This window comes from Streptomyces sp. PsTaAH-124 (assembly GCF_000373685.1).
In the GTDB taxonomy this organism is placed as follows: Bacteria; Actinomycetota; Actinomycetes; order Streptomycetales; family Streptomycetaceae; genus Streptomyces; species Streptomyces andamanensis.
The window spans coordinates 57,672-104,102 of record NZ_KB892177.1; the positions used below are offsets into that span (position 1 = coordinate 57,672).

Annotated in this window: 42 protein-coding genes (1 of these 42 cut by a window edge); 33 read left to right on the forward strand and 9 right to left on the reverse strand. The window is 73.2% G+C overall.

Going from position 1 to position 46,431, the window contains the following annotated elements; all coding sequences use genetic code 11:
- From B086_RS0122080 to B086_RS0122105, 6 genes are all read left to right on the forward strand, one after another.
- Positions 1–744 carry the 3' end of an ABC transporter substrate-binding protein gene (locus B086_RS0122080; RefSeq protein WP_026252656.1) on the forward strand. The gene continues 1,044 nt to the left of window position 1, outside the view, so 744 of the gene's 1,788 nt are visible here — the last part of the coding sequence; its start codon lies beyond the left edge, outside the window; the stop codon is at positions 742–744.
- Positions 745–851: 107 nt separating this feature from the next.
- Positions 852–1,850, forward strand: a complete 999-nt coding sequence (locus B086_RS0122085) for an ABC transporter permease (RefSeq protein WP_018568606.1) — start codon at positions 852–854, stop codon at positions 1,848–1,850.
- Entirely contained in the window at positions 1,847–2,944 is a 1,098-nt protein-coding gene (locus B086_RS0122090; RefSeq protein ID WP_018568607.1) for an ABC transporter ATP-binding protein, read from the forward strand. Before B086_RS0122085 ends, B086_RS0122090 begins: the two co-directional genes overlap by 4 nt.
- On the forward strand, positions 2,941–4,341 hold the full coding sequence (locus B086_RS40525; RefSeq protein WP_018568608.1) for an ABC transporter ATP-binding protein: 1,401 nt from the start codon (positions 2,941–2,943) through the stop codon (positions 4,339–4,341). The genes B086_RS0122090 and B086_RS40525 overlap by 4 nt, the downstream gene beginning before the upstream one ends.
- 93 nt (positions 4,342–4,434) lie before the next feature.
- Positions 4,435–5,826: a M1 family metallopeptidase gene (locus tag B086_RS0122100; RefSeq protein WP_018568609.1), complete on the forward strand. Its 1,392-nt coding sequence runs from the start codon at positions 4,435–4,437 to the stop codon at positions 5,824–5,826.
- Positions 5,827–5,876: 50 nt separating this feature from the next.
- Positions 5,877–6,533, forward strand: a complete 657-nt coding sequence (locus B086_RS0122105) for a trimeric intracellular cation channel family protein (protein ID WP_018568610.1) — start codon at positions 5,877–5,879, stop codon at positions 6,531–6,533.
- Here B086_RS0122105 and B086_RS0122110 read toward each other — a convergent pair.
- On the reverse strand, positions 6,442–7,686 hold the full coding sequence (locus B086_RS0122110; protein ID WP_018568611.1) for an alpha/beta hydrolase: 1,245 nt from the start codon (positions 7,684–7,686) through the stop codon (positions 6,442–6,444). The genes B086_RS0122105 and B086_RS0122110 overlap by 92 nt on opposite strands.
- A gap of 164 nt (positions 7,687–7,850) precedes the next feature.
- Here B086_RS0122110 and B086_RS0122115 point away from each other — a divergent pair, with 164 nt between their 5' ends.
- Positions 7,851–8,711, forward strand: a complete 861-nt coding sequence (locus tag B086_RS0122115; protein WP_026252657.1) for a thioesterase family protein — start codon at positions 7,851–7,853, stop codon at positions 8,709–8,711.
- Here the strand turns inward: B086_RS0122115 and B086_RS0122120 are convergent.
- Both B086_RS0122120 and B086_RS0122125 read right to left on the reverse strand, forming a co-directional pair.
- Positions 8,698–9,285: a TIGR03086 family metal-binding protein gene (locus B086_RS0122120; protein ID WP_018568613.1), complete on the reverse strand. Its 588-nt coding sequence runs from the start codon at positions 9,283–9,285 to the stop codon at positions 8,698–8,700. The genes B086_RS0122115 and B086_RS0122120 overlap by 14 nt on opposite strands.
- Positions 9,286–9,412: 127 nt before the next feature.
- Positions 9,413–10,036 carry a TetR family transcriptional regulator gene (locus tag B086_RS0122125; protein WP_018568614.1) on the reverse strand — a complete coding sequence of 208 codons (624 nt, stop codon included), beginning with the start codon at positions 10,034–10,036 and terminating at the stop codon, positions 9,413–9,415.
- A 132-nt stretch (positions 10,037–10,168) separates the two neighbouring features.
- Between B086_RS0122125 and B086_RS45060 the strand changes: the two genes are divergently transcribed.
- The 3 genes from B086_RS45060 to B086_RS0122140 all read left to right on the forward strand — a co-directional run bounded on the left by B086_RS45060 (position 10,169) and on the right by B086_RS0122140 (position 11,906).
- The gene (locus B086_RS45060) at positions 10,169–10,333 is read left to right on the forward strand and encodes a hypothetical protein (protein WP_018568615.1); all 165 of its coding nucleotides are present in this window, start codon (positions 10,169–10,171) and stop codon (positions 10,331–10,333) included.
- A gap of 44 nt (positions 10,334–10,377) precedes the next feature.
- Entirely contained in the window at positions 10,378–10,644 is a 267-nt protein-coding gene (locus B086_RS0122135; protein ID WP_018568616.1) for a hypothetical protein, read from the forward strand.
- A gap of 92 nt (positions 10,645–10,736) precedes the next feature.
- Entirely contained in the window at positions 10,737–11,906 is a 1,170-nt protein-coding gene (locus B086_RS0122140) for a cysteine desulfurase family protein (protein ID WP_018568617.1), read from the forward strand.
- 18 nt (positions 11,907–11,924) lie between these two features.
- On the opposite strand, the gene B086_RS0122145 is transcribed toward B086_RS0122140, so the two are convergent.
- Entirely contained in the window at positions 11,925–12,605 is a 681-nt protein-coding gene (locus B086_RS0122145; protein ID WP_018568618.1) for an N-acetylmuramoyl-L-alanine amidase, read from the reverse strand.
- A gap of 59 nt (positions 12,606–12,664) precedes the next feature.
- On the opposite strand from B086_RS0122145, the gene mnmA reads away from it, so the two are divergent.
- Positions 12,665–13,795 (forward strand): tRNA 2-thiouridine(34) synthase MnmA, encoded by a 1,131-nt coding sequence (gene mnmA, locus B086_RS0122150; protein ID WP_018568619.1) that lies wholly within the window; start codon positions 12,665–12,667, stop codon positions 13,793–13,795.
- A gap of 55 nt (positions 13,796–13,850) precedes the next feature.
- On the opposite strand, the gene B086_RS0122155 is transcribed toward mnmA, so the two are convergent.
- Positions 13,851–14,630 (reverse strand): alpha/beta fold hydrolase, encoded by a 780-nt coding sequence (locus B086_RS0122155; RefSeq protein ID WP_018568620.1) that lies wholly within the window; start codon positions 14,628–14,630, stop codon positions 13,851–13,853.
- A 38-nt stretch (positions 14,631–14,668) separates the two neighbouring features.
- Entirely contained in the window at positions 14,669–14,992 is a 324-nt protein-coding gene (locus tag B086_RS0122160; RefSeq protein WP_026252658.1) for a DUF427 domain-containing protein, read from the reverse strand.
- Positions 14,993–15,068: 76 nt separating this feature from the next.
- Here B086_RS0122160 and B086_RS0122165 point away from each other — a divergent pair, with 76 nt between their 5' ends.
- From B086_RS0122165 to B086_RS0122185, 5 genes are all read left to right on the forward strand, one after another.
- Complete coding sequence (locus B086_RS0122165; protein WP_018568622.1) at positions 15,069–15,608, forward strand: TIGR00730 family Rossman fold protein; 540 nt, start codon at positions 15,069–15,071, stop codon at positions 15,606–15,608.
- Between the two features lie 15 nt (positions 15,609–15,623).
- A complete protein-coding gene (locus tag B086_RS0122170) occupies positions 15,624–16,322 on the forward strand; it encodes an SDR family oxidoreductase (RefSeq protein WP_078531159.1) in 699 nt (232 codons plus the stop codon).
- Between the two features lie 30 nt (positions 16,323–16,352).
- Positions 16,353–17,360 (forward strand): methionine synthase, encoded by a 1,008-nt coding sequence (locus tag B086_RS0122175; protein WP_018568624.1) that lies wholly within the window; start codon positions 16,353–16,355, stop codon positions 17,358–17,360.
- 15 nt (positions 17,361–17,375) lie between these two features.
- Positions 17,376–19,571: an NAD-dependent DNA ligase LigA gene (gene ligA, locus B086_RS0122180; protein WP_018568625.1), complete on the forward strand. Its 2,196-nt coding sequence runs from the start codon at positions 17,376–17,378 to the stop codon at positions 19,569–19,571.
- A gap of 260 nt (positions 19,572–19,831) precedes the next feature.
- A complete protein-coding gene (locus tag B086_RS0122185) occupies positions 19,832–22,090 on the forward strand; it encodes a putative bifunctional diguanylate cyclase/phosphodiesterase (RefSeq protein ID WP_018568626.1) in 2,259 nt (752 codons plus the stop codon).
- A 1,051-nt stretch (positions 22,091–23,141) separates the two neighbouring features.
- Here B086_RS0122185 and B086_RS0122190 read toward each other — a convergent pair.
- The gene (locus B086_RS0122190) at positions 23,142–23,729 is read right to left on the reverse strand and encodes a TetR/AcrR family transcriptional regulator (RefSeq protein WP_018568627.1); all 588 of its coding nucleotides are present in this window, start codon (positions 23,727–23,729) and stop codon (positions 23,142–23,144) included.
- 104 nt (positions 23,730–23,833) lie between these two features.
- Here B086_RS0122190 and B086_RS0122195 point away from each other — a divergent pair, with 104 nt between their 5' ends.
- The 12 genes from B086_RS0122195 to B086_RS0122250 all read left to right on the forward strand — a co-directional run bounded on the left by B086_RS0122195 (position 23,834) and on the right by B086_RS0122250 (position 36,094).
- A complete protein-coding gene (locus B086_RS0122195; protein ID WP_018568628.1) occupies positions 23,834–24,205 on the forward strand; it encodes a DUF4267 domain-containing protein in 372 nt (123 codons plus the stop codon).
- Positions 24,206–24,344: 139 nt separating this feature from the next.
- Positions 24,345–24,641 (forward strand): Asp-tRNA(Asn)/Glu-tRNA(Gln) amidotransferase subunit GatC, encoded by a 297-nt coding sequence (gatC, locus tag B086_RS0122200; RefSeq protein WP_006130840.1) that lies wholly within the window; start codon positions 24,345–24,347, stop codon positions 24,639–24,641.
- 6 nt (positions 24,642–24,647) lie between these two features.
- Complete coding sequence (gatA, locus tag B086_RS0122205; protein WP_018568629.1) at positions 24,648–26,141, forward strand: Asp-tRNA(Asn)/Glu-tRNA(Gln) amidotransferase subunit GatA; 1,494 nt, start codon at positions 24,648–24,650, stop codon at positions 26,139–26,141.
- Complete coding sequence (locus B086_RS0122210; RefSeq protein ID WP_018568630.1) at positions 26,138–26,380, forward strand: hypothetical protein; 243 nt, start codon at positions 26,138–26,140, stop codon at positions 26,378–26,380. Before gatA ends, B086_RS0122210 begins: the two co-directional genes overlap by 4 nt.
- 16 nt (positions 26,381–26,396) lie before the next feature.
- Entirely contained in the window at positions 26,397–27,911 is a 1,515-nt protein-coding gene (gene gatB, locus B086_RS0122215) for an Asp-tRNA(Asn)/Glu-tRNA(Gln) amidotransferase subunit GatB (protein ID WP_018568631.1), read from the forward strand.
- 159 nt (positions 27,912–28,070) lie between these two features.
- A complete protein-coding gene (locus tag B086_RS0122220) occupies positions 28,071–28,436 on the forward strand; it encodes a hypothetical protein (protein WP_018568632.1) in 366 nt (121 codons plus the stop codon).
- 288 nt (positions 28,437–28,724) lie between these two features.
- Positions 28,725–31,007 (forward strand): MMPL family transporter, encoded by a 2,283-nt coding sequence (locus tag B086_RS0122225; RefSeq protein ID WP_018568633.1) that lies wholly within the window; start codon positions 28,725–28,727, stop codon positions 31,005–31,007.
- Complete coding sequence (locus B086_RS0122230) at positions 30,985–31,560, forward strand: GNAT family N-acetyltransferase (protein WP_018568634.1); 576 nt, start codon at positions 30,985–30,987, stop codon at positions 31,558–31,560. Before B086_RS0122225 ends, B086_RS0122230 begins: the two co-directional genes overlap by 23 nt.
- A gap of 34 nt (positions 31,561–31,594) precedes the next feature.
- A complete protein-coding gene (locus tag B086_RS0122235; RefSeq protein WP_018568635.1) occupies positions 31,595–32,245 on the forward strand; it encodes a hypothetical protein in 651 nt (216 codons plus the stop codon).
- 183 nt (positions 32,246–32,428) lie between these two features.
- A complete protein-coding gene (locus B086_RS0122240) occupies positions 32,429–32,614 on the forward strand; it encodes a hypothetical protein (RefSeq protein ID WP_018568636.1) in 186 nt (61 codons plus the stop codon).
- A 134-nt stretch (positions 32,615–32,748) separates the two neighbouring features.
- On the forward strand, positions 32,749–35,796 hold the full coding sequence (locus B086_RS40530; protein WP_078531160.1) for a helix-turn-helix transcriptional regulator: 3,048 nt from the start codon (positions 32,749–32,751) through the stop codon (positions 35,794–35,796).
- A 34-nt stretch (positions 35,797–35,830) separates the two neighbouring features.
- Positions 35,831–36,094, forward strand: coding sequence for a DUF6191 domain-containing protein (locus B086_RS0122250; RefSeq protein ID WP_018568638.1), 264 nt, complete (start codon positions 35,831–35,833; stop codon positions 36,092–36,094).
- Positions 36,095–36,173: 79 nt separating this feature from the next.
- Here B086_RS0122250 and B086_RS0122255 read toward each other — a convergent pair whose 3' ends face one another.
- Both B086_RS0122255 and B086_RS0122260 read right to left on the reverse strand, forming a co-directional pair.
- Positions 36,174–37,334, reverse strand: a complete 1,161-nt coding sequence (locus B086_RS0122255; protein WP_051115893.1) for a PQQ-dependent sugar dehydrogenase — start codon at positions 37,332–37,334, stop codon at positions 36,174–36,176.
- A 165-nt stretch (positions 37,335–37,499) separates the two neighbouring features.
- On the reverse strand, positions 37,500–38,498 hold the full coding sequence (locus tag B086_RS0122260; RefSeq protein ID WP_026252659.1) for an aldo/keto reductase: 999 nt from the start codon (positions 38,496–38,498) through the stop codon (positions 37,500–37,502).
- Positions 38,499–38,575: 77 nt separating this feature from the next.
- Here B086_RS0122260 and B086_RS0122265 point away from each other — a divergent pair, with 77 nt between their 5' ends.
- The 5 genes from B086_RS0122265 to B086_RS0122290 all read left to right on the forward strand — a co-directional run.
- Complete coding sequence (locus B086_RS0122265) at positions 38,576–39,538, forward strand: 2-hydroxyacid dehydrogenase (protein ID WP_018568641.1); 963 nt, start codon at positions 38,576–38,578, stop codon at positions 39,536–39,538.
- A 516-nt stretch (positions 39,539–40,054) separates the two neighbouring features.
- A complete protein-coding gene (locus B086_RS0122275) occupies positions 40,055–43,270 on the forward strand; it encodes an EAL domain-containing protein (protein WP_018568642.1) in 3,216 nt (1,071 codons plus the stop codon).
- Positions 43,271–43,534: 264 nt separating this feature from the next.
- Entirely contained in the window at positions 43,535–45,382 is a 1,848-nt protein-coding gene (locus tag B086_RS0122280) for an acetolactate synthase large subunit (RefSeq protein ID WP_018568643.1), read from the forward strand.
- Between the two features lie 33 nt (positions 45,383–45,415).
- The gene (ilvN, locus tag B086_RS0122285) at positions 45,416–45,943 is read left to right on the forward strand and encodes an acetolactate synthase small subunit (protein ID WP_018568644.1); all 528 of its coding nucleotides are present in this window, start codon (positions 45,416–45,418) and stop codon (positions 45,941–45,943) included.
- 126 nt (positions 45,944–46,069) lie between these two features.
- Positions 46,070–46,431 (forward strand): NAD(P)-binding domain-containing protein (locus B086_RS0122290; protein WP_018568645.1); only part of this gene is annotated, 362 nt, incomplete at its 3' end.

A 46,431-nucleotide genomic window follows, 5' to 3' on the forward strand; every position in this document is an offset into this window, starting at 1 on the left:
CACTGCCGCAAGGCCGTGATCTACGGCGCCGACCACGTCTCGCTCCAGACGGCCCGCGGCGGCCCGGTGGCCGGCGGTGACATCGGCACCAACATGCTGCCGCCGTCCGTCGCCGGTGGCGAGGGCCAGAAGTACGACCCGTACGAGCTGGCCGGGGCCGGCAAGAACGGCAACATCGAGAAGGCCAAGGAAGAGCTGAAGGCCTGCAACCAGCCGAACGGCTTCAAGACCACCATCGCGGTCCGCAACAACAAGCCGGTCGAGGTGGCCACCGCCCAGTCGCTCCAGGCGTCGCTGAAGAAGATCAACATCGACGCGGAGATCTACCAGTACGACGGCTCGCAGACCGCCGGCATCATCGGCAGCCCCTCGAACGTCGAGAAGAAGAAGTTCGGCATCATCATCATGGGCTGGGGCCCGGACTTCCCGACCGTCCAGGGCTACGGCGTGCCGCTGTGGGACAGCCGCTACACCCTCCAGAGCGGCAACAACAACTACGCCCTGATCAACGACAAGTCGATCGACGGCCTCTTCGACCAGTACGGCACCACGCTGGACGAGGCGAAGAAGGCGGAGCTCGCCACCCAGATCAACCACAAGGTCATGGAGGGCGGCTACTACCTGCCCTTCGTCTTCGAGAAGCTCCTGAACTGGCGTTCCTCGCGACTGGCCAACGTGTACACGACGAACGCGTACAGCGGGTACTACGACTTCGTCAACCTCGGCCTGTCCTCCTCGAAGTAGACCCGGCACACCCGCCGTACCGCACGAAAGGCAGGTGAAGGCCGGCGCGGCGTGACCGCGGGCTCCGGAAGACCTCCGGGCCCGCGGTCCGCGGCGGGCCGTAAGCTGTGCTCGCTTACCTCATCAGGCGGCTGTTCGCCGCCGCAGTGATGCTGGTGGTCATCATCGTGGTGGTCTTCAGCATCTTCTTCCTCGTCCCCAAGTGGGCGGGCGTCGACATCGCCCTGAGCTTCGTGGGCAAACAGGCCGACCCGGCCGCCGTCGAGGGTGTCCGGCAGAAGCTCGACCTGGCTGCCCCGGTCTACACCCAGGTCTGGCACTTCTTCCAGGGGATCTTCGCGGGCCGCACCTATGTGGGCGGCGGCGACGTCACCCACTGCGCCGCCCCGTGCTTCGGCTACTCCTTCAAGAGCGAGCAGGCCATCTGGCCGGTGCTCACCGACCGCTTCCCGGTGACCCTGGGACTCGCGCTCGGCGCCGCGGTGCTGTGGCTGGTCTTCGGTGTCGCCGCCGGTGTGCTCTCCGCCCTCAAGCGGGGCAGCATCTGGGACCGCGGCGCGATGGTGGTCGCCCTGAGCGGCGTCTCGCTGCCGATCTACTTCACCGGCCTGCTCTCCCTGGCCGTCTTCAGCTACGGCCTCGGCTGGATCGACGGCCAGTACGTGCCCATCGGCGACAGCTTCACCGGCTGGCTCGGCGGCATGATCCTGCCCTGGATCACCCTGGCCTTCCTCTACGCGGCCATGTACGCGCGCATCACCCGGGCCACGATGCTGGAGATCCTCGGCGAGGACTACATCCGCACCGCCCGCGCCAAGGGCCTGCGCGAGCAGACCGTCATCGGCAAGCACGCCATGCGCTCGACGCTGACCCCGATCCTGACCATGCTCGGCATGGACCTCGGCGCCCTGATCGGCGGCGCGATCCTGACCGAGACCACGTTCAGCCTGCCGGGCCTCGGCCAGGCGGTGCTCAACGGCATCAAGAACCAGGACCTGCCCATCATCCTGGGCGTCACCCTGATCACCTCCCTCGCGGTGCTCGTCGCCAACCTCGTGGTGGACGTCCTCTACGCCGTGATCGACCCCCGAGTGAGGCTGGCATGACCGAACTCAGCAAGACGGGCGCGGCGGTGGGCGAGCCCACCGCGGCCCCGGCCGCACCGACCGCCTTCCTGGAAGTACGCGACCTGAAGGTGCACTTCCCGACCGACGACGGCCTGGTCAAGTCCGTCGACGGGCTCAGCTTCCAGCTGGAGAAGGGCAAGACCCTCGGCATCGTGGGCGAGTCCGGCTCCGGCAAGTCGGTGACCTCGCTCGGCATCATGGGCCTGCACACCGCCGGCCAGTACGGCAAGCGCAAGGCGCGGATCTCGGGCGAGATCTGGCTGGACGGCACGGAACTGCTCTCCGCCGACCCCGACCACGTGCGCAAGCTGCGTGGCCGCGAGATGGCGATGATCTTCCAGGACCCGCTGTCCGCGCTGCACCCGTACTTCACGATCGGTCAGCAGATCGTGGAGGCGTACCGCATCCACCACGACGTCGACAAGAAGACCGCCCGCAGGCGCGCGGTCGAGATGCTCGACCGGGTGGGCATCCCGCAGCCGGACAAGCGGGTGGACAGCTACCCGCACGAGTTCTCCGGCGGGATGCGCCAGCGCGCGATGATCGCGATGTCGCTGGTGAACAACCCCGAGCTGCTCATCGCGGACGAGCCGACCACCGCCCTGGACGTCACCGTGCAGGCGCAGATCCTCGACCTCATCCGGGACCTCCAGAAGGAGTTCGGCTCCGCGGTCATCGTCATCACCCACGACCTGGGCGTCGTCGCCGAACTCGCCGACGACATCCTGGTGATGTACGGCGGCCGGTGCGTGGAGCGCGGCCCGGCCGAGGAGGTCTTCTACGAGCCCCGCCACCCCTACACCTGGGGGCTGCTCGGCTCGATGCCGCGTCTGGACCGCGAGCAGCAGGAACGGCTGATCCCCGTCAAGGGGTCCCCGCCCTCCCTGATCAACGTCCCCTCCGGCTGTGCCTTCAACCCGCGCTGTCCGTACGCCGACGTGCCCAAGGACAATGTGACCCGCACGGTGCGCCCCGAGCTGACCGAGGTCGGCGGCAAGCACTGGGCCGCCTGCCACATGTCGCAGGAGCAGCGGCAGCGGATCTGGACCGAAGAGATTGCGCCGAAGCTGTGAGCGAGAACGCCAAGAACGCCAAGGGCACTGCGGTGGCCACCGAGGAGACCGCCCCCGGTGAGGTCCTGCTGCGGGTGAGCGGGTTGCAGAAGCACTTCCCCATCAGGAAGGGCCTGCTCCAGCGCGAGGTCGGGGCGGTGCGCGCCGTGGACGGCATCGACTTCGAGGTGCGCTCCGGCGAGACCCTCGGTGTCGTGGGCGAGTCCGGCTGCGGCAAGTCGACGATGGGCCGGCTGATCACGCGGCTGCTCGAACCCACCGCGGGCCACATCGAGTTCGAGGGCAAGGACATCACCCACCTCGGGGTCGGCGGGATGCGTCCGCTGCGCCGCGATGTGCAGATGATCTTCCAGGACCCGTACTCGTCGCTGAACCCCCGGCACACCATCGGCAGCATCGTCGGCGCCCCCTTCCGGCTCCAGGGCGTCGAGCCCGAGGGCGGCATCAAGAAGGAGGTGCAGCGGCTGCTGTCGGTGGTCGGGCTCAGCCCCGAGCACTACAACCGCTACCCGCACGAGTTCTCCGGCGGCCAGCGCCAGCGCATCGGCATCGCCCGCGCGCTCGCGCTCAAGCCGAAGCTGGTGGTGGCCGACGAGCCGGTCTCCGCGCTGGACGTGTCGATCCAGGCCCAGGTCGTCAACCTGCTGGACGACCTCCAGCAGGAGCTGGGCCTGACGTACGTGATCATCGCGCACGACCTGTCGGTGGTCCGCCATGTGTCGGACCGGATCGCGGTGATGTACCTGGGCAAGGTCGTCGAGCTGGCCGACCGCGACTCGCTGTACCGGGCGCCGATGCACCCGTACACCAAGGCGCTGATGTCGGCGGTGCCGATCCCGGACCCGCGCCGCAAGAACGCCAAGAGCGAGCGCATCCTGCTCCAGGGCGACGTGCCCTCGCCGATCTCCCCGCCGAGCGGCTGCCGGTTCCACACCCGCTGCTGGAAGGCGACGGAGGTCTGCCGGACCACCGAGCCCGCGCTGGTGGAGCTGAAGCCCGGTCAGCGGGTGGCCTGCCACCACCCGGAGAACTTCGAGGACCAGGCACCGCAGGACACCGTGCTGCTGTCGGCCGCGAAGGAGGCGGCCGAGCTGGTGTCCGAGGAGGTGCTGGCCAAGTCGGCCGAGACCTCGGCGGCGGTGGCGGCGGAGGTCGCGGAGCCCACCGGGCCCGCGAAGCCGACCGCGCCCGCCGAACCCGCAGAGTCCACCGAGGCGGCGGAAGCGGCCGAGCCCGCCGAGCCCGCGAAGTCCGCCAAGACGGCGGAAGCCGCCGAGCCCGCCGAGACGGCGGAGGCCGCCGCCTCCGGCGGGTCCGACGAGCCCGCTGCCTCGGAGGACACCGGTGCCGAGGACCGCAAGGCGGCCGGTGACGGAGGCACGACACCCCAGGCGTGACGACTTGGCAAAGTCATGCTCATGACCGAACGGGAGAGCGCAGAGTCGTCCCAGTCCGTGTGATCAACCGGTCCACGCGCGAAGGGACGATTCATGGCACTCTCCCGTTCGGCACGTCTGGGGGCCGTCGCGACCGCGGCGGCCTCCTTCCTCGCCGTCGCCGCATCCTCCGCCCCCACCCACGGCGCCCCCGGCATCGGCGACTCCTACTTCCCCCGGCTGGGCAACGGCGGCTTCGACGCCCGCCACTACGACCTCGACATCGCGTACAACCCGGACACCGACCGCCTCGACGGCCGCACCACGCTCACCGCGCGCGCCACCGAGAACCTGTCCTCCTTCGACCTGGACCTCCAGAAACTGGAGGTCACCCGGGTCGAGGTGAACGGCAGAGCCGCCCGCTTCAGCCGGGACGGCGACGAGCTGCGCATCACCCCGCGCGGTGTGCTGGGCAAGAACCGGACCTTCACGGTGTCCGTCACCTACGGGGGCATACCCGAGCCGCTCAGCGGCCCCATCGTGTTCGGCTCCCAGTACGGCTGGATGAAGACCGCGGACGGCGTCTTCGTGGCGTGCGAGCCCAACGCCGCCTCCACCTGGTTCCCCTCCAGCGACCACCCCTCGGACAAGGCCACCTACGACATCCGGATCAAGGCGCCCAAGGGCCTGACCGGGGTGTCCAACGGCCGCCTCGTCGCCACGTACGACAGGGGCGGCTCGACGTACACGCACTGGCGCGAGAGCCGGCCGATGGCGAGCTATCTGGCGACCGCCACCATCGGGAAGTTCGATGTGCGCACCGGCCGGACGCCCGGCGGCATCCCGATGTACGTGGCCATCGACCCCAAGCTGAAGGACAGCAACAAGGTCGACGTGTACGCGGTGACCGCCGCCGCCACCGACTACTGGTCGCAGGTCTTCGGGCCGTACCCCTTCGAGGAGACCGGCGCGATCGTCGACGACATGCCGCAGGCCGGGTTCTCGCTGGAGGTGCAGAGCAAGCCCGCCTACTCGGCCGTGCGCAACGAGACGACCATCGTGCACGAGCTGGCCCACCAGTGGTTCGGCGACTCGGTGTCGGTGAAGCACTGGAAGGACATCTGGCTCAACGAGGGCTTCGCCAGCTACGCGCAGTGGCTGTGGAGCGAGCACAAGGGCACCCGCTCGGCGCACGACTCCTTCCGCGCCGAGTACGACGCCATCCCGGCCGACGACTCCTTCTGGCAGCTGAGGATCGCCGACCCGCAGCGCGACACCATGTTCGACGGCGCGGTCTACGACCGGGGCGCCATGACCCTCCAGGCGCTGCGCGAACGCATCGGCGACAAGGCGTTCTTCCGGCTGCTGCCCGCCTGGACGTCCCAGCACCGCTACGGCAACGCCGAGACCGCCGACTTCGTGCGGCTCGCGGAGCAGGTCTCGGGGCAGCGGCTCGGCGACTTCTTCCGCGCCTGGCTCTCCACCCCGGGCAAGCCCGCGCTGTAGGGGCCCCGCGTCCGGTCCGGACCCGGCCGCGCCCCGCGTAAGAATAGGGGGTGCTTCAGCAACTGTTCAGCCCCTCCGTCCAGCACACGGTGGACGTCGTCGGCATCTTCGTGTTCGCCATCTCCGGCGCGCTGCTGGCCGTCCGCAAGAACTTCGACGTCTTCGGCATCGCCGTGCTCGCCGAGGTCACCGCGCTGGGCGGAGGGCTGTTCCGCGACATCGTCATCGGGGCCGTGCCCCCGGCCGCCTTCACCGACCTCGGCTACTTCCTGACGCCGCTGCTCGCCACGCTCGTGGTCTTCTTCCTGCACCCGCACGTGGAGCGCATCCAGCGCGCGGTGTACGTCTTCGACGCGGCCGGCCTCGGCCTGTTCTGCGTCTCGGGCACGGTCAAGGCGTACGACTACGGGCTCGGCCTCACCTCGTCGGCCACCCTGGGCCTGGCCACCGCCGTGGGCGGCGGTGTGCTGCGCGACGTGCTCGCCAACGAGGTGCCCTCACTGCTGCGCTGGGACCGCGACCTGTACGCGGTCCCGGCGATCGTCGGCTCCACCATGGTGGTGCTGTGCATCCACTACGACATGCTGACCCCGTTCACCAGCGGGCTCGCGGTGGTCACGGCTTTCGCGCTCCGCCTGCTCGCGATGAAGTACCACTGGCGAGCTCCGCGGGCGTGGAACCGGCGTTCGACCGTCCGTGAGGAGTAGCCGGGCCGGTGTGCCCCTGCTTCCCGGACGGCTTGTGGCTCAGCTCCGCGGTCAGCCAGCGGAACGCGGTGGGCACCTGGGGCCGCCACAGCGCCATGCTGTGCCCGCCGGCGCTGCGCGGCAGATAGACCACGTGCACCTTCGTCGGCGCCTTCGCCACCTGGGCCAGGGCAACCCCGGCCTGGTAGCCGTCGCCCGGCTCGCCGGAGACGTAGAGCGAGACGCGCGGCGGGGTGGGGGCCTTCTTCAGCAGCAGGTAGGGGTTGTTGGCCTGGCGCAGGGCGGGGCTCTGGGCGGCCAGGGAGGCGCTCTCGCCGATCGGGTCGTTGTAGCCGGACAGGCTGATCGCGGCCCGGTAGCGGTCGGGGTGGGCGACGGCGAGCTTGGCCGCGCAGTGCGCGCCGGCCGAGTAGCCCGCGGTGGACCAGCCGTCGGGCGCGCCCTGGGCCCGGAAGTTGTCCGTGATCATCTTCGGTACGTCGATGCTCAGCCAGGTGTCGGCGTTCACGGTGCCCGGGATGTTGGCGCAGCCGGTGTCCGCCTTGGCTATCACGTTGGTGCGCGGGGAGACCAGGATGAACGGGGCGACCTGGCCGGAGCGCATCAGCGGTTCGAGCTGCTGGTGCACGTGCAGCGAGCCGAACCACGCCTTGGCGGAGCCGGGGTAGCCGGACAGCAGTTCCACCACCGGGAACTTCTTGTCGCGGTACGCCGGGTCGTCGTACTGCGGCGGCAGCCAGACGTAGACCTCGGCGTCCACCCCGGAGACCCGGCCCTTGAGCTGGGTGACCCGGACCCCTCCGGCCGCGCCCATGGACGGCCCGTCGGCCGCGGAGAACGTCTGGCGGACCTTGGGCAGCTTGCGGTAGGCGATCCCGCCGGTGCCGTCCGCGCCCAGGTCGGCGGCCTGCTGCACATGGTTGCCGGTGCCGAGCAGGTCGTCCCAGTTGTCGTAGAGGTTGTTGCTGTTGTTCACCAGGACGAAGACCAGGGTGATGGCGGTGGCCTGGGCGAACAGCAGCATCAGCCCCCGCAGGGCCGTGCGCAGCACCTTGGGGCCCCGGGTGCGGGTCCACAGGACGAACGGCAGGACCAGGGCGATCACGGCGAGGGCGATGGTGGTGTACAGGAACGGAGTCCCGGTGAGGCTCATGTCCCCGTAGAGGGAAAACCGGGGCCCCGGGTTTACGGACGAGTGCGGACACTTACCGAGAAATTGCCGACACTCACGCAGCGGACATCATCCGTCACACAGCTGTCATCCGGCCGTCAGGCTGAAAGCTACCGCTTAGTAGTTTGCTGTTGTACCGTTCCGGTATGCCAGATGCAGCCTCTGCCCCGGCCGTGCGGGCCACGATCGGCGACAGCGAGTTCGACCGGGACACCGCCGTCGTCCGGCGCGCCCCCGGCGTCTACGACATCGACCTCTCCGCCGGCTGGACGATCATCAACGCCGTCAACGGCGGCTATCTGCTGGCCGTCCTCGGCCGCGCGCTCGCGGACGCCCTGCCGCACAGCGACCCCTTCACCGTCTCCGCGCACTACCTGACCGCCTCCCGGCCCGGCCCCGCCGTGGTGCGCACCGAGGTGGTCCGCACCGGCCGCACCCTCTCCACCGGCCAGGCCTCGCTCTTCCAGCAGGAGGAGGACGGCACCGAGGTGGAGCGCATCCGCGTCCTGGCCTCCTACGGCGACCTGGACGCGCTCCCCGACGACGTGCGCACCACGGCCGAGCCGCCCACCCTGCCGCCCGCCGCGCAGTGCTTCGGCCCCGAGGACGGGCCCGCCCCGGTCGACGGCAGCTCCGCCATCGCCGACCGGCTGATGCTCAAGCTGGACCCCGCCACCCTGGGCTGGGCGCTCGGCGCGCCGAGCGGCCGGGGCGAGATGCGCGCCTGGTTCGGCCTGGCCGACGGCCGCGACGCCGACCCGCTCTCCCTGCTGCTCGCGGTGGACGCGCTGCCGCCCACCGCCTTCGAGCTGGGGCTCAAGGGCTGGGTCCCGACCGTCGAGCTGACCGTGCACATCCGCTGCCGCCCGGCCCCGGGCCCGCTGCGGGTGTCGATCACCACCCGCAACCTGGCCGGGGGCTTCCTGGAGGAGGACGCCGAGGTCTGGGACGAGGCCGGGCGGCTGGTGGCGCAGTCCCGGCAGCTCGCCCGGGTCAGGCTCGGCTGACCGGGGTCCGGCCCAGCCAGGCCGCGAGACGCTCGTGCACGTCGGCGCCCTCGGCCACCGGACGGGCGTCGGCGAACGGGACGTCGTCCCCGCGCCCGGACTCCGGCAGCACCCGGCGGGCGGCGTCGAGCGCGGCCTCGGAGAGCGCGGGGTCCAGCGCCAGGGGGCGGCCGACGGCCTCGTTGAGGTCCCAGGTGTGCCCCACCAGCTCCATCAGATAGCCGGCCAGCGCCGCCTGCCCCGGCACCTCGCCCCACGGCACCCGCACCGGCGCGGTCAGCCGCTCCTCGGGCTCCCACGCCTTCACGGCCCGGCCGCGCGCCTCCTCGTAGGCGCCGGACCAGTCGTCGTCGGCGACGACCACGGCGGAGGGGTCGACCAAGAGCCCGTCCCCGCCCTCCCCGGCGACCGCGATCCGCAGGGTGCCGCCCACGATGTGGCCCAGCAGCGCCCGGACGTCGAACTCGGTGCACGGCGTCGGGTCCGTGAGCTGCTCCGGGCGTACGGCCCTGATCAGCGCGGCGGCCTGCTCGGTGGCGCGGGCGTAGGCGGCACGGGGGTCGGCGGTGTTCATGAGCGCTTCCTTCCGGCGGGTGTGATCACTTCGTCGGTACGCCCCCACCCTGGCCGCCGGCCCCGGACTTCCTCCCGGCTTCAGCGGAGAGCGGACACGGCTGCCCCGGCTGCCCCGGCTGCCCCGCTCACTCCAGCCAGTGCCGGCGGCCGATGCTGATCAGCCGCAGCCGGCGGGTGGCCAGGCGGGCGACCCGGTCGCGTTCCGCTGGGGAGTCGGGGGCCTCCAGGAAGAGCGAGGCGGTGATCAGCATCTGGTCGACGTACAGATGCGCGAGCATGAGCAGGTCGTCGTCGCTCCAGCCGCGCGCCTGCGGGTCCTTGGCCAGCTCGTCCTTCACCTCGCGGGCGAAGCGGGCCAGTTGGTCGCGTATCGCCTCGCGCACCGGCTGCACCCCGCCGTGGCGCTCGCGGGCGATGAAGCGGACGTGCGAGGGCTGCTCCGCCACATGGCGGGCGATCAGTTCCACGGCGCGGGTGATGCGTTCCTCGCTGCCGTCCGCCGTGGAGACCGTGGTCCGGATCATCGGGTGCAGCCCGCCGAGCGCCTCCTCGACCAGGGCGACACCGAGGTCGGCGGTGGAGCGGAAGTGCCGGTAGAACGCGGTCGGCGCCACGCCCACGGCGCGGGTGACCTCGCGCAGGCCCAGGCTGCTCAGGCTCTGCTCCTCCAGCAGGGCCAGCGCCGCGTCCAGCAGGGCCCGGCGGGTCTTCTGCTTCTGGGCCTGCCGGGCACCGAGCGTGTGACTCATGCCATACAGTTAACAACTGTTCTCTGTAATCTCCAAGCGGGAGCGGCGCTAGACTGGGTAGTCAGTGAACAACTGTTACCGCAAGCGTCCGCCGGGAGGACCCCGGCCGGCGCCGAAGGGGGATCCGATCCCATGCTGTTCCTCGTCGCCGCCCTGCTGCTGTTCGGCGTGACCCTGGGCACCGTCGCCCACGTCCCGCTCGGCTTCACCGCCGTCGCCGCCACCGTCATCGCCGCCTGGCTCGCCGTCTTCGCGCTCCGCGAGCGCCACGCCCGCCGCCGCGGCACCTCCCACTGACGCCGCCCGGCCCGCCCCGACCGCCACCGCAGGAGGCATCCGCCATGCAGCTCACCGCACCGGCCACGAGCCGCCGGCTCGCCCGCGACGCCGACGGCATGGCCGTCGCGTCCTTCGTCCTCGGCCTGATCGGACTGCTCGTCCTCAACGTCGTCCTCGGCCCCATCGCCGTCGTCCTGGCCGCCGTCGCCCTGTGGCGCGGCACCGCCCGCCGCGGCCGCGCCCTGCTCGGACTGACCCTCGGCATCGCCGACCTGGTCGTCCTGTTCTCCTTCGCCCAGCTGGACCACACCCTGTCCTGGAGCTTCTGAGCGGCCCGGACACCGGCCGCCCGGCAGGACCGCGCTGCGGCGCGACCGTGACCGGGGGACGCCCGCGGGCGCCCCGTAGAATCAGCCCCACCATGGCTTACCTCGACCACGCCGCGACCACCCCCATGCTCCCGGAGGCGGCAGAGGCACTCACCGCCGCGCTGGGCCTCACCGGCAACGCCTCCTCCCTCCACGCGTCCGGCCGCCGGGCCCGCCGCACGGTCGAGGAGTCCCGCGAGATCCTCGCCGAAGCACTCGGCGCCCGCCCCAGCGAGGTCGTCTACACCTCCGGCGGCACCGAGGCCGACAACCTCGCCGTCAAGGGCCTGTACTGGGCCCGCCGCGCCGCCGACCCCGCCCGCACCCGCGTCCTGGCCAGCCCCGTCGAGCACCACGCCGTCCTCGACGCCGTCCACTGGCTCGGCGAGCACGAGGGCGCCACCGTCGAGTACCTCCCGGTCGACTCCTACGGCCGCGTCCACCCCGAGGCCCTGCGCGAGGCCATCGCCCGCGACCCCGCCGACGTGGCCCTGGCCACCGTGATGTGGGCCAACAACGAGATCGGCACCGTCCTCCCGGTCCGCGAACTGGCGGAAGCGGCCGCCGAGTTCGGCGTACCGCTGCACGCGGACGCCGTCCAGGCGTTCGGCCAGGTCCCGGTCGACTTCGCCGCCTCCGGGCTCGCCGCGATGACCGTGTCCGGCCACAAGATCGGCGGCCCCTACGGCATCGGCGCGCTGCTGCTGGGCCGCGAGTACACCCCCGTACCGGTGCTGCACGGCGGCGGCCAGGAGCGCCACGTCCGCTCCGGCACCCTCGACGTGCCCGCCGTCGCCTCCTTCGCCGTGGCCGGCCGGCTCGCCGCCGAACAGCGCGAGTGGTTCGCCCGCGAGATCGGCGCCCTGCGCGACGACCTGGTCACCGCGGTCCGCGCCGCCGTCCCCGACGCGATCCTCGGCGGCGACCCGGCGCCCGGGGGACGGCTCCCGGCCAACGCCCACTTCACCTTCCCCGGCTGCGAGGGCGACTCGCTGCTGCTCCTGCTGGACGCCCAGGGCATCGAGTGCTCCACCGGCTCCGCCTGCACCGCGGGCGTCGCCCAGCCCAGCCACGTCCTGCTCGCCACCGGCGCCGACCCCGACCTGGCCCGCGGCACCCTGCGCTTCTCCCTCGGCCACACCTCCACCGAGGCCGATGTGGAGGCCGTCGCCCGCGCCATCGGCCCGGCGGTGGAGCGGGCACGGGCGGCGGGCCTGAGCTGAGGGCACCCGCGCGAGGACTCAGGTGCGCGCGGTCCGCTCCCGCAGCACCAGCCGCAGATAGCGGTCCCAGTCCCAGTGCGGACCCGGGTCCGTGTGGTCGGTGCCCGGCACCTCCACATGCCCGATGATGTGCGCGCGGTCCACGGGTATCGCGTACCGCGCGCAGATCCGGGCCGTCAGCCGTGCCGAGGCGGCGTACATCGCGTCCGTGAAGGACGCGGCCTTCTCCACGAACCCCTCGTGCTCTATCCCGACACTGCGCTCGTTGTACTCCCGGTTGCCCGCGTGGAAGGCCACGTCCAGCTCCCGGATCATCTGCGTCACCCGCCCGTCCGCGCGCACGATGTAGTGCGCGGCGGCCTGGTGCCCCGGATCCTCGAACGCCTTGACCGCGCTCGTGTAACTGCCCTGCGTCACATGGACGACCACCCGGTCCACCGCGTAGTCGTCCGGCCGGTCCGCGCGCCGGTAGTTCGCCGACGAGGCCGCCACCCAGCGCGCACCGGCGAAGTCCACCGCGCCCGCCACCCGGGGCCGCTGGTCGCCCGGCAGCCGCCACCACAGCCGGGACAGCTCCCCGCGCCACAGCACCGCCCCGCCCACGGCGGCCGCCGCCCCGCCGACCAGCACCGCGCGGCGGGCCGGCCACCGCCCCGCGCCGCCGTCCCCGCCGCCCTGCCGGGCCTTCTCCGTCGCCATGCGACCTCCAACGGATATCCGGCGGCCCCGGTTCCCGCGCCCCGTACCCTGGAGGGGCTATGACTGAGACCCCGCAGCGCCCCCGCCCCCTCCGCGTCCTCGCCGCCATGTCCGGCGGCGTCGACTCCGCCGTCGCCGCGGCCCGCGCGGCGGAAGCAGGCCACGACGTCACCGGCGTCCACCTCGCGCTCTCCGCGAACCCGCAGTCCTTCCGCACGGGCGCGCGGGGCTGCTGCACCATCGAGGACTCGCGCGACGCCCGCCGGGCCGCCGACGTCATCGGCATCCCCTTCTACGTGTGGGACCTCGCCGAGCGCTTCCGCGAGGACGTCGTGGAGGACTTCGTCGCCGAGTACGAGGCCGGCCGCACCCCCAACCCGTGCCTGCGCTGCAACGAGAAGATCAAGTTCGCCGCGCTGCTGGACAAGGCCCTCGCCCTCGGCTTCGACGCGGTCTGCACCGGCCACTACGCGCAGGTGGTCCGGCGCGAGGACGGCTCCCGCGAACTGCACCGCGCCTCCGACCTGGCCAAGGACCAGTCCTACGTCCTCGGCGTCCTGGACGAGCGGCAGCTCGCGCACGCGCTCTTCCCGCTGGGCGACACCGTCACCACCAAGGACGAGATCCGCGCCGAGGCCGAGCGCCGCGGCCTGGCCGTCGCCAAGAAGCCCGACTCCCACGACATCTGCTTCATCGCCGACGGCGACACCCAGGGCTTCCTGGCGCAGCGCCTGGGCCGCGCCGAGGGCGACATCGTCGACGAGTCCGGCGCGGTCGTCGGCAGCCACGAGGGCGCCTACGGCTTCACCATCGGCCAGCGCAAGGGCCTGCGGATCGGCACCCCGGCCCCCGACGGCAAGCCGCGCTACGTCCTGGACATCTCCCCGGTGACCAACACCGTCACGGTCGGCCCCGCCGCCGCCCTCGACGTCGACGCCCTCACCGCCGTCCGCCCCCGCTGGTGCGGCACCGCCCCCGCCGGCCCCGGCACCTACACCGCCCAGCTGCGCGCCCACGGCGACGAGACCGAGGTGCGCGCCGCACTCGTCGACGGCACCCTGGAGGTGTCCTTCGCCGAGCCCGTGCGCGGCGTGGCCCCCGGCCAGGCGATCGTGCTCTACGACGGCACCCGCGTCGTCGGCTCGGCGACGATCGCCTCCACCCGGCGGGCGACGGCCGACGCGCTCTGACGGCCCGCCCGACTCCCCGGCCGCCGTCCGGCTCTGCGGCGGCCGTGAGGGCGCCCTACGCCCCGTAGAAGTCCGTGAGCACCGGCGCCAGCATCTCCGGCTCCACCGCGTGTGTCTGGCCCTCCAGGACGCCGTACGTGCCGTCGGGCACCGCCTGCGCGACCCGGCGGGCCGCCTCGCGCATCGGGGCGGGGCTCGCGCCGCCCGCGAGGGCCAGCACCGGCACGGCGACCGACGCCAGCAGCGCCTCCGGGACGGTGCCGTCGCCCATGACGGCGTCGTCGTACGCGAGGGTGGGCGCGACCGCTTCAAGCCCCGGCCACATGGGGGAGTGGCGGGCGTTGACGATCATCTGGTCGGCCAGCCCGGTCAGCCGCAGGAACAGTTCCACCGCGTCCCCGCGCCGCCCCTCGGCCAGCGCCCGGTCCAGCTCGGCGGAGTACCGGGCGCGCTCGGCGCCGCGGTCCTGGCGCACCTCGAACGGCGGCTCGTACACCGCCACCCGCCGCACCGGCACCCCGGCGGCCGCCGCCCGCAGCGCCAGCACGGCGCCCGAGGAGATGCCGTAGAGCGCCGCCTCGCCGCCCGCCGCCTCCACCACGGCCGCCAGGTCCTCCACCTCGCGCTCCACCGCGTACGGCGGCGTGTCGCCGCTCTCCCCGCGGCCCCGCCGGTCGTACACCACCGCGGTGCACCCCGGTGCCAGCGCCGCCGCCAGGGGCGCGACCGTGGCGCCCGTCGACATCGCCCCGCTGACCAGTACGACCACCGGGCCCGTGCCGGTGCGCTGAAGGGCGATCGGGGTGCCGTCACGGGAGAGGGTCTTCTTGTCCATGGCTGTGCAGACTGCCACGCGCGCGGCGGCTCGCCGGGCTACAACACTTCGGTGTCGTAGAAGCAGAGGTGGTCCTTGATCGCCGCGACCTCCGGTTTCGGGTCGGGATAGGCCCACACCAGGTCCGGCGCGTCCGGCAGCGACCAGTAGGACGCGTCGCCCTTGAAGGGGCAGTGCGTGTGCGTGTCCGAGGGCGTCAGCAGGTCCAGGCGTACGTCCTCGGCGGGCAGGTAGTAGCGCGGGGGACAGCCGGTCTCGCGCAGCACCAGGGGGCGGCGGCTCTCCGCCAGGACCTGCCCCGCGCGCACCACGCGCACCTGCTCGTCGCTCTGCTCGACGGTGATCGTGTGTCCTTGTGTCATGACGGGAACAGCGCTCGCGCGCGCGTGCTTCTTCCCGTGTGCGAAAGGCGGCCGGGCGCCGCGTACCGTGAGGCGCATGAACATCTGCGTCTTCCTCTCCGCCGCCGACCTCGACGACCGCTACACCCGCCCCGCCCGGGACTTCGCCCGGCTGCTCGGCAAGGGCGGGCACAGCCTGGTGTGGGGCGGCTCGGACACCGGCCTGATGAAGGTCGTCGCGGACGGCGTGCAGGAGGCGGGCGGACGGCTGATCGGCGTGTCGGTCGACTTCCTGGCGGCCAAGGCCCGGCCCGGCGCCGACGAGATGGTGATCGCGGGCGACCTCGCCGAGCGCAAGAAGCTCCTCCTGGAGAAGGCCGACGCCGTCGTCGTCATGGTGGGCGGCACCGGCACCCTGGACGAGGCCACCGAGATCCTGGAGCTGAAGAAGCACGGCCGCACCGACAAGCCCGTGGTGCTGCTCAACACGGCCGGCTTCTACGACGGTCTGCGCGAGCAGTTCCGCCGGATGGAGGAGGAGGGCTTCCTGCCCCGCCCGCTGGCCGAGCTGGCGTTCTTCGCCGAGGAGCCCGCCGGGGCGCTCACGTACCTGGAGGAGTCGCTGAGCGGCCGCTGACGTGCGGGTGCGAGCATGGCGGGCATGGCTACACATGTGATCACCGGGGCCGGTTCCGGCATCGGCGCGGCCCTCGCCCGCCGCCTGCACGCGCGCGGGGACGACCTCGTGCTGCACGCGCGCGACGCGGGCCGCGCCAAGGAACTGGCGGCCGAGTTCCCCGGCGCCCGCACCCTCGTCGGCGACCTCGCCGACCCGGACCGGCTCAGCTGGGCGTTCTCGCACCAGAGCCTGCCCGACCGGGTCGACTCCCTGCTGCACGTCGCGGGCGTCGTCGACCTCGGCCCGGTCGGCGAACTGACCCCCAAGGCATGGCACCACCAGCTGAACGTCAACCTGGTCGCCCCCGCCGAGCTGACCCGCCACTTCCTGCCGCAGCTGCGCGCCGCCCGCGGCCACGTCGTCTTCGTCAACTCCGGTGCGGGCCTGGCCGCGCACGCCGACTGGGCCGCGTACGCCGCCTCCAAGCACGGTCTGAAGGCGCTCGCCGACGCCCTGCGCCAGGAGGAGCACGGCAACGGCGTCCGCGTCACCTCCGTGTACCCGGGCCGCACCGCGAGCCCCATGCAGGTCAAGGTGCACCGGCAGGAGGGCAAGGAGTACGACCCGGCCCGCTGGATCGACCCCGAGTCGGTGGCGACGAGCGTCCTCACGGCCCTCGACCTGCCCCGGGACGCGGAGGTCACCGACCTCACGGTGCGGCCGGGGCACTGAGCGCGCCGCGGCGTTCCGTACGCTGCTGCGGTGAGCGAAAACAGCGAGTTCGGCCTCGGCCCGGCCACCGGCCTCGGGTCGATGCCCGGCGGGGACGCCCGTGAGGCCGTCAAGACCGTCACCGGGACCTTCGAGGACTTCCCCTTCCTGCCCGAACTGCCCGCGCGCGGGCCCGGCGCCGACATGATCGGACGCACCGCCGGGATGCTCGTCGAGATGTACGCGCGCGTGGAGCCCAGCGGCTGGCGCCTGGGCGACCGGCCGGGCCGCGACACCCGGCGGGCCAGGTCCTGGCTGGGCGAGGACCTGGACGCCCTGGAGGAGTTCACCCAGGGCCACGAGGGCGCGCTGAAGGTCCAGGCGACCGGGCCGTGGACGCTCGCCGCTGCACTGGAGCTGAGGAACGGCGAGGCGGTCCTGTCCGACCCGGGCGCCTGCCGCGACCTGACCGCCTCGCTCGCCGAGGGGCTGCGGCTGCACCTGGCGGAGGTGCGGCGGCGGGTGCCCGGCGCCCGCCTCGTCCTCCAGCTGGACGAGCCGTCCCTGACCGCCGTGCTGCGCGGCCAGGTGCGCACCGCCAGCGGCTACCGCACCCACCGGGCCGTCGACCGGCAGATCGTGGAGGCCGGCCTGCGCGACGTCCTCGGCGCGCACGCCGAAGGTCCCGTCGTCGTCCACTCCTGCGCGCCCGACGTGCCCTTCGCGCTGCTGCGCCGGACCGGTGCCGCGGGCATCTCCTTCGACCTCTCGCTCCTCACCGAGCGTGACGACGAGGCCATCGGCGAGGCGGTGGAGGGCGGCACCCGGCTCTTCGCCGGTGTCGTCCCCACCACGGACGGCCCGTTGTCAGACCCTGCCGGTAGCGTCATGGGTGTCAGAACGCTGTGGCGCAGGCTGGGGCTGCGACCGGAGCTGCTCGCCCGGTCGGTCACCCTCACCCCGGCGTGCGGACTCGCGGGAGCTTCCCCCGCGTACGCACGCCAGGCGCTCGCCCACTGCGTCCGGGCGGCGAGATCCCTCGCGGACAACCCAGAGTAACGGGAGGACAACACGGTGGCCGGCGACAAGCAGCAAGCGGAGACAGCGGTGCCCGCCGAGGCGCGGGAGGAGCACGCCCGGCTCGCGGAGCAGGTCGAGGAGCACCGCTTCCGGTACTACGTGAAGGACGCCCCCGTCGTCAGCGACGCCGACTTCGACCGGCTGCTGCGCTCCCTGGAGGCCCTGGAGGACACCTACCCGGAGCTGCGCACGCCCGACTCGCCCACCCAGAAGGTCGCGGGTTCGTACGCCACGGAGTTCACCGCCGTCGAGCACCGCGAGCGGATGCTCTCCCTGGACAACACGTTCAACGACGACGACCTCGCCGCCTGGGCCGACCGCATCGCCCGCGAGCTGGGCGAGCAGGAGTACCACTTCCTGTGCGAGCTGAAGGTCGACGGCCTCGCCGTCAACCTGACGTACGAGCACGGCCGGCTGACCCGCGCGGCCACCCGCGGCGACGGCCGCACCGGCGAGGACATCACCCCCAATGTGCGCACCATCGCGGAGATCCCCGACCGGCTGCACGGCGAGAAGGTGCCCGGCCTCGTGGAGATCCGCGGCGAGGTCTTCTTCCCGATGGAGAAGTTCGAGGAGCTGAACGCCCGGCTGGTCGAGGCCGGCGACAAGCCCTTCGCCAACCCGCGCAACGCGGCGGCCGGTTCGCTGCGCCAGAAGGACCCGCGCGTCACCGCCACCCGCCCGCTGCACATGGTGGTCCACGGCATCGGCGCCCTGGAGGGCTACGAGGGCCTGAACCGCCTCTCCCAGGCGTACGAACTGCTGCACGGCTGGGGCCTGCCCACCTCCCCGCACAACAGGGTGGTGGACGACCTCGCGGGCGTGCGCGCGTTCATCGCGTACTACGGCGAGCACCGGCACTCCGTGGCGCACGAGATCGACGGCGCCGTCATCAAGCTCGACGAGATCCGCCTCCAGGGCCGCCTCGGCTCCACGGCCCGCGCGCCCCGCTGGGCCATCGCGTACAAGTACGCGCCCGAGGAGGTCAACACCAAGCTCCTCGACATCAAGGTGGGTGTCGGACGCACCGGCCGGGTCACGCCGTACGCACAGGTCGAGCCGGTCACGGTGGCCGGCTCGGAGGTCGAGTTCGCCACCCTGCACAACCAGGACGTGGTCAAGGCCAAGGGCGTCCTCATCGGGGACACCGTGGTGCTGCGCAAGGCCGGTGACGTCATCCCGGAGATCCTCGGCCCGGTCGTCGACCTGCGCGACGGCAGCGAGCGGGAGTTCGTCATGCCCGCCGAGTGCCCCGAGTGCGGGACGCCGCTGCGGGCCATGAAGGAGGGCGACATCGACCTGCGCTGCCCCAACGCCCGTACGTGCCCGGCGCAGTTGCGCGAGCGGGTCTCGTATCTGGCGGGCCGGCAGTGCCTGGACATCGAGCACTTCGGCGAGGTCGCCGCCGCCGCGCTCACCCACCCGCTGGAACCGGCCGATCCGCCGCTGGCCGACGAGGGCGACCTGTTCGACCTGACGGTGGAGAAGCTGCTGCCCATCAAGGCCCATGTCCTCGACCCGGACAGCGGTCTGCCCAAGCGGGACCCGAAGACCGGCGAGGCGAAGGTCGTCACCGTCTTCGCCAACCAGAAGGGCGAGCCGAAGAAGAACACCCTGGCGCTGCTGGAGAACATCGCGGCGGCCAAGGACCGCCCGCTGGCCCGCTTCCTGAACGGGCTTTCCATCCGCCATGTGGGCCCGGTCGCCGCGCAGGCACTCGCGCGTGAGTTCCGTTCCCTGGACCGGATCGAGCAGGCCACAGAAGAGGAACTGGCCAATATCGACGGCGTCGGCCCGATCATCGCGGCGGCCGTCAAGGAGTGGTTCACCGAGGACTGGCACCGCGAGATCGTGCGCAAGTGGAAGGCGGCCGGGGTGCCGTTGGAGGACGCGTCCTCCGGCGCGGAGGAGGGGCCGCGTCCGCTGGAGGGCCTGACGGTCGTGGTCACCGGCACCCTCGAACACTTCACCAGGGACGGAGCCAAGGACGCGCTCCAGAGCCGGGGCGCCAAGGTGACCGGTGCGGTGTCGAAGAAGACGTCGTTCGTCGTGGTGGGCGACAACCCCGGTTCGAAATACGACAAGGCGATGCAGGCGAAGGTTCCGGTGCTGAACGAGGAAGGTTTCGGAATTCTGCTGGAACAGGGCCCGGAAGCGGCGGCCGAAGTCGCTCTACCGACCGAAGAGTAGCGGTTGAAGGCCCTCCGATCGGCGCATATCAGATGCATACGGGTGGCCGGGGCGCATTCGGGCAACCGTCGGCGACCGCTGCCCGAGGAAGCCTTCCGCGGCCTACTGTTGTGGAGTGCGCCCGCCGTGCCCAGTTGCGGCCGGGCCATCCCCGTGCTCCTGACGAGTACGTGGAAGGGTTTTCCAGCGCGGCTGTGCCCAGGGGACGTCGGGCATCGGGCCGCGTGGCGTGGGCACCGCCGGCTGTGAGAGGGACGGGAATGGAACCGACCGAGAGCGCCTCCCCGCACTCACGGCTGCGCCGGATGACCGGCGCGTGGCGCGCGCGGGGGAGGCGGACGGGACAGCGTTCGCGCCCGGACCGGCGCACCGCACCGCCGGGGCACCCGGGCCGCGCCGCCCGGCCGTACGCGGTCACGGAGGTGCGCCCGCCCGTCCGCCCGCCCGGTGAGCACCTGTCAGGACTGCCCGGCACCGGCACGCAGCCGTCCCGCCCGGCCCTGCCCGCGGTGGTCACCTCGGCCGCCGCCCTCACCCTCGGCGCCGGTTTCTACGGCGCGTTCACCGCGGGCCACGCCCTCTTCCCGTCCGGCACGGCCGGCTGGTCGCTGGCCGTGCTCACCGGCGTCATCGTCGGCCATCTGGTCATGCTCGGCCGGGCCCGCTGGTGGGGCGGCACCGGCTCCGGCGCCGCCCTCACCCTCGCCGTGCTGCTGCTCTACGGCTGGGTGCCGGCCGGACTGGTCAGCCTCACCGTCGTCGTCCTGGTCGGGGTGGCCCGGCGCCACCGCTGGCGCCCCGGCGTGCTGCACGGCTCGGTCGACATCCTCGGCATCGCCGCCGCCGCTCTGCTGCTCGGTGCCTTCGGCCGGGTGCCGACCGTGGAGCACCCCTGGGACCCGGGCACCTGGACCGTGTACACCGCCCTCCAGGTGGTGCTCGTCGCCGCCGTCTACCTGGCGGTGACCCGCGTCCTGCTGTGGTACCTGCACTCCCCGCGCACCGACCCGGTGCCCACCGTGGCCCGCACCGCGCTCGTCAGACAGGGCCTGGTCGCGGTGGCGCTGCTCGGTATCGCGCCGCTGGTCTGCGTCGTCGCCGTCGCCGAACCGGTTCTGCTGCCGCTGTTCGCCATCCCGCTCATCGCCCTGGACTCCACCCTGTGGATCGCCCGCGCCCGCGCCGAGGAGCAGTTGCGCGACCCGCTGACCGGGCTGCCCAACCGGCAGTGGCTGCTGGAGCGCATCTGGACCGCCCTGGACGACGCCGAGCGCATCGGCGCCCGCGCCGCCCTCATGCTGATCGACCTCGACCGCTTCCGCTCGGTCAACGACACCCTCGGGCACCTCGCCGGGGACCGGCTGCTGCTCCAGATCGCCGACCGGCTGCGGCAGGCGCTGCCGCGCGGGGCGGAGGCCGCGCGGCTCGGCGGGGACGAGTTCGCCGTGTTACTGCCGGTCGCCGACTCCACGACCTCGGCGACCCGTATCGCGCGCGGCCTGGTCACCACGCTCAGCTCGCCCCTCGACCTGGACGGGCTCACCCTCGTCCTGGAGGCCAGCGCCGGGGTCGCCGTCTTCCCCGATCACGCCCTGGACGCCGAGGGCATGCTGCGCCGGGCGGACGTGGCGATGTACCAGGCCAAGCGGGACCGCACCGGCGTGGAGGCGTACGAGTCGAAGCGGGACTCCAACACCCCTGACCGGCTCGGGCTCCTGGGCGATCTGCGCCGTGCCCTGGACGCCCACGAGGTGCAGCTGCACTACCAGCCCAAGGTGCGCTTCGACGGCCAGGTGGCCGGCCTGGAGGCGCTGGTGCGCTGGGTGCACCCCGAGCGCGGCAAGGTGCCGCCGGACGAGTTCATAGCCATCGCCGAGTCCTCGGGGCTGATGCCCCATCTGACGGAGTACGTGCTGGAGACCGCCCTCGCGCAGGTCGCCGCGTGGCGCGCGCAGGGCCTGTTCGTGCCGGTGGCCGTCAATGTCTCCCCGCGCGATGTGCACACCCCCGGCTTCGCCGGTTCGGTGGCCGCCCGCCTCGCCCGGCACGGCGTCCCGGCGGGCGCCCTCCAGCTGGAGATCACCGAGCATGTCCTCCTGGAGGACCCGCAGCGGGCCGCCGACACCCTGGCGGGCCTGACCGCGCACGGCGTGAAGATGTCCCTGGACGACTTCGGCACCGGCTACTCCTCGCTGGTGCATCTGCGCCGGCTGCCGGTGAGCGAACTGAAGATCGACCGCTCCTTCGTGGCCCGCCTCGCGGTGGACACCGAGGACGCCGAGATCGTGCGCTGCACCGTCGACCTCGCCCACTCCCTCGGCCTCCTGGTCGTCGCCGAGGGCGTCGAGGACGACGAGACCTGGGAGCGGCTGCGCGACCTGCGCTGCGACGCCGTGCAGGGCTGGCTGGTCGCCGCCGCGATGCCCCCCGAGGAGACCACAGCCTGGCTCCGCGCCCGCGGCTCCCGAGGCTGGGTCCGCCCGGCGGCGGCCCTGCCCGCGGCGGCGACGGACGAGTGACCCCGGCGCCCGGCCGTCGCTCTTCACGGGCGGCGCACCGGGTCTGACGGCGGTGCCGTCCGCCCGGCCCGCGCGGGGCGCGGCCACGCGTCGGCGGGCGGGCCTGCCCGCGCCCTGCCGCGCCCACTGCCGTCGCGTGGTCCTGGTCGGGGCGGCGGTCGGCGGTCGGGTCGGTGCCGTGTCCCGCGCGCAGGCGACGCCCGTCCGTGCTGTCGCGGCTCGCGCGGTGCGTCGGCCCGGCGGCGGCCCCGCTGGCGGCGGCGACGGACGAGTGATCCAGGCCGCCTGGCCGCCTGTCCTCGGCTCTCGGTGCTGCCTGCGGGCGGCGCACCGGTTCTGACGGCGGTGCGCGCTCCGCGCCCGGCCCGCGCGGCGCGCGGACGCGGGGGCGGGGGCGGGCGCGTCGGCCCGCGTCACGCTCACCGTCGCGTGCTCTCCGCAGGGCGACATCCGGCCGGTCCGGTCCGGTGCGGGGCGCGGTGAGAAGGCGATGCCTCGTCGGGTGCCCGAAGCCGTCCGGCGGCGGCTGTGCGGGCGGCGACGGATGGATGTCCTCCGGCCGGGCCCGGCCCGGCCCGCGGCTGAGGCCCGGCGATGCTGTCCTCCGCGGAGCCGCAGGCCCGTTCGCGCGGCTGGGGCCGTCCGGTGGCGGACGACGAGTGACTTCGGCGCCCGCCCTTCCCGGCGCGTTCGGGCCGTTCGCGGGCGGGTCACCGGGCGCGGGCGACGTGCCGTCTGCGGCGGCGGTGCCGGTCGCCCGGCCCGGGGGCCGCAGGCGTGGCGGGACGCGGCGCGGGCGAGCCGCCCGCACCCGATGACCCGCCCTGCGGCCCCCGGGCCGTCCCGGTGGGGGAGCACGGTCCGGTCGGTCCGCGCCCGGAACCCCTGCGGGGAGGGGCGACGTCCGTTCGCGCCCTGCGGCGCGCGCGACTGGTTCCGCCCCGTCGGCGGCCCCGCCTGTCGGCGGCCCTGCCCCGTCGACCGGGCGGACGGACGACGAGTGACCCCGGCGCCCGCCCGCCGTGGCCGAACGCCCGGCCCGCAGGCCGGGTCAGGCCGTGCCCGGTGGGGCGAAGTGGCTGGTCAGAAGGGCGAGGCGCTGTTCGTGGGCGGCTTCCGGGAGGCGGCCGCTGCGCATCAGGGTGACCAGGCCGTGCAGACCGGCCCAGTACGTCTCCGTGAGGAGCGCCGGGTCGTCGCCCTCGGCCGCGACGGGGGTGACCGCCGCCAGCAGTTCGCCGAACGCCTCCTGGAGGGCCGCCGGGGCCTCGGGGGTGGCGAACGGCAGCTCGGTCTCGTGAGTGAAGATCGCGTCGTAGAGCGCGGGCCGCCGCCGGGCGAAGGCGGTGTACGCCTCGCCCACCGCGGTGAGCGCCTGGCGTACGCCCTCGGCCGTCGTACGCGCCGCGCGCAGCTCGACGGCGAGTTCCGCGCAGCCCTGCACGGCGACCGCCGCCATGATCGCGTCCTTGCCCTTGAAGTGGCTGTAGAGGACCGGCTGGCTGTACTCGATCTCGGCGGCGAGCCGACGGGTGGTGACCGCGTCCCAGCCCTCCGCCTCGGCCAGTTCCCGCGCGGCCGTCACGATCAGCCGTTCGCGGTCCGCTCGTTCGCGCTCCCGGCGCTTCTGGATGGTCATACGTCTCATTCTAGCGGCGCTAGCCAATCTGTCGATGCTCTGCTAGCTTCGCTCCCATCGCTAGCACCGCTAGGTGCCAGCCCTGGAGATTCGGGAGAAGAGACGTGACCGTCACCGCGTACACCCTGGCCGTCGTGCTCGACCTGTTCTGCGTGTTCCTCGGCTACCGCTTCCTGTTCCAGCCCGGCCCGGCCGCCGCCGGGTACGGCGTCCCCGCCGACCCGTCCGGCGACGCCGGTGCCTATCTGACGATCAAGGGCCTCCGGGACGGCACCCTCGGCGTCGTGGGCCTGGCGCTGCTGGCCTTCGCGGGCGCCGGGGCCGAGGCGTGGTTCCTGCTCTGCGTGGCCCTCGTGCCGCTCGGCGACACCCTGATAGTCCTGCGCCACGGCGGCACGAAGGCCGTCGCCTTCGGGATCCACTTCGCCACGGCGGTCGTCGTGCTGATCGGCGCCGGACTGCTCTTCGCCCTGTGACGCGCCCCGGGCGCCCCGGGGGAAACCGCTGTACGGGCACCCGTCCCGGCCCCATAGGATTGGGCCAAACCGACTTGCCCGAACCGACGTGTCCAAGCCGGTTTGCCCGAACCGCACACTCACCCCAGAGGAACGCTGCATGCCTGGCATCACGCGCGAGGAGGTCGCCCACCTCGCCCGGCTGGCGCGTCTGGAGCTGAAGCCCGAAGAGCTTGACCACTTCGCGGGACAGCTGGACGACATCATCGGCGCGGTGGCCCGCGTCAGTGAGGTCGCCGACCAAGACGTACCGCCGACCTCTCACCCGCTGCCGCTGACGAACGTCATGCGCGCGGACGAGGTCCGTCCGTCGCTCACCCCCGAGCAGGCGCTGTCCGGCGCCCCGGCCCAGGAGCAGCAGCGTTTCAAGGTGCCGCAGATCCTGGGGGAGGAGTAAGCAGTCATGACGGACATCATCAAGCTCACCGCCGCCGAGACCGCCGCGAGGATCGCCTCCGGCGAGCTGACGGCCGTCGAGGTGACCGAGGCGCACCTGGCCCGGATCGACGCCGTCGACGAGAAGGTGCACGCCTTCCTGCACGTCGACCGCGAGGGCGCCCTCGCCCAGGCCCGCGCCGTGGACGAGAAGCGCGAGCGCGGGGAGAAGCTCGGCCCGCTGGCCGGCGTCCCCCTCGCGCTCAAGGACATCTTCACCACCGAGGGCGTGCCGACCACCGTCGGCTCCAAGATCCTCGAAGGATGGATCCCGCCGTACGACGCGACGCTCACCAAGCGCCTCAAGGACGCCGGCGTCGTCATCCTCGGCAAGACCAACATGGACGAGTTCGCCATGGGCTCCTCCACCGAGAACAGCGCCTACGGCCCCACCGGCAACCCCTGGGACCTCACCCGGATCCCCGGCGGCTCCGGCGGCGGCTCCTCGGCCGCGCTCGCCTCCTACCAGGCGCCGCTGGCCATCGGCACCGACACCGGCGGCTCCATCCGCCAGCCGGCCGCCGTCACCGGCACCGTCGGCGTCAAGCCGACCTACGGCGCGGTCTCCCGCTACGGCATGGTGGCGTTCTCCTCCTCGCTGGACCAGGGCGGCCCCTGCGCCCGCACGGTCCTGGACGCGGCCCTGCTGCACGAGGTGATCGCCGGGCACGACCCGATGGACTCCACCTCCATCGACGCGCCGGTCCCGCCGGTCGTCGAGGCCGCGCGCAACGGCAGCGTGGCGGGCATGCGCGTCGGCGTGGTCAAGCAGTTCCGCGGCGAGGGCTACCAGGCCGGCGTCATCCAGCGCTTCGACGAGTCCGTCGAGGTGCTCAGGGAGCTGGGCGCCGAGATCGTCGAGCTGGACTGCCCGTCCTTCGACCTGGCCCTCTCGGCGTACTACCTGATCGCGCCCTCGGAGTGCTCCTCCAACCTGGCCCGCTTCGACGGCCTGCGCTACGGCCTGCGCACCGGCGACGACGGCACCCGTTCGGCGGAGGACGTCACCTCGCTCACCCGTGAGGCGGGTTTCGGCCCCGAGGTCAAGCGCCGCGTCATGCTCGGCACCTACGCGCTCAGCTCCGGCTACTACGACGCGTACTACGGCAGCGCCCAGAAGGTCCGTACGCTGATCAAGCAGGACTTCGACGCGGCGTTCGAGCAGGTCGACGTGATCGTCTCCCCGACGACCCCGACCACCGCCTTCGCGATCGGTGAGCGCGCCGACGACCCGATGGCGATGTACCTGGCCGACCTGTGCACCATCCCCACCAACCTGGCGGGCAACGCGGCCATGTCCCTGCCCTGCGGTCTGGCCCCGGAGGACAACCTCCCGGTCGGCCTCCAGATCATCGCCCCGGTGATGAAGGACGACCGGCTCTACAAGGTGGGCGCCGCCGTCGAGGCCGCGTTCGTGGAAAAGTGGGGACACCCGCTGCTCGAGGAGGCTCCGTCGCTGTGAGCAATGCCCTGTCCAAGGCCAAGGGCTTCAAGAAGTCCAAGTCCGGTACGTACCTGTCCATGGCGACGACCGCGTTCGGCGCCGTCGGCGTCATCAAGCAGGCCAGGAAGGCCCGCTCCGAGAGCGACACGCTGCGTCTGATCGACGCCGCCGTGTCCGCCGCGGCCATCGTCACCGGCCTCGCCATCCTCTACCGCGAGCTGAAGCGGCTGGGCGACGACGACGTCCTGCTGGGCTGAGAGGGAAGTTTTCACCGTGACCACCACGACCGACCTGGTGTCGTACGAGGACGCGCTGGCGTCGTACGACCCCGTCATGGGCCTTGAGGTCCATGTCGAACTCGGCACCAAGACGAAGATGTTCTGCGGCTGTTCGACGGCGCTCGGCGCCGAGCCGAACTCCCAGACCTGCCCGGTCTGCCTCGGCATGCCCGGCGCGCTCCCGGTCGTCAACGCGACCGGAGTCGAGTCCGCGATCAAGATCGGCCTCGCGCTGAACTGCTCGATCGCCGAATGGTGCCGCTTCGCCCGGAAGAACTACTTCTATCCGGACATGCCGAAGAACTTCCAGACCTCCCAGTACGACGAGCCGATCGCCTTCGACGGCTACCTCGACGTGCAGCTGGAGGACGGCGAGACCTTCCGCGTGGAGATCGAGCGCGCCCACATGGAGGAGGACACCGGCAAGTCGACGCACGTCGGCGGCGCCACCGGCCGTATCCACGGCGCGTCCCACTCCCTGCTCGACTACAACCGCGCCGGCATCCCGCTCATCGAGATCGTCACCAAGCCGATCGTCGGGGCCGGCGAGCGCGCCCCGGAGGTCGCCAAGGCCTACGTCCGCGAGCTGCGCGAGGTCATCCGTGCCCTGGGCGTCTCCGAGGCCCGCATGGAGATGGGCCAGATGCGCTGCGACGTGAACCTGTCGCTGATGCCCAAGGACGCCGACAAGTTCGGCACCCGCAGCGAGACCAAGAACGTGAACTCGCTGCGCTCCGTCGAGCGTGCCGCCCGGTTCGAGATCCAGCGGCACGCCGCGGTGCTCTCCTCCGGCGGCACCATCGTCCAGGAGACCCGCCACTTCCACGAGGACACCGGTTCCACCACCTCGGGCCGCATCAAGGAGGAGGCCGAGGACTACCGGTACTTCCCGGAGCCCGACCTGGTCCCGGTGGCCCCCGCCCGTGAGTGGGTGGAGCAGCTCCGGGCCGCCCTGCCCGAGCCGCCGCTGGCCCGCCGCACCCGCCTCCTGGCGGAGTGGGGCATCACGGCCACCGACATGCAGGCCATCCTCAACGCCGGTGCGCTGGACCTGATCGTCGCCACCATCGACGCCGGGTCCGACGCCACCTCCGCCCGCAAGTGGTGGATGGGCGAGCTGGCGCGCAGCGCCAACGAGTCCGGCCGCTCCCTGGACGAGCTGGCGATCACGCCGCAGCAGGTCGCCCGGGTCACCGAGCTGGTGACCTCCGGCGATCTGAACGACAAGCTGGCCCGGCAGGTCATCGAGGGTGTCCTCGCGGGCGAGGGCACCCCGGACGAGGTCGTCGACAAGCGCGGCCTCAAGGTCGTCTCCGACGAGGGCGCGCTGACCGCCGCCGTCGACGAGGCCATCGCCGGCAACCCGGGCGTCGCGGACAAGATCCGCGGCGGCAAGGTGGCGGCGGCCGGTGCGCTGGTCGGCGCGGTCATGAAGGCCACGCGCGGCCAGGCGGACGCGGCCCGCGTCAAGGAACTGATCCTGGAGAAGCTCGGCGTCAGCGAGGGCTGAGCCGCCCGAGGCCGCCAGGCGGTCACCCCGAGGGGGATGCATCGCACCCGATGCATCCCCCTCGGTGCATGCCGTCGTCCCTCCCCGGGATGCCTCCAGCTTCGTCCGCACCACCCCCCCTGTCCGGGCCGCCGCGCCGGGCCGCTACGCTCGCCCGCCATGAGTGGACGCGCCGCCTCCGAGACGCCCGCCGCGATATCCCCGGCACCGACCGCCCTCCTGGACGACGATCCGACCGGGGACGACCTGGCCGGGGACGACGGCCGCCCGGAAGGCGTCACCGTCGCCCGCCGCGCCCGCTGGACGGCGGCCGGGGCCGGTGCCCTGCTGACGCTCGCCGGTTGCGCCGCCGCCCTGCTGCGGCTCGCCGACGCGTCCTCCGCCCGCGTACCGGCCGCCTACGCCGCCGGGGCCGCCGTCTGCGCCTGCGCGGCCGTACTCGGGCAGCGCGGCCGTACCCGGCGGGCCCTGTGGCTGCTCGTCGCCGGGGTCATGATGATGGCCCTCGGCGATCAGCCCGGCTGAACCGCCCCGCGAGACCTGCGAGCACCGCGAGACCTGCGAACCCTGCGAGCGCCGCGACCACGCTTCCGTGACGGTCCCTCCCGCTGTGTGAGCGGACCGGCCCCGGCTTCACCCGATCGCGGGTGAACCGGGCCGCATTCCTGTGAGTAACGCCACGAATGCGCTAAACGATCACATTCGCCTGCAAGAGTGTTTTCACCTTGCTCATGCGTTCTTTGCGGGCCGTTCCGTTCATGGACGACTGTTCCCGGCCAAAGATCCCCATACAGTTCCCTGGGAGCACGTTTCGTGGCAGCCCTCGCGCGCTGGTGTGTCCGGTACCGCCTCGTCACCGTCCTGCTCTGGCTGCTGGCCCTCGGCGGGGTCACGGTCGCCGCCGCCGTCGCCGGCCCGGCGTACTCCAACGACTACGAGGTCCCCGGCACCGACTCGGGCCGCGCCACCCAGTTGCTGCGCCAGGGCTTCCCCGGCCTCGGCGGGGACAGCGACACCGTCGTCTGGCACACCGAGGACGGCACCGTGCGCGCCGCCGACGTCGAGCAGACGATGACCCGGACCCTGGACCGCATCGAGGCGCTGCCCGAGGTGGCCTCCGTGACCAGCCCGTACAAGGGCCAGAGCGACCAGGGCGGGCAGAGCGGCCGCAGCACGGACCGGATCAGCCGGGACGGCCGCACCGCGTACGCGACGGTGACCTTCACCCGCCCGGCCCAGGACATCACCGAGGCCCAGGCGAAGGCCGTCGTGCACACCGCCAAGGAGGCACAGGGCGACGGACTCCAGGTGGAGCTGGGCGGCAGTGCCGTCGGCGCCACCCAGTCCTCCGGCGGGCACCTGGCGGAGATCCTGGGCGTCGCCGTGGCCGGTCTGGTGCTGCTGCTCGCCTTCGGCTCGCTCGCCGCGTCCCTGCTGCCCATCGCCACCGCGCTGGTCAGCGTCGGCACCGCCCACGCCGCCATCGGGCTGCTCGGTCACGCCATGACGGTGGCCGACTTCGCGCCCATGCTCGGCATGCTCATCGGCCTCGGCGTCGGCATCGACTACGCGCTGTTCATCGTCACCCGCCACCGGCGCGGCCTCAAACGCGGGCTGGGGGTCGCCGAGGCCGCCACGAACGCCGTCGCCACCACCGGCCGGGCCGTGGTCTTCGCGGGCGCCACCGTCTGCATCGCGCTGCTGGGCATGCTGATCCTGCGGCTCGGCTTCCTCAACGGCGTCGCCCTCGCCGCCGCGTCCACCGTCGTCCTCACCGTCGCGGCCTCGGTGACCCTGCTGCCCGCCCTGCTGTCCTTCATCGGCCCGCGCGCCCTCAGCCGCCGCGAGCGGCGGCGGCTCGCCGAGCACGGACCGCAGCCCGAACTGCCCACCGGGTTCGCCGCCCGCTGGTCGGCCTTCGTGGAGCGGCGGCCCAAGCTGCTCGGCGCGCTGGCCCTCGCCGTGGTCACCGTGCTCGCCCTGCCCACGCTCTTCCTGCACCTGGGCACCTCCGACCAGGGCAACGACCCGGCCTCCTCGACCACCCGGCGGGCCTACGACCTGATCGCCGACGGCTTCGGGCCCGGCGTCAACGGTCCGCTCACCCTGGTCACCCGCGTCGACGGCGCCGCCGACCGGCTCGCCCTGGACAACCTGGGCACCACCCTGCGCGCCACCGACGGCGTCGCCGCCGTCACCCCGGTGACCTACAACACCGGCGGCACCACCGCCACGCTGAACGTCGTCCCCGACTCGGCGCCCCAGTCGCAGCGCACCAGCGACCTCGTCGACCGGCTGCGCGAGAAGGTGCTGCCGCGCGCCGAGACCGGGACCTCGCTCGATGTGCACGTCGGCGGGGTGACCGCCGGGTACGACGACTTCGCCGGGGTGATCGTCGGCCGGCTGCCGCTGTTCGTCGGCGTGGTCGTCGGCCTCGGCTGCGTCCTGCTGCTGCTCGCCTTCCGGTCGGTGGGCATCCCGCTCAAGGCCGCCGTCATGAACGTCGCCGCCGTCGCCGCCTCCTTCGGCGTCGTCGTCACGATCTTCCAGTGGGGCTGGGGCAGCGAGTTCCTGGGCCTCGGCCGGGCCGGGCCCATCGAGCCGTTCCTGCCCGTGATCATGGTCTCGGTGCTCTTCGGGCTCTCCATGGACTACCAGGTCTTCCTGGTCAGCCGGATGTACGAGGAGTGGCTGGAGACCGGGGACAACCGGCGCGCGGTCCGGGTCGGCCTGGCCGAGACCAGCCGCGTGATCAACTCCGCCGCGGTCATCATGATCTCCGTCTTCCTCGCCTTCGTGCTCGGCGGCGACCGGGTGATCGCCATGTTCGGCATCGCGCTCGCCGCCGCCGTGGCGCTGGACGCGTTCGTACTGCGCACCCTGCTCGTGCCCGCGCTGATGCACCTGCTCGGCCGCGCCAACTGGTGGCTGCCGCGCGGCCTGGACCGTGTCCTGCCCCGCATCAGCATCGAGCCGCCGGAGTGCCGGGCCGCCCATGAGAGGCTCGGCGACGTCACGCCGGACATGGCGGGCCTGGCGACCATGGCGGAACTCGTGAAGGAGCAGGAACCGGATGTACGCGATATCCCTGGGTGACGGCGCGGAACTGCGGCCCCTGGAGCCCTGGCACGCCGAGGAGTTCCTCGCCCACCTCGACCGCGGGCGGGAGTTCATCACCCGGCACATCCCGTTCGGCGCGCACGCCACCGATGTGGACGCCGCCCGCGCCGTCCTGCGGTCGTACGCGGACAAGCGCGCCGCCGACACCGGCTTCCTGCACGGGCTGTGGCTGGCGGACCGGCTGGTGGGCGGGCTGCTGTTCCGGGTCTTCGACACGGAGACCGGCGTCTGCGAGATCGGCTGCTGGCTGGAGCCCGCCGGGACCGGCAAGGGTCTGGTCACCCGGGGCGCCCGCATCCTCGTCGACTGGGCGTTCGACGAGCGGGGCATGCACCGCGTGGAGTGGCACGTGTCCTCGGCCAACGAGCCCAGCGTCAACGTCGCCCGGCGCCTCGGCCTGACCCGCGAGGGCGTGCTCCGCGAGCACTACCCCTACCGGGGCGTACGCCAGGACACCGAGATCTGGGCCGTGCTCGCCCCCGAGTGGCGCGCGGCACGCGCGCGCGTGGACAGCGGCGGCGACCGTTAAGGGACCTCTCAGACTGCGTCCGTACGGTGCCCGCATGGGAACCAGGACCGCAGACGAGACCAGCACCACCACCGGCGCCGACACGAAGGACGGGACCGCCGCCGACGACCGGGCGGCCACCGCCGGGGCACCGGAGACGGAGGACGCTCCGGCCACCGGCGCCGGGACCGCCTCCGCCGCGGAGACCGCCGAGGCCGGGGCCGCCACCGCCGACGAGACGGCCGATGCCGATGCCGATGCCGAGGCGGACGCGGACGCGGAGGCGGAGGCCGCCGGACCGGCCGCGCCCCGCCCGGCCGGAGTGGGGCAGGGCGCGGCCGCCGTCGTGGCCGCGGCGCTCGGTCTGGTGTCGCTCAGCGGCAGCTGGCTCGGCACCGTCGCCGGTGCGCGCGAGCAGCTGACCGGCCAGCTGCGGACCTCCACCACCGCGAGCGTCGCGACGCAGATCAAGGAGGTCTACGGCGACGCCTGGCACACCACCGCGCTGTGGGGCGGGCTGTTCGCGCTGCTCGCCCTGATCGTCGGCGTCGTGGTGCTCGCCCGGCCCGCGTTCGGGGCGCCGGGCGAGCCGCAGGCGCCCTGGATCAAGTCGGTCGCCTGGGCGGGAGCCGCGCTCGGCGTCCTCGGGCTGCTCCTGGCCGTCCTGAAGTACACCGACGTCCTGCTCGGACTGCCCTCGGCCTGACCCCGTCCCCGGGCCGCCTGAGGTACCTTACGGCGGCTCTGAGGCCCCCCTGGTACGGCTAAGGCCCCGGGCGCCGCCGAAGATGCGGAACTCGCCCGATGCGGGCCGCCCCCCTGGACGGCGAAAGTGGTCTCCGGCACCGCGAGAAGAGGTGCCGGACACCACGTCACCAGGGGAGAGACCATGTTCGCCTACGAACTCCACGAGCTGCGCTCCGCCGAACTGCGCCGCCTGGCCGAGCAGGAGCGGCTGGCCGCCGAGGCGCTGCGCGGGCGCCGCGCCGCCCGCCGCACAGCCTCCCGCGAGGCGCCGGAGGCCGAGTCGCATAGCGGCGGCCCCGGGCAGCACCGGTTCACCCGCGCCGCATGACCGTCCCGGCGCGGCGGGCGCCCGGCCGGCCGGCCCCGGGGCGGCCGGAACCGGGCCGGCGCCCGCCGCCGGGCGGCACCCCGGGATCCGCTCCCGCGCCGAAATCCGCTCCCGCGCTGTCACACCCCCGTGCGATGCTCGGACCCGTGGAGACCAGGTCTGTCAGTCCGGTGTTCGTGGGCCGCGAGCACGAATCGGACACACTGCACGAGGCGCTCGCCAGGGCGGGCGCGGGGGAGCCGCAGGCCCTGCTGGTCGGCGGCGAGGCCGGCGTCGGCAAGACCCGGCTCGTCGAGGAGTTCGCGGCGGCCGCCGCCCGCGGGGGCGCGGTCGTCGCGCTCGGCGGCTGTGTGGAGATGGGCGCCGACGGGCTGCCCTTCGCCGCCTTCTCCACCGCGCTGCGCGCCCTGCGCCGCGAACTGCCCGGCGCGCTCGCCGCCGCGAGCGCGGGCCAGGAGGAGGAACTGGCCCGGCTCCTGCCGGAACTGGCCGAGCAGCCCGCCGCGCGCGGCACCGGCCGGCCCGACGAGGAGGGCACGGCCCGCCTCTTCGAGCTCACCGCCCGCCTGCTGGAGCAGATCGGCGCCGACCACACCGTCCTCCTCGTCCTGGAGGACCTGCACTGGGCCGACGCCTCCACCCGGCACCTGCTCAGCTATCTCTTCCGCACCCTGCGCACCGGCCGGCTGGTCGTCCTGGCCACCTACCGCTCCGACGACATCCACCGCCGCCACCCGCTGCGCCCCCTGCTCGCCGAGCTCGACCGGCTGCGCACGGTCCGCCGCATCGAACTGGAGCGCTTCACCCGGCAGGAGGTCGGCCGCCAGATCGCCGGCATCCTCGCCACCGAACCCGACCCCGCGCAGATCGACCGCATCTTCGAACGCTCCGACGGCAACGCCTTCTTCGTCGAGGAACTGGCCGTCTGCGCCAGCGAGCGCTGCGCCGACCTCAGCGACTCCCTGCGCGATCTGCTCCTCGTCCGCGTCGAGGCCCTGCCCGAGGACGCCCAGCGGGTCGTCCGGATCGCCGCCGAGGGCGGCTCCACCGTCGAGTACCGGCTGCTCGCCGCCGTGGCCCGGCTCGCCGAGGACGACCTCATCGAGGCGCTGCGCGCCGCGGTGAACGCCCACATCCTCACCGCCGCCCCCACCGGCGACGCCTACCGCTTCCGGCACGCCCTGGTCCGCGAGGCCGTCGGCGACGACCTGCTGCCCGGCGAGCGCTCCCGCCTCAACCGCCGCTACGCCGAAGCCCTGGAGGCCGACGCCTCCCTCGTCCCCGCCGACCAGCGCGTCCTGCGGCTGGCCAGCTACTGGTACCACGCCCACGACCCCGCCAAGGCGCTGCCCGCCGTCCTCGACGCCTCCGTCACCGCCCGCGCCCGGCACGCCTACAGCGAGCAGCTGCGCCTCCTGGAGCGGGCGATGGAGCTGTGGGACACCGCCCCCGCGGAGGTGCGCGCCCGGCTGCGCCCGGTGGACTACACCGAGGTCTACCCGCCGTGCGGCTGCGATCCGGCCACCACCCCGCTGCGCTATCTGGACCTGATGGCCGAGGCCGCCGTCGCGGGCCGCCTGTGCGGGGAGCGGGACCGCGCCATGAAGATCATCAAGCGGGCGCTGCGCCATCTGGACGACGACCACGACCCGCTGCGCGCCGCCTGGTTCTGGATCCAGCGCTCCCGCCTGGTCCAGGCGAAGGCCCAGGGCGACGGCTGGCAGGAACTGGCCCGCGCCCAGGACCTGGTGCGCGGCCTGCCGCCCTCCGAGGTGCACGCCGAGGTCCTGGCCAACGTCGCCAACTGGTCCATGATCCACGAGCCCGGCCCCGACGCCTTCTCGGCCGCCGAGCGGGCCGTGGAGTACGCGCGCATGGTCGGCGCCCAGGAGATCGAGATGACCGCCCGCCTCACCCTGGGCGGCCTGCGGGTCGAGGCGGGCGACGTCGACGCCGGACTCGCCGAGATGCGCGAGGTCAACCGGCGTACGGTGGCGGACGGCATCGCCTCCGTGGCCGGCCGCTCCTATGTCAACCTGCCCTCCGAGCTGGAGTCCGTGGGCCGCTCCCGCGAGGCCGTGCCTCTGTTGGAGCAGGGCATCGAGTACACCCGGCGCTTCGGCCGGTTCGACCACGAGGCGTACGTCTGGGGCAATCTCGCCGAGTCGCTGTTCACCCTGGGCCGCTGGGAGGAGTCGGCCGAAGCGGCCTGCCGCTCGCGGCGGGTCGGGCAGAGCGCCAAACCGCGCGCCTTCCACGCCCGTATCCGCGCCGAACTCGCCCTCGCCCGGGGCGAGCTGGCCAAGGCTGCCGCCCATCTGGCGGACGGCCGGGCCTACTTCGGCACCCATGACTGCGCCCCGCAGCACACCCTGCCCCTGGTCCGCATCGCCATCGGTGTCGCGGCGGGCGAGGGCCGCCTGCTGGACGCCCGCGCCGAGGCCGGACGCGCCCTGAAGGACGGCTTCCCGCCCGGCACCCAGCGCTACGCCTGGCCCCTGCTGCTGAGCGCCGCCACCGTGGAGACCCGCACGGCCGGGCTGCCCGCCACCGAGGCGGGCCGCGCCGACGCCCTCGCCCGCATCCGCCGGGCCGCCGGGGCACTGACCGTCAACGTGCCCGTCTGGCAGGCGTACGAGGGCTGGGTGCACGCCGAGCTGGCGTACGCCGAGGGGAGCGCGGACCCCGAGGACTGGGCGCCGGTCGTCGCCGCCTTCGAGACCCTGGAGCGCCCCTACGAACTGGCCCGGGTCCGGCTGCGCCTGGCCGAGGCGCTGCTCACCGGCGGCGAGGACGGGCGCGAGCGCGCCACGGAACTGCTCCGGCTGTCCCACGCGGTCGCCGAGCATCTGCGGGCCCGGCCGCTGGCCGACTCCGCGGCCCTGCTCGCCCAGCGCGCCCGTCTCTCCCTGACCTGCGCCCCGCCGCCCCGGGCGCCCGAGGATCCCGCCGAGGCCCTGGGCCTCACCCAGCGGGAGCGCGATGTGCTGCGCCTGGTCGCCCGGGGCCGCACCAACCGCCAGATAGCCGAGGAGCTGTTCATCTCGCCCAAGACGGCCAGCGTGCACGTGTCGAACATCCTGGCGAAGCTCGGCGTCTCCGGCCGGGGCGAGGCGGCGGCGGTGGCGCACCGGCTGGAGCTCTTCCCCGGCGACCCGCTCACCGCCCCCGCGCCCGGCTGAGACGTACGGTGGTGGGGACCGGGAGGGAGGGGCCGTGTTCAACGCCTTCGAGGAACTGTTCGCACCGGGCCGCAAGCACACCCACGACGAGCAGAAGCGGCTGGAGCTGAGCCGGGAGGACATCGGGGACAACGACCCCGGCCGGGGACCGATAGACCTCGCCTCCGGAAAAGTCGTCGTCCGCCCACCCGGCCCCGCGGCGGGAGCCGAAGGGCCCGAGGAAGCCGGAGAGGCCGGGGAGCCCGAGGAAGCCAGGGCGCCCGAGGGCGCCGGGCAGCCCGGGGAGGGCGCCGGGTAGCCACCGGGCCCGCACGGGCCCCTGCCCTGACCGCCAGATCTCCTTCCTTCTCCCCCTGTGTCTCTCTCCCCCCCCCGCGTCACGTCACCCGGATCTCCAGGATCCGGTCGTCGCCCTTCTTCGGGCTGCCGCGCCCGTCGGTGTTGCTGGTGACCAGCCACAGCCTGCCGTCACCCGCCGGGGCGACCGTGCGCAGACGGCCGTACTCACCGGTCAGGAAGGACTGCGGGGCCGCCGAGGCGGCCGTGCCGCGCAGCGGGATCCGCCACAGCCGCTCGCCCTTGAGCCCCGCCATCCAGATCGAGCCGTCGGCGTAGGCGATGCCGCTGGGGGATGCCTGGTCGGTGTGCCACTGGGCGACCGGGTCGCGGTACCGGGAATCACCGGACCTCCCCTCCGCCTTCGGCCAGCCGTAGTCGCCGCCGGGCACGATCGTGTTCAGCTCGTCCCAGGTGTCCTGGCCGAACTCGGACGCGAACAGCCGCTGCCTGCTGTCCCAGGCCAGGCCCTGCACATTGCGGTGGCCGTAGGAGTACACGGGGGAGTCCGGGAAGGGGTTGCCGGGGGCCGGTTCGCCCTCCGGGGTCAGCCGCAGGATCTTGCCGCCCAGCGACCTGGTGTCCTGGGCCAGGCCGCGTTCCCCGCTCTCGCCGGTGCCCGCGTACAGCATGCCGTCGGGGCCGAAGGCGATCCGGCCGCCGTTGTGCACGAACCCCTTGGGGATGCCCCGGAACACCGTGTCGGGCGCGCCGAGCTGCTCCTTGGGGGGCTTCTTCGGGTCGTACAGCATCCGGACGATGCGGTTGTCGGAGGCGGAGGTGAAGTAGGCGTAGACCATGTGGTCGGAGGCGAAGCCGGGGGAGAGGGCGATGCCGAGGAGGCCGCCCTCGCCCTGCGGTGCCACCCCGGACACGGTGCCCAGTTCCGTCGTACGGCCCGTCCGCTCGTCCACGCGGGTGAGGGTGGCCCGGTCGCGGGAGGAGACCAGCAGCCCGCCGTCCGGCAGCGGGGCCAGGCCCCACGGTGAGTCCAGGCCCTCGGCGACGGTGCGCAGCACGGTGACGGTGCCCTCGGCCGGCGGGGCGCTCTCCCCGGCACTCCGGCCCGGCGAGGGGCTGGCGGCGGCCGTGCCGGGCGGTGTGCCGCGGTCCCCGGGCGGCGGCGGTCCGGACGAGCACCCGGCCGCCAGCAGCAGGGCGGCGGCCAGCGCCCCGGTCACAGCTCCAGCCCGCACGTTCATGCCTGTCCCTTCGACGCGGCGGTCCCCCTCATCTCATACACCCCCGCACCCGGGCCGGGCCGCCGATCGGCCGGATCCCGCCCCGGCAGGCGCCCGCGTCCCGGGACCCCGCGTCCCGGGATCCCGCGTCCCGGGACCCCGGGTCCGTGGGCGACCGGCTCCCGCTCAGTCCCACGACCCCCGTGCCGCGGGCAGTGCGCCCAGTTCCGCGAGGTCCCGGGCGGTCAGGCGGAGGTCCGCGGCGGCGGCGTTCTCCGTGACCCAGCGTTCCCGCTTGGCGCCCGGCACGGGGATCACGTGCGGGCCCTGGGCGAGCACCCAGGCCAGGGCCACCTGGGCGGGGGTGACGCCGCCGCCGTGCCGGGCGGCCACCCGGCGCAGACCGGCGACGACCGGCTGGTTGGCGGCCATCATCTCGGCGGTGAAGCGGGGGTGGCGGGCCCGCAGGTCGTCCCGCTCGAAGCCCTCGCCGGGGGTGAGCGTGCCGGTCAGGAAGCCGTTGCCGAGCGGCATCGCGGCCAGCAGACCCACGCCCCGCGCGGTGCACCACGGCAGCAGCGACTCCAGTGCGTCGGGCGACCACACCGACAGTTCGGCCTGCACCGCGCTCACCGGGAACACCTGCTGCACCCGCTCCAGTTGCCGGATCGTTCCGTCATACAGCCGCCCCCGGGACCGGCGCCCGCCGCGCGCCCCCACCGCGCTCAGCCCGAGCGCCCGCACCTTCCCGGCCCGCACCAGCTCCGCCATCGCCCCCCAGGTCTCCTCCACCGGCACCTCCGGATCGGCCCGGTGCAGCTGGTAGAGGTCGATCACCTCCGTCTGCAACCGCCGCAGCGACGCGTCGCAGGCCCGTCTCACGTACCCGGGGCGGCCGTTGGCCACGATGTGCTGCTCACCCACCAGCAGCCCGACCTTGGTCGAGACGAAGGCGTCGGAGCGCCGCTCCTTCAGCACCCGGCCCAGCAGCAGCTCATTGGTGAACGGGCCGTACATGTCGGCGGTGTCCAGCAGCGACGAGCCCAGGTCCAGTGCCCGGTGCGCCGCCCGCAGCGACTCCTCCCCCCGCTGCCGGGACGTGCTGTAGGCCCAGCTCATCGGCATGCAGCCCAGTCCTATGGCCCCCACCGCGAGTGCCGCCGCGCCGATCGTCCTGCGCTCCACCTCGCCGTAACCCTCCCTCTGCTCGGTGGACCAACCTAACCTCTGCGTGCGCGCGCCCCTGGCATAGCCTCCTGACCATGACTGCTGACATATGGCTGCCGCTTCCGCCGGAGGAGATCGAAGGGCTCCCGAAGGGGCCGAACTACCTCTTCTGGGACGGCGGCGACGACGGCGGGCAGGAGTTCCCCGGCGACCCGGCCGACTGCGTGTTCTACGTCGTGCCGTACATGCGTCCCGCCGGCACCGGCATCCGCCCGCTGGAGCGGATGCGCGCGCTGCGGGTCGTGCAGACCCTGTCCGCGGGCACCGACGCCGTGGAGCCCGGTCTGCGGCACCTCCCGCCGGGCGTGCTGCTGTGCAACGCGCGCGGGGTGCACGAGGCGAGCACGGCGGAGCTGGCCCTGACGCTCGTCCTCGCCTCCCTGCGCGGCGTCCCCGGCTTCGTACGGGACCAGGACCGCGGCCGCTGGGGCGGGGGCTTCCACCCGGCGCTCGCCGACCGGAACGTGCTCATCGTGGGCTACGGGGCCATCGGCGCCGCCATCGAGGACCGGCTGGTGCCCTTCGAGGTGGCGCGCGTGACGCGGGTGGCGCGCTCCGCGCGCACCACGCCGCGCGGTCCGGTGCACCCGCTCACCGACCTGCCCGCCCTGCTGCCCGACGCCGACGTGGTCATCCTCTCCACGCCGCTGAACGAGACCACGCGCGGCCTGGCCGACGCGGAGTTCCTGGCGCGGATGAAGGACGGCGCGCTCCTGGTGAACGTGGCACGCGGCGGCGTGGTCGACACCGGGGCGCTCCTGGCCGAGCTGGAGCGCGGCCGGATCACCGCCGCCCTCGACGTCACCGACCCCGAGCCGCTGCCCGCCGGCCACCCCCTGTGGCAGGCTCCGGGGGTGCTCATCAGTCCGCACGTCGGCGGACCCACCTCGGCGTTCCGGCCGCGTGCCGAGCGGCTGCTGACGGGGCAATTGCACCGGTTCGTGAACCATGAGCCGCTCGCGAACGTGGTGCTGACGACGGGCGCGGCGGGCGTATAACCCCCTCCGGGCACCGTCCGCGACCCTCCGGACGCGGGGCGTATTCGCATATGCGCTGGTCGTCACGGAGCGTAGAGAGGCTATGTCCCTGAGTGACGAGACTGGTGTATCGTCCCCGACAGGGGCTGCGCCGTGCACATTCGGCGCCGGGGATGGACATTTCGGACTGTGAGGGGGGCGACGGGCGATGCACGGCCTATGGACGAACGATCCGACGCGGCGGAGCCGCCACCGGATGCCCTGGCACACGGCCGCGTACGACAGCGGCCCGCACGGCGAAGGCCGCGGCGGTGGCTTCGGTGACGGCCGCCACGACGGCGGCGGCAGCCGGGATGACAGCCGCGGCGGCCACCGGTACGGCGCCGGTGGCGGCGACCGGTACGGCGCAGATCGCGGTGACCGGCACGGCGGGAGCCGCGGGGACGACTGGACCGGTGCCCGCCGGAGGCGCCCGCACCCGGTCCGTCCGCGGCCGCGGGGCGCCGGGGAAGCGGCGGTGCGGACCGGGGGGCTCCGGTGAGCAGCCCGCCCGTCTCCGCCGTCACCGCGCCCGACGCGGCGCGCCGCGTCCCGCCCCCGCCGCCCGTCCGGCCCGCCGGACCGCCGCCCGCACCGGGCGGACGGCGCCGGCTCGCCTCCCAGCTGACCCTGGCACTGGTGTGCGCCGGGTACGCCGTGGGTTCCGCCTGCGACTGGGGCTCCCGCCAGGCCGCGCTGATCATGGGCGACTTCGGGCTGTCCGCGGCGGCCGGCACCGCCGCCGTCTCGTGCGCCCTGTTCGCGCGGGGGCAGCGCGTCCGCTTCCGCTCCGCCTGGCTGCTGTTCGCCCTCTCCTCGGCGATGGCCTCCCTGGGCAACGGGATCTGGGGGTGGTACGAGGTCGTCCTCGCCGTGCCGGTGCCCAGCCCCAGCTACGCGGACCTGTTCTTCCTGTGTTTCGCGCCGCCCGCGATCGTCGGACTGCTGGTGCTCGCCAAGCGCCCGGTGACCAGGGCCGGCTGGGTCTGCCTGGTGCTGGACGCCTGGCTGATCGGCGGCTCGCTGCTCACCCTCTCCTGGAGCCTCGCGCTCGCCCAGGCGGCCAGATTCGACGGCCCGAGCGTCGCGCACACCGCGCTCTCCCTGGCCTATCCGCTGCTGGACATCGTCCTGGTCAGCATGGTGCTGGCGCTGCACTTCCGGCGCTCACCGCTCAACCGCACCGCGGTGAACACCGCGATCGGCGGACTGGCCCTGACCGTGCTGAGCGACGCCCTGTTCACCTCGCCGCTGATGCACCACAGCTACCGCTCCGGGCAGTTGCTCGACGCGGGCTGGTTCGCGGGCTCGCTGCTGCTGGCGTACGCCCCCTGGGTGGGCCCGCACACCGCCGAGCGCCGCACCACCGACGACCGCACCACGGCCCGGCGCACCACGGACCACCGCACCACGCACCACAGCACCACCGACCACGAGACGGCCGCACCGCACGCCCACGAGACCGCCGTCCCGCACGCGCGCGTGGCCGACGGACAGCTGCCCGAGGCCGACGGGCACGCCCCCGCGGGCGACGCCCCCGGGACCGAGGGCCACACGCGCACGGCGCCCGAGCGGGTGCCCGGCCAGCGCCAGGCGCCCCCGCGCCCGGCCGTCCGCCCGCCCGTCCCGGAGGCCGCCACCGAGCGGTATCCGGCCACCCGGCCCATCTCCGGCTCCCTCGCGGCCCTCACGCCCTACGCCGCCGCCGCCGTGTGCACGCTGGGCGTGCTGTACAACGTGCTGAACGGCCACAGCGTCGACCGGGTGGTGCTGATCACCGCCGGTGCCGTGGTGCTCGCCCTCGTCGTGCGCCAGGGCATCATGCTGCTCGACAACATCGCCCTCACCCAGGAGCTGGCCCAGAAGGAGAACCACTTCCGCTCCCTGGTGCAGGGCTCCAGCGACGTCATCATGATCGCCGCGCCCAACGGCATCCTCAGATACGTCTCCCCGGCCGCCGCCGGGGTGTACGGCCGCCCCGCCGAAGAGCTGGTCGGCACCGAACTCGCCGGTCTCATCCACCCGGAGGACCTCGGCTGCGTGGTCCACGAGGTCCGCCGCTTCCTCGCCGCCAGTCCGCGCGAGGAGCCCACCACCCGCATCGAGTGCCGGTTCCGCTCCGGCGGGAGCGCCCCGCGCTCGGGCGAGGACGGGAGCGGGAGCGGGGGAGGCTGGCTCAACGTCGAGTCGACCATCAACCGCCATCACGGCGGCCTCATCTTCAACAGCCGGGACGTCACCGAGCGGGTGCGCCTCCAGGCGCAGCTCCAGCACAACGCCGAGCACGACCCGCTCACCGACCTGCCCAACCGGGCGCTCTTCACCCGGCGCGTGCAGCAGGCGCTGTCCGGCCGCCGCTCCACCGACCGCGGCACCGCCGTGCTCTTCATCGACCTGGACGGCTTCAAGGCCGTCAACGACACCATCGGGCACCAGGCCGGGGACGCGCTGCTCGTCCAGGCCGCCCGCAGACTCCACGACGCGGTCCGCCACGGGGACACCGCCTCCCGGCTCGGCGGCGACGAGTTCGCCGCGCTCATCGTCGGCGACGGCACCCGCGACCGCACCGCCCGCGAGGGGCACATCCTGGAACTGGCCGACCGCCTGCGCGTCACCCTCTCGCAGCCCTACCTCATCGACGGCAACGATGTCCGCGTGGCCGCCTCCATCGGCGTCGCCTTCGCCGAGCCGGGCCTCGGCGCGGGCGAGCTGCTGCGCAACGCCGACCTCGCCATGTACCGCGCCAAGGCGGCTGGAAAGGGCCGCGTCGAGCTGTACAGGCCGCAGATGCAGCAGGACGTCGTCCGCAAGGCGGAACTGGCCACCCGGCTCCGCTCCGCGCTGCACGACGGCGAGTTCACGCTGCTGCACCAGCCGGTGGTCTGCCTGGCCACCGGCCGGATCACCTCGGTGGCCGCCCAGGCGCGCTGGCGCTCCTCCCAGGGGGTGCTGTTCACCCCCGCCGAGTTCCTGCGGGTCTCCGAGGACAGCGACCGCACGGCCGAGCTGGGCCGCTGGATGCTGGAGGAGGCCGTGGAGCAGGCCGCCGAGCGCGCCAGGACCGGCCTGAACGTGTCGGTGGTGGTCCGCGTCGGAGCGCGCCGCCTGGTGGACCGCTCCATGCCGCCCGGCGCCGTCGAGGCCCTGCTGACCCGGCACGGGCTGCCCGCCGGGTCGCTCGTGGTCGAGCTGGCCGACACCGACCCGCGGGTGTCGCCGGACGAGCTGGAGCGCCGTCTGTCGGCCCTCGGCCGGATCGGCGTACGCATCGCCCTGGACGGCTTCGGCAGCGGCCACGGCGCCCTCATGGCCCTGCGCCGCCTCCCCGTCGACGTGCTCAAGCTCGACCGCTCCCTGGTCGAGGGGGTCGTCGAGTCGGCCCGGCTGCACAAGATCACCGGCGGGCTGCTGCGGATGGCGGGCGACCTCGGTCTCCAGTCGGTGGCCGACGGAGTGGACCTGCCCGAGCAGGCGGCCGCGCTGCGCGCGATGGGCTGCACCCACGGCCAGGGCATGGCGTTCTCCGGTCCGCTGGACGAGTACCGGCTGCGCCGGGCGCTCGCTTCCGGCCACTACCCGGTGCACCACGGAGCCGCCGAACCGGTCTACGCGGGCGGCGGCGGGGCCGGTGTCCGCGCCGGTCAGCTGCCGGTCGTCTTCGGCGGCGGGACGAGCCTGCGCCCACATGATGAGACTCCCGTCCCACCCACTTGACAGTGGATGCGTGCCGGGGGGAGGGTCATTTCCATGCGCACCCGAATTCTCGTACTTGGACAGCGCGTCGGCTGAGCTGGGACCCAGCGGATATCTCCGCGGATCCCAGCGACCCTCACCGGCGCGCTCCCCTCGCTTGCCTCACGGCACGAGGGGTTTTTTGTTGCACGGACACCTGCCGCACCGCGGTCCCAGACCGTGCGAACCTGGCGAAAGCCGACACCCGAACCCTCGCAGAACCTCAGCATCGAGAAGAGAATGCCGATGACCGAGCAGGCCACCGGGGCCCACCATCCGCAGCCGCGGCCCCGATCCGGAGGACACCAGTCCGCGCCCGAGCACGTCACGGGTGCGAAGTCCCTCATCCGCTCTCTCGAGGAGGTCGGGGTCGACACCGTATTCGGCATTCCCGGTGGCACGATCCTTCCCGCGTACGACCCGATGATGGACTCCAGCCGGGTGCGCCACGTGCTGGTGCGGCACGAGCAGGGCGCGGGCCACGCCGCCACCGGCTACGCCCAGGCGACCGGCAAGGTCGGTGTCTGCATGGCCACCTCGGGCCCCGGCGCCACCAACCTGGTGACCCCGATCGCCGACGCCAACATGGACTCGGTGCCGCTGGTCGCCATCACCGGCCAGGTCGTCTCCAAGGCGATCGGCACCGACGCCTTCCAGGAGGCGGACATCGTCGGCATCACGATGCCGATCACCAAGCACAGCTTCCTGGTCACCCGGGCGGAGGACATCCCGCGGACGATCGCGGAGGCGTTCCACATCGCCTCCACCGGCCGCCCCGGCCCGGTCCTGGTCGACATCCCCAAGGACATCCTCCAGGCGCAGACCACCTTCTCCTGGCCGCCCGCCACGGACCTGCCCGGCTACCGGCCCGTCACCAAGCCGCACGCCAAGCAGATCCGCGAGGCCGCCAAGCTCATCACCGCCGCCAAGCGGCCGGTCCTCTACGTCGGCGGCGGCGTCCTGAAGGCCAATGCCACCGCCGAGCTGAAGGTGCTGGCCGAACTGACCGGAGCGCCCGTCACCACCACCCTGATGGCGCTCGGCGCATTCCCCGACAGCCACCCGCTGCACGTGGGGATGCCGGGCATGCACGGTGCGGTCACCGCCGTCACCGCGTTGCAGAAGGCCGACCTGATCGTCGCCCTCGGAGCCCGCTTCGACGACCGCGTCACCGGCAAGCTGGACAGCTTCGCCCCGTACGCCAAGATCGTCCACGCCGACATCGACCCCGCCGAGATCGGCAAGAACCGCGAGGCCGACGTGCCGATCGTCGGCGACGCCCGCGAGGTCATCGCCGACCTGGTCCAGGCCGTCCAGAAGGAGCACGCCGAGGGCCACCGGGGCGACTACACCGCCTGGTGGAACGACCTCAGCCGCTGGCGCGAGACCTACCCGCTCGGCTACGACCAGCCCGGGGACGGCTCGCTGTCCCCGCAGGCGGTCATCGAGCGGATCGGGCAGCTCGCCCCCGAGGGCACCATCTTCGCGGCGGGCGTCGGCCAGCACCAGATGTGGGCCGCGCACTTCGTCCAGTACGAGCAGCCCGCCACCTGGCTGAACTCCGGCGGCGCCGGGACCATGGGCTACGCCGTCCCGGCCGCCATGGGCGCCAAGGCGGGCAGGCCCGAGCGGACCGTCTGGGCGATCGACGGCGACGGCTGCTTCCAGATGACCAACCAGGAACTGACCACCTGCGCCCTGAACAACATCCCGATCAAGGTCGCCGTCATCAACAACGGCGCCCTCGGGATGGTCCGCCAGTGGCAGACCCTCTTCTACAACCAGCGCTACTCCAACACGGTCCTGCACTCGGGCCCGGACGACGTCAACCCGGACGCCCGCGGCACCCGCGTCCCCGACTTCGTGAAGCTGTCGGAGGCCATGGGCTGCTACGCGATCCGCTGCGAGCGCCCCGAGGACCTGGACAAGGTCATCGAGGAGGCCAACGCGGTCAACGACCGCCCGGTCGTCGTCGACTTCATCGTCCACGAGGACGCGATGGTCTGGCCGATGGTCGCCGCCGGCACCTCCAACGACGAGATCATGGCCGCCCGGGACGTCCGCCCCGACTTCGGCGACAACGACGACGACTGAGAGCGTCCGGGACTTCAGGAAGGTACGCCCGTCATGTCCACCAAGCACACGCTCTCGGTCCTGGTCGAGAACACCCCCGGCATCCTCGCCCGGATCGCCGCCCTCTTCTCCCGCCGCGGCTTCAACATCGACTCGCTCGCGGTCGGTGTCACCGAGCACCCCGACATCTCCCGCATCACCATCGTGGTCGGTGTCGAGGACCTGCCGCTGGAGCAGGTGACCAAGCAGCTCAACAAGCTCGTCAACGTGCTGAAGATCGTCGAACTGGAACCCGGTTCGGCCGTGCAGCGCGAACTCGTCCTGGTGAAGGTGCGCGCCGACAACGAGACGCGCTCCCAGATCACCGAGATCGTCCAGCTCTTCCGCGCCAAGACGGTCGACGTCTCCCCGGAGGCCGTGACCATCGAGGCCACCGGATCCAGCGACAAGCTGACCGCCATGCTCAAGATGCTGGAGCAGTACGGCATCAAGGAGCTGGTGCAGTCCGGCACCATCGCGATCGGCCGCGGCGCCCGTTCGATCACGGACCGGTCGCTGCGCGCCCTCGACCGATCGGCGTAACGACACACGGCGACGCGTACGGGCGCGCGGGCGACACCGCCGCCCGTATGCCGAGACCCGGAAACTTCCCGCCCCCTCACCGGCATACGGTGGGACGCACAACCCGCACACCAAGGAGAGAACCCAGTGGCCGAGCTGTTCTACGACGCCGACGCCGACCTGTCCATCATCCAGGGCCGCAAGGTCGCGGTCATCGGTTACGGCAGCCAGGGTCACGCCCATGCCCTGTCGCTGCGCGACTCGGGTGTCGACGTGCGGGTGGGTCTGCACGAGGGATCGAAGTCGAAGGCGAAGGCCGAGGAGCAGGGCCTGCGCGTGGTGAGCCCGTCCGAGGCCGCGGCCGAGGCCGACGTCATCATGATCCTGGTGCCGGACCCGATCCAGGCCCAGGTCTACGAGGAGCACATCGCGCCGAACCTGAAGGACGGCGACGCGCTGTTCTTCGGGCACGGCCTGAACATCCGCTACGGCTTCATCAAGCCCCCGGC

Bases quoted from the DNA above. Each gene is read 5' to 3' on its own strand.
- B086_RS0122090 (WP_018568607.1), top strand. From the start codon at position 1,847: ATGACCGAACTCAGCAAGACGGGCGCGGCGGTGGGCGAGCCCACCGCG.
- B086_RS0122100 (WP_018568609.1), top strand. From the start codon at position 4,435: ATGGCACTCTCCCGTTCGGCACGTCTGGGGGCCGTCGCGACCGCGGCG.
- B086_RS0122110 (WP_018568611.1), bottom strand. From the start codon at position 7,686: ATGAGCCTCACCGGGACTCCGTTCCTGTACACCACCATCGCCCTCGCC.
- B086_RS0122115 (WP_026252657.1), top strand. From the start codon at position 7,851: ATGCCAGATGCAGCCTCTGCCCCGGCCGTGCGGGCCACGATCGGCGAC.
- B086_RS0122120 (WP_018568613.1), bottom strand. From the start codon at position 9,285: ATGAACACCGCCGACCCCCGTGCCGCCTACGCCCGCGCCACCGAGCAG.
- B086_RS0122125 (WP_018568614.1), bottom strand. From the start codon at position 10,036: ATGAGTCACACGCTCGGTGCCCGGCAGGCCCAGAAGCAGAAGACCCGC.
- B086_RS45060 (WP_018568615.1), top strand. From the start codon at position 10,169: ATGCTGTTCCTCGTCGCCGCCCTGCTGCTGTTCGGCGTGACCCTGGGC.
- B086_RS0122135 (WP_018568616.1), top strand. From the start codon at position 10,378: ATGCAGCTCACCGCACCGGCCACGAGCCGCCGGCTCGCCCGCGACGCC.
- B086_RS0122140 (WP_018568617.1), top strand. From the start codon at position 10,737: ATGGCTTACCTCGACCACGCCGCGACCACCCCCATGCTCCCGGAGGCG.
- B086_RS0122145 (WP_018568618.1), bottom strand. From the start codon at position 12,605: ATGGCGACGGAGAAGGCCCGGCAGGGCGGCGGGGACGGCGGCGCGGGG.
- mnmA (WP_018568619.1), top strand. From the start codon at position 12,665: ATGACTGAGACCCCGCAGCGCCCCCGCCCCCTCCGCGTCCTCGCCGCC.
- B086_RS0122155 (WP_018568620.1), bottom strand. From the start codon at position 14,630: ATGGACAAGAAGACCCTCTCCCGTGACGGCACCCCGATCGCCCTTCAG.
- B086_RS0122160 (WP_026252658.1), bottom strand. From the start codon at position 14,992: ATGACACAAGGACACACGATCACCGTCGAGCAGAGCGACGAGCAGGTG.
- B086_RS0122165 (WP_018568622.1), top strand. From the start codon at position 15,069: ATGAACATCTGCGTCTTCCTCTCCGCCGCCGACCTCGACGACCGCTAC.
- B086_RS0122170 (WP_078531159.1), top strand. From the start codon at position 15,624: ATGGCGGGCATGGCTACACATGTGATCACCGGGGCCGGTTCCGGCATC.
- B086_RS0122185 (WP_018568626.1), top strand. From the start codon at position 19,832: ATGGAACCGACCGAGAGCGCCTCCCCGCACTCACGGCTGCGCCGGATG.
- B086_RS0122190 (WP_018568627.1), bottom strand. From the start codon at position 23,729: ATGACCATCCAGAAGCGCCGGGAGCGCGAACGAGCGGACCGCGAACGG.
- gatC (WP_006130840.1), top strand. From the start codon at position 24,345: ATGCCTGGCATCACGCGCGAGGAGGTCGCCCACCTCGCCCGGCTGGCG.
- gatA (WP_018568629.1), top strand. From the start codon at position 24,648: ATGACGGACATCATCAAGCTCACCGCCGCCGAGACCGCCGCGAGGATC.
- B086_RS0122220 (WP_018568632.1), top strand. From the start codon at position 28,071: ATGAGTGGACGCGCCGCCTCCGAGACGCCCGCCGCGATATCCCCGGCA.
- B086_RS0122230 (WP_018568634.1), top strand. From the start codon at position 30,985: ATGTACGCGATATCCCTGGGTGACGGCGCGGAACTGCGGCCCCTGGAG.
- B086_RS0122235 (WP_018568635.1), top strand. From the start codon at position 31,595: ATGGGAACCAGGACCGCAGACGAGACCAGCACCACCACCGGCGCCGAC.
- B086_RS0122240 (WP_018568636.1), top strand. From the start codon at position 32,429: ATGTTCGCCTACGAACTCCACGAGCTGCGCTCCGCCGAACTGCGCCGC.
- B086_RS40530 (WP_078531160.1), top strand. From the start codon at position 32,749: ATGCTCGGACCCGTGGAGACCAGGTCTGTCAGTCCGGTGTTCGTGGGC.
- B086_RS0122255 (WP_051115893.1), bottom strand. From the start codon at position 37,334: ATGAACGTGCGGGCTGGAGCTGTGACCGGGGCGCTGGCCGCCGCCCTG.
- B086_RS0122265 (WP_018568641.1), top strand. From the start codon at position 38,576: ATGACTGCTGACATATGGCTGCCGCTTCCGCCGGAGGAGATCGAAGGG.
- B086_RS0122280 (WP_018568643.1), top strand. From the start codon at position 43,535: ATGACCGAGCAGGCCACCGGGGCCCACCATCCGCAGCCGCGGCCCCGA.
- ilvN (WP_018568644.1), top strand. From the start codon at position 45,416: ATGTCCACCAAGCACACGCTCTCGGTCCTGGTCGAGAACACCCCCGGC.